Source organism: Aeromonas sp. R4-1 (genome assembly GCF_040908325.1).
GTDB classification, from domain to species: domain Bacteria; phylum Pseudomonadota; class Gammaproteobacteria; order Enterobacterales; family Aeromonadaceae; genus Aeromonas; species Aeromonas veronii.
The window spans coordinates 1-41,892 of record NZ_JBFODM010000056.1; the positions used below are offsets into that span (position 1 = coordinate 1).

At 60.2% G+C, this 41,892-nt stretch carries 39 protein-coding genes; 14 read left to right on the forward strand and 25 right to left on the reverse strand.

Annotated features, from left to right (window positions below; all coding sequences use genetic code 11):
* The coding region (locus AB5Y90_RS08805) for a transposase (RefSeq protein ID WP_368166818.1) at positions 1-326 on the reverse strand (326 nt) is incomplete at its 3' end.
* A 240-nt stretch (positions 327-566) separates the two neighbouring features.
* On the opposite strand from AB5Y90_RS08805, the gene AB5Y90_RS08810 reads away from it, so the two are divergent.
* Positions 567-1,664, forward strand: coding sequence for a calcium:proton antiporter (locus AB5Y90_RS08810; protein ID WP_005348596.1), 1,098 nt, complete (start codon positions 567-569; stop codon positions 1,662-1,664).
* Between the two features lie 145 nt (positions 1,665-1,809).
* Here the strand turns inward: AB5Y90_RS08810 and hutH are convergent, their stop codons facing one another.
* The 10 genes from hutH to ftsY all read right to left on the reverse strand — a co-directional run bounded on the left by hutH (position 1,810) and on the right by ftsY (position 13,817).
* On the reverse strand, positions 1,810-3,342 hold the full coding sequence (hutH, locus tag AB5Y90_RS08815; RefSeq protein WP_259584335.1) for a histidine ammonia-lyase: 1,533 nt from the start codon (positions 3,340-3,342) through the stop codon (positions 1,810-1,812).
* A gap of 4 nt (positions 3,343-3,346) precedes the next feature.
* A complete protein-coding gene (gene hutU / locus AB5Y90_RS08820; protein ID WP_307895680.1) occupies positions 3,347-5,056 on the reverse strand; it encodes a urocanate hydratase in 1,710 nt (569 codons plus the stop codon).
* Positions 5,057-5,109: 53 nt separating this feature from the next.
* Positions 5,110-6,054: a formimidoylglutamase gene (gene hutG / locus AB5Y90_RS08825; protein WP_368166819.1), complete on the reverse strand. Its 945-nt coding sequence runs from the start codon at positions 6,052-6,054 to the stop codon at positions 5,110-5,112.
* Positions 6,047-7,282: an imidazolonepropionase gene (gene hutI, locus AB5Y90_RS08830; protein ID WP_368166820.1), complete on the reverse strand. Its 1,236-nt coding sequence runs from the start codon at positions 7,280-7,282 to the stop codon at positions 6,047-6,049. The genes hutG and hutI overlap by 8 nt, the downstream gene beginning before the upstream one ends.
* A gap of 154 nt (positions 7,283-7,436) precedes the next feature.
* Positions 7,437-8,141 carry a histidine utilization repressor gene (hutC, locus tag AB5Y90_RS08835; RefSeq protein ID WP_041202413.1) on the reverse strand — a complete coding sequence of 235 codons (705 nt, stop codon included), beginning with the start codon at positions 8,139-8,141 and terminating at the stop codon, positions 7,437-7,439.
* 11 nt (positions 8,142-8,152) lie between these two features.
* A complete protein-coding gene (gene can, locus AB5Y90_RS08840) occupies positions 8,153-8,812 on the reverse strand; it encodes a carbonate dehydratase (RefSeq protein WP_005339998.1) in 660 nt (219 codons plus the stop codon).
* Between the two features lie 125 nt (positions 8,813-8,937).
* A complete protein-coding gene (gene rpoH, locus AB5Y90_RS08845; RefSeq protein WP_005339997.1) occupies positions 8,938-9,792 on the reverse strand; it encodes an RNA polymerase sigma factor RpoH in 855 nt (284 codons plus the stop codon).
* Between the two features lie 451 nt (positions 9,793-10,243).
* Positions 10,244-11,197 (reverse strand): permease-like cell division protein FtsX, encoded by a 954-nt coding sequence (gene ftsX / locus AB5Y90_RS08850; protein WP_005339996.1) that lies wholly within the window; start codon positions 11,195-11,197, stop codon positions 10,244-10,246.
* Positions 11,197-11,865 carry a cell division ATP-binding protein FtsE gene (gene ftsE, locus AB5Y90_RS08855; RefSeq protein ID WP_005339995.1) on the reverse strand — a complete coding sequence of 223 codons (669 nt, stop codon included), beginning with the start codon at positions 11,863-11,865 and terminating at the stop codon, positions 11,197-11,199. Before ftsE ends, ftsX begins: the two co-directional genes overlap by 1 nt.
* Before the next feature lie 89 nt (positions 11,866-11,954).
* On the reverse strand, positions 11,955-13,817 hold the full coding sequence (gene ftsY / locus AB5Y90_RS08860) for a signal recognition particle-docking protein FtsY (RefSeq protein ID WP_368166821.1): 1,863 nt from the start codon (positions 13,815-13,817) through the stop codon (positions 11,955-11,957).
* Between the two features lie 110 nt (positions 13,818-13,927).
* Here ftsY and rsmD point away from each other — a divergent pair, with 110 nt between their 5' ends.
* Both rsmD and AB5Y90_RS08870 read left to right on the forward strand, forming a co-directional pair.
* Complete coding sequence (rsmD, locus tag AB5Y90_RS08865) at positions 13,928-14,557, forward strand: 16S rRNA (guanine(966)-N(2))-methyltransferase RsmD (RefSeq protein ID WP_005339991.1); 630 nt, start codon at positions 13,928-13,930, stop codon at positions 14,555-14,557.
* Positions 14,541-14,852: a DUF1145 domain-containing protein gene (locus AB5Y90_RS08870; protein ID WP_307895685.1), complete on the forward strand. Its 312-nt coding sequence runs from the start codon at positions 14,541-14,543 to the stop codon at positions 14,850-14,852. Before rsmD ends, AB5Y90_RS08870 begins: the two co-directional genes overlap by 17 nt.
* An 854-nt stretch (positions 14,853-15,706) precedes the next feature.
* On the opposite strand, the gene AB5Y90_RS08875 is transcribed toward AB5Y90_RS08870, so the two are convergent.
* From AB5Y90_RS08875 to AB5Y90_RS08895, 5 genes are all read right to left on the reverse strand, one after another.
* Complete coding sequence (locus AB5Y90_RS08875; RefSeq protein WP_005339987.1) at positions 15,707-16,693, reverse strand: YafY family protein; 987 nt, start codon at positions 16,691-16,693, stop codon at positions 15,707-15,709.
* Positions 16,694-16,980: 287 nt separating this feature from the next.
* Positions 16,981-17,367: a SirB2 family protein gene (locus tag AB5Y90_RS08880; protein WP_307895686.1), complete on the reverse strand. Its 387-nt coding sequence runs from the start codon at positions 17,365-17,367 to the stop codon at positions 16,981-16,983.
* A complete protein-coding gene (locus AB5Y90_RS08885) occupies positions 17,364-19,220 on the reverse strand; it encodes a monovalent cation:proton antiporter-2 (CPA2) family protein (RefSeq protein ID WP_128816427.1) in 1,857 nt (618 codons plus the stop codon). Before AB5Y90_RS08885 ends, AB5Y90_RS08880 begins: the two co-directional genes overlap by 4 nt.
* Before the next feature lie 67 nt (positions 19,221-19,287).
* Positions 19,288-19,884, reverse strand: coding sequence for an NAD(P)H-dependent oxidoreductase (locus AB5Y90_RS08890; RefSeq protein WP_042081420.1), 597 nt, complete (start codon positions 19,882-19,884; stop codon positions 19,288-19,290).
* A 101-nt stretch (positions 19,885-19,985) separates the two neighbouring features.
* Positions 19,986-20,828 (reverse strand): LysR family transcriptional regulator, encoded by an 843-nt coding sequence (locus AB5Y90_RS08895; protein WP_107682246.1) that lies wholly within the window; start codon positions 20,826-20,828, stop codon positions 19,986-19,988.
* Between the two features lie 143 nt (positions 20,829-20,971).
* On the opposite strand from AB5Y90_RS08895, the gene AB5Y90_RS08900 reads away from it, so the two are divergent.
* From AB5Y90_RS08900 to AB5Y90_RS08925, 6 genes are all read left to right on the forward strand, one after another.
* Complete coding sequence (locus AB5Y90_RS08900; protein ID WP_110304166.1) at positions 20,972-21,694, forward strand: SDR family oxidoreductase; 723 nt, start codon at positions 20,972-20,974, stop codon at positions 21,692-21,694.
* 88 nt (positions 21,695-21,782) lie between these two features.
* A complete protein-coding gene (locus AB5Y90_RS08905) occupies positions 21,783-22,106 on the forward strand; it encodes a hypothetical protein (RefSeq protein WP_236317214.1) in 324 nt (107 codons plus the stop codon).
* 46 nt (positions 22,107-22,152) lie between these two features.
* Positions 22,153-22,584, forward strand: a complete 432-nt coding sequence (locus AB5Y90_RS08910; RefSeq protein WP_069555177.1) for a DUF411 domain-containing protein — start codon at positions 22,153-22,155, stop codon at positions 22,582-22,584.
* Positions 22,585-22,818: 234 nt separating this feature from the next.
* Entirely contained in the window at positions 22,819-24,972 is a 2,154-nt protein-coding gene (locus AB5Y90_RS08915; protein ID WP_368166822.1) for a S9 family peptidase, read from the forward strand.
* Positions 24,973-25,387: 415 nt separating this feature from the next.
* Positions 25,388-26,359, forward strand: coding sequence for a TAXI family TRAP transporter solute-binding subunit (locus tag AB5Y90_RS08920; protein WP_005339950.1), 972 nt, complete (start codon positions 25,388-25,390; stop codon positions 26,357-26,359).
* A gap of 103 nt (positions 26,360-26,462) precedes the next feature.
* Positions 26,463-29,018, forward strand: a complete 2,556-nt coding sequence (locus tag AB5Y90_RS08925; protein WP_307895691.1) for a TRAP transporter permease — start codon at positions 26,463-26,465, stop codon at positions 29,016-29,018.
* Between the two features lie 531 nt (positions 29,019-29,549).
* Here AB5Y90_RS08925 and AB5Y90_RS08930 read toward each other — a convergent pair.
* Positions 29,550-30,803: a phosphatidylserine/phosphatidylglycerophosphate/cardiolipin synthase family protein gene (locus AB5Y90_RS08930; RefSeq protein WP_307895692.1), complete on the reverse strand. Its 1,254-nt coding sequence runs from the start codon at positions 30,801-30,803 to the stop codon at positions 29,550-29,552.
* Positions 30,804-30,876: 73 nt separating this feature from the next.
* Here AB5Y90_RS08930 and AB5Y90_RS08935 point away from each other — a divergent pair, with 73 nt between their 5' ends.
* Positions 30,877-31,053, forward strand: coding sequence for a hypothetical protein (locus tag AB5Y90_RS08935; protein ID WP_005339947.1), 177 nt, complete (start codon positions 30,877-30,879; stop codon positions 31,051-31,053).
* Here AB5Y90_RS08935 and AB5Y90_RS08940 read toward each other — a convergent pair.
* The 3 genes from AB5Y90_RS08940 to tatA all read right to left on the reverse strand — a co-directional run bounded on the left by AB5Y90_RS08940 (position 31,031) and on the right by tatA (position 33,162).
* Positions 31,031-32,452 carry a lytic transglycosylase F gene (locus tag AB5Y90_RS08940; protein WP_307896886.1) on the reverse strand — a complete coding sequence of 474 codons (1,422 nt, stop codon included), beginning with the start codon at positions 32,450-32,452 and terminating at the stop codon, positions 31,031-31,033. The genes AB5Y90_RS08935 and AB5Y90_RS08940 overlap by 23 nt on opposite strands.
* 229 nt (positions 32,453-32,681) lie before the next feature.
* Entirely contained in the window at positions 32,682-32,984 is a 303-nt protein-coding gene (locus AB5Y90_RS08945; RefSeq protein WP_005339945.1) for a YfcZ/YiiS family protein, read from the reverse strand.
* Positions 32,985-33,000: 16 nt separating this feature from the next.
* Entirely contained in the window at positions 33,001-33,162 is a 162-nt protein-coding gene (tatA, locus tag AB5Y90_RS08950; protein WP_005339944.1) for a twin-arginine translocase TatA/TatE family subunit, read from the reverse strand.
* Positions 33,163-33,438: 276 nt separating this feature from the next.
* Here tatA and AB5Y90_RS08955 point away from each other — a divergent pair, with 276 nt between their 5' ends.
* A complete protein-coding gene (locus AB5Y90_RS08955; RefSeq protein WP_005357635.1) occupies positions 33,439-34,407 on the forward strand; it encodes a LysR family transcriptional regulator in 969 nt (322 codons plus the stop codon).
* Between the two features lie 76 nt (positions 34,408-34,483).
* Here AB5Y90_RS08955 and AB5Y90_RS08960 read toward each other — a convergent pair whose 3' ends face one another.
* Positions 34,484-35,083 carry a YhgN family NAAT transporter gene (locus AB5Y90_RS08960; RefSeq protein ID WP_013724175.1) on the reverse strand — a complete coding sequence of 200 codons (600 nt, stop codon included), beginning with the start codon at positions 35,081-35,083 and terminating at the stop codon, positions 34,484-34,486.
* Positions 35,084-35,182: 99 nt separating this feature from the next.
* Positions 35,183-35,428: a YecH family metal-binding protein gene (locus AB5Y90_RS08965; RefSeq protein ID WP_005357633.1), complete on the reverse strand. Its 246-nt coding sequence runs from the start codon at positions 35,426-35,428 to the stop codon at positions 35,183-35,185.
* Between the two features lie 209 nt (positions 35,429-35,637).
* On the opposite strand from AB5Y90_RS08965, the gene AB5Y90_RS08970 reads away from it, so the two are divergent.
* The gene (locus AB5Y90_RS08970) at positions 35,638-36,921 is read left to right on the forward strand and encodes a dicarboxylate/amino acid:cation symporter (protein WP_106844114.1); all 1,284 of its coding nucleotides are present in this window, start codon (positions 35,638-35,640) and stop codon (positions 36,919-36,921) included.
* An 11-nt stretch (positions 36,922-36,932) separates the two neighbouring features.
* Here the strand turns inward: AB5Y90_RS08970 and AB5Y90_RS08975 are convergent, their stop codons facing one another.
* Complete coding sequence (locus AB5Y90_RS08975; protein WP_005339933.1) at positions 36,933-37,247, reverse strand: DUF2007 domain-containing protein; 315 nt, start codon at positions 37,245-37,247, stop codon at positions 36,933-36,935.
* Between the two features lie 9 nt (positions 37,248-37,256).
* The gene (locus AB5Y90_RS08980; RefSeq protein ID WP_019444678.1) at positions 37,257-38,159 is read right to left on the reverse strand and encodes a LysR family transcriptional regulator; all 903 of its coding nucleotides are present in this window, start codon (positions 38,157-38,159) and stop codon (positions 37,257-37,259) included.
* A gap of 96 nt (positions 38,160-38,255) precedes the next feature.
* Between AB5Y90_RS08980 and AB5Y90_RS08985 the strand changes: the two genes are divergently transcribed.
* Positions 38,256-39,308 carry an HlyD family secretion protein gene (locus tag AB5Y90_RS08985; protein ID WP_108612463.1) on the forward strand — a complete coding sequence of 351 codons (1,053 nt, stop codon included), beginning with the start codon at positions 38,256-38,258 and terminating at the stop codon, positions 39,306-39,308.
* Positions 39,308-40,861: a DHA2 family efflux MFS transporter permease subunit gene (locus AB5Y90_RS08990; RefSeq protein ID WP_100647039.1), complete on the forward strand. Its 1,554-nt coding sequence runs from the start codon at positions 39,308-39,310 to the stop codon at positions 40,859-40,861. The genes AB5Y90_RS08985 and AB5Y90_RS08990 overlap by 1 nt, the downstream gene beginning before the upstream one ends.
* 78 nt (positions 40,862-40,939) lie before the next feature.
* Here the strand turns inward: AB5Y90_RS08990 and AB5Y90_RS08995 are convergent, their stop codons facing one another.
* Positions 40,940-41,566 (reverse strand): lysoplasmalogenase, encoded by a 627-nt coding sequence (locus AB5Y90_RS08995; RefSeq protein WP_005348507.1) that lies wholly within the window; start codon positions 41,564-41,566, stop codon positions 40,940-40,942.
* Positions 41,567-41,892: the final 326 nt, after the last annotated feature.

Here is a 41,892-nt window from a genome sequence, read left to right on the forward strand (position 1 = left end):
CGGAAATTCATGATGGTGGTGCGGTCCGGCAAGGCGCTATCCAGGGATAACCGGGCAAACAGACGCATGGAGGCGATTTCGTACAGAGCATCTTCGATCGCGCCATCGCTCAGGTTGTACCAATGCTGCATGCAGTGAATGCGCAGCATGGTTTCCAGCGGATACGGGCGCCGGCCATTACCCGCCTTGGGATAAAACGGCTCGATGACAGCGGTCATATCCTGCCACGGCAGTATCTGCTCCATGCGGGAGAGGAAAATCTCTTTTCTGGTCTGACGACGCTTACTGCTGAATTCACTGTCGGCGAAGGTGAGTTGATGACTCATGATGGCCCTCGGAAATGCGGCTCCGGATGAACATTATGATCTCATATCACAGACTTGTTCGCACCTTCCCTAGTTGAAAATGTGTAAACCTATTTCAGGACTAGACATCAGCAACAAAATGATCTGCCCTGACGGGGATAACAACCTTTATCATAAGGAGCCGGTTATTGCGCAACCGATAACCGTGCAGCCTGTTTATGTCATCCGGTCGTCAAGACCCCCAATAGAGAACCATTGCCTATGAAGACAGTTATCCGGCAAGAGATTGCCCTGCCCGTTGGCCTGCTGACCCTGCTCTTTTTCAAGACCCTGGGCAGTGACCTGCTGACAGAGACAACTCCGCTCGGGATCTATCTTCCTGTTTCGGCGGCACTACTGGCCATCGTCACCTGGGCCATCTTCTCGGTGGTACGCCACTCCGATGCCCTCGCCATCAAGCTGGGCGAGCCCTTCGGCACCCTGATCCTCACCCTCTCGGTCATCTCGCTGGAGGTGGTGATGATCTCCTCGGTGATGCTGACCGGTGAGCCCAACCCCACCATGGCCCGCGATACCATGTTTGCGGTAGTGATGCTGGTGAGTACCGGTCTGGTGGGTTTCACCCTGCTGTTTGGCGGCTGGCGCTACCACACCCAGAGCTTCAATCTGGATGGGGTCAAATCCTATCTGGTGGCCATCATCCCGCTGGCCCTACTCTGTCTGGTGCTGCCCAACTTCACCGAGGGTGGTGCAATCGGCAGTATGTCGCGCGCCATGTCGTGGATGCTGATCATCATCTCGATCCTGCTCTACGGGGTCTTTCTGCTCATCCAGACCCGCAGCCACAGCCACTTCTTCGTCGACAGCGATCACGAGGATTACGAGGAGCACCACGGCCCGCTGCAGAGCAACGTCTATCACACCATCCTGCTGCTCGCCTACCTGCTGGTGGTAATCCTGCTGGCCAAGACCCTGGCCATCCCCATCAACTACGGGGTGCATGTGATGGAAGCACCCGCCGCACTGGGCGGCTTTATCGTGGCCTGCATCGTGCTGGCCCCCGAAGCAGTCGGCGCCATCAAAGCCGCCTTCAACAACCAGCTGCAGCGGGCAATGAACCTCTACTTCGGCTCGGTGCTGGCCACCATCGCCCTCACCGTGCCTGCCGTGCTCTTTATCGGCTCCATGCTGGATCAGGAGGTGCGCCTCGGCCTCTCCCCCGCCGATATGGTGCTGCTGGTCACGACCCTGATGGTCTGTAAAGTGACCTTCAGCAGCGGCCGCACCAATGTGCTCCATGGAGCGACCCATCTGGTGTTGTTTGTGGTCTATCTGTTCCTGATGTTCGAACACGAATAACCGCGTTCAACCAACGTCAGAAACGCCAAGACCGCCCGATTGGGCGGTCTTTTGTTATCTGCTCCCGGCTGTCACCGGCGCCTGTGAAGCGGCTTCCCCCTCATCCCCAACCCTTCTCCCGCCAGGAGAGAAGGGTGATCAAGGCTTACAGACTGGGCAGCACCCCGGCCGGGATCAGGTCGTTGTAGCTGGCACGGCCCAGCAGGGCGGCGGCAGCTTCTATATCCGGCGCGAAGTACCTGTCCTTGTCGTAGAAGCTCACCTCTGCCCGCAGTCGTCCCTTGGCCAGCTCGATCAGCTCGGTACTGCGCAGCGGCGCGCGAAAATCGAGCCCCTGTGCCGCCGCCAGCAGTTCGACTGCCAGAATGCCGCGGGTGTTCTCGGCCATATCGGCCAGTCGGCGGCCGGCGAAGGTCGCCATGGAGACGTGATCCTCCTGATTGGCCGACGTAGGCAGGCTATCCACCGAGGCGGGATGGGCCAGGGTCTTGTTCTCGGAGGCCAGCGCCGCCGAGGTGACCTGAGCGATCATAAAGCCCGAATTCACCCCGCCGTTGTTGACCAGAAACGCCGGCAGACCGGACATGCGCGAGTCGATCAACAGCGCCATGCGCCGCTCTGAAAGTGAGCCGATTTCGGCGATGGCCAGCGCCAGATTATCGGCGGCAAAAGCCACCGGCTCAGCATGGAAGTTGCCACCGGAGAGGATCTCCTCGTCATCGGCAAACACCAGCGGGTTGTCGGAGACCGCGTTGGCCTCGCACACCAACACCTCGGCGGCGTGGCGGATCTGGGTCAGGCAGGCACCCATCACCTGCGGCTGGCAGCGCAATGAGTAGGGATCCTGTACCTTCTCGCAGTTGTGATGGGACATGCCGATCTCGCTGCCATCCACCAGCAGGTGGCGATAACAGGCGGCCGCGTCAATCTGGCCACGCTGACCGCGCACTTCGTGGATGCGGGCATCGAACGGCCGGCGGCTGCCAAGGGCGGCCTCCACACTCATGGCGCCTATGGTGATGGCACCGGCGTAGAGATCCTCGGCATGGAACAGCCCTTCCAGCGCAAAGGCGGTGCTCGCCTGGGTGCCGTTAAGCAGCGCCAATCCTTCTTTGGGTGCCAGTGCGATGGGCTCGAGCCCGGCAATTTTCAGCGCCGTAGCGGCGTCGATCAGCTCGCCCTTGTGGCGGGCCTTGCCCTCCCCGATCAGCAGGCAGCTCATATGGGCTAGCGGCGCCAGATCGCCGGAGGCACCGACGGAGCCCTTCTTCGGCACCACCGGATAGACTTCGGCGTTGATGAGGGTCATCAAGGCCTCAAGCACCGTCAGCCGGATGCCGGAGAAGCCCCGCGCCAACGAGTTGAGCTTGAGCACCATCATCAACCGTACAGTGGCGTCATCCATGTATTCGCCGATGCCAGCGGCATGGGAGAGCACGATGGAGCGCTGCAGCTCGTCCAGCTGCTCCACCGGAATGCGGGTGTTGGCCAACAGGCCAAAGCCGGTGTTGATGCCATACACCACCCGGTTCTGTTCGATCACCTTGGTAACCACAGCTGCGGAGGCGTGGATCCCCGGCAGCGCGGCCGGATCCAGTGAAACATGTACCGGCTCGCGGCTGACGCGGCGCAGGGTGGCAAGATCCAGCTCGCCCGGAGTAATAGTCAATTCAAACATGGTGTTACACCTTTCCTTTGACACCGTTGGCGCCGTCAATCATCGGCAGATCCAGTTTCGCCTCATGGGCACAGTTGATGGCAATCTCGTAGCCGGCATCCGCGTGGCGCATCACCCCGGTGGCCGGATCGTTGCGCAGTACCCGACCCACACGGCGGGCCGCATCATCGGAGCCGTCACAGACGATCACCACGCCGGAGTGCTGGGAGAAGCCCATGCCGACCCCGCCGCCGTGGTGCAGGGAGACCCAGGTCGCGCCACCAGCGGTGTTGAGCAGGGCGTTGAGCAGCGGCCAGTCGGAGACGGCATCGGAGCCATCCATCATCGACTCGGTCTCGCGGTTCGGGCTCGCCACCGAGCCGGAATCCAGATGGTCGCGACCGATGACGATGGGGGCTTTCAGCTCGCCGTTTTTCACCATCTCGTTGAAGGCCAGACCGAGCCGTACCCGATCCTTGACCCCGACCCAGCAGATCCGCGCCGGCAGTCCCTGAAACGCGATGCGCTCGCGGGCCATGTCGAGCCAGTTGTGCAGGTGAGGATCATCGGGGATCAGCTCTTTCACCTTCTGATCTGTCTTGTAGATATCTTCCGGATCGCCAGAGAGGGCCACCCAGCGGAACGGGCCAATCCCCTCGCAGAACAGCGGGCGAATGTAGGCGGGGACGAAGCCGGGGAAATCGAAGGCGTTCGCCACCCCCTCCTCCAGCGCCATCTGGCGGATGTTGTTGCCGTAATCCAGAGTCGCCGCGCCGCGCTCTTGCAGGGTCAGCATCGCCTCCACCTGACGGGCCATGGAGCGGCGGGCGGCGACGTTCACCTCCTGGGGCGCGCTCTGCTGCAGCTCGCGCCACTTGGCAACGCTCCAACCCTGCGGCAGGTAGCCGTGCACCGGGTCGTGGGCTGAGGTCTGGTCGGTCACCACATCCGGGGTGATGCCACGAGCCACCAGCTCGGCGAATACATCGGCGGCGTTGCCGAGCAGACCGATGGAGATGGCGCTGCCGCTCTGCTTGGCCTCTTCGATCATGGCCAGCGCCTCATCCAGACTGTGAGCCTTCTTGTCCACATAGCGGGTGCGCAGACGAAAATCGATGCGGGTCTCGTCGCACTCCACCGCGATCATCGAGAAGCCGGCCATGGTAGCGGCCAGCGGCTGGGCACCACCCATACCGCCGAGACCACCGGTCAGGATCCAGCGCCCTTTGGGTTCACCGTTGAAGTGCTGATTGGCCACCGCAAAGAAGGTCTCGTAGGTGCCCTGCACGATCCCTTGGGTGCCGATATAGATCCAGGAACCTGCGGTCATCTGGCCGTACATCATCAAGCCCTTCTTATCGAGCTCGTTGAAGTGCTCCCAGTTGGCCCAGTGCGGCACCAGATTGGAGTTGGCGATCAGCACCCGCGGCGCATCCTTGTGGGTCTGGAACACCCCGACCGGCTTGCCGGATTGCACCAGCAGGGTCTGCTCCTCCTCCAGCCGGGTCAGCACCTCGACGATCTTGTCAAAGCAGGCCCAGTTGCGGGCAGCGCGACCGATGCCGCCATAGACCACCAGCGACTGGGGATGCTCGGCCACCTCGGGGTCCAGGTTGTTCATCAGCATCCGCAGCGGCGCTTCGGTGAGCCAGCTCTTGGCGGTCAGTTCGGTGCCGCGCGGGGCACGGATCACGCGGTTAGGATCATGACGGGGATCCTGCTGTTGCACAGACATACACACTCCTTGTTGTATCAATAGGGTGCCTTCGGCGACGGGCGGCCAAAGGGTTAACGGGTCAACAGATGAACCAGCCGCGCGGCCACGCGGGCACTGCGGTTGTCCTGATCCAGCGTCGGGTTGTACTCGGCCAGATCGGCGAGCCTGAGCTTGCCGCTGGCCCGGATATGGGCGATCAGCGGTTCGATGACCGCCAGCTCCACGCCGCGAGCGGCTGGAGCGCTCACTCCCGGCATAACTGCGCCGGGCAGCACATCAAGATCGATGGTCAGATAGAGGTGATCACAATGGGCGATAAAGGCATCCAGCCCGCTTAGCAAGGCTGGCAACTCGGTCTGGGTCATCGCCTCATCCAACACATGCCACACACCCAGCGCCTTGGCACGGGCAAACAGGGCTTGGGTATTGGCGGTCTCGGCCACCCCAAGGCAGGCGTAGTGAAACGGGGAGCCCTGAGCGGCGCACTGCTCGGCGATCTGGAAGAAGGGGGTGCCGGAGCTGGCCTGCTCCAGCTTCATGCGCAGGTCGAAGTGGGCGTCAAAATTGATAATGCCGACTCGCCCCTGACCCGCCAGATGCAGGTTGAGGCCGCTCCAGCTGCCGAAGGCCACCTCGTGGCCGCCACCCAGCACCAGCGGGAAGTGGCCCAGTTCGAGCGCAGCGGCGACCCACTCGGCCAGATGGCCGTGGGCGGCATCGAGATCCCCATCGGTACAGCTCACATCCCCGCCATCGTAGACGGGGCGACTCAGGTGCCATGCGGTATTGGCCAGCAGCTTGCGCACCGCTTCCGGCGCACCGGCGGCGCCGACACGCCCCTTGTTGCGGCGCACCCCCTCGTCGCAGGCAAAGCCGAGCAGCACTACACCAGCTGCCTCTTGTGCCCGGGCAGCCCAGGGCTGCACCTTGTCGTGCCAGCGCAGGGCCAACTCGCCATCTTCCGGATCCTGTCGTCCCTGCCAGAGCGCCATGTCGATCGGGTTGAACTTATCCATGGAGGGTCTCCTCGCCGTTGAAGATGCGGCCTGCCAGCTGATCGACGCCGACCATGTAGCTCAACTCGGCCGGATGGGCGCAGTGCCAGATCAGGAAATCGGCCGCCATCCCCACCCTGAGCTGGCCAAGGCGATCCTGCTCGCCAAGCGCTTTGGCGGCGTGGCGGGTCACCCCGACCATGGCCTCCACCGGAGTCAGGCCAAACAGGGTACAGGCCATGTTCATCGCCATCCGCAGCGAGACGATGGGGGCCGTGCCCGGGTTGATGTCGGAGGAGACCGCCATCGCCACCCCCGCCTTGCGCAGGGCGGCAACAGGGGGCAATTTGGTCTCTTTGAGGAAATAGAAGGCGGTGGGCAGCAGGGTGGCAACTACGCCGCGCTGGGCCAGCGCCAGGATCCCCTGCGGATCCAGATACTCCAGATGATCCACCGAAAGGGCGCCGAAGTTGGCGGCCAGCGTGCTGCCACCGAGATTGGAGAGCTGATCCATGTGCCCCTTCACCGGCAGGCCGTATTGATCCGCCGCCAGATAGACCTGCTCGGTCTGGGCCAACGAGAAGCCGATATGCTCGCAGAAGACATCCACCGCATCGGCCAGACCCGCCTCGGCTACGGCCGGAATGATCTCTTGGCAGATGGTCTCGACCCAGCTGTCAGGATCGTCGCGATACTCCGGCGGCACTGCATGGGCAGCCAGCAGAGTGGTCTTGACCCGGATCGGCAATACCTCTCCCAGTCGGCGGGCCACCCGCAGCATCTTGAGCTCGTCATCCAGCGTCAGGCCATAGCCGGACTTGATCTCCACCGTGGTGACCCCTTCGCGGATCAGGGATGTCACCCTAGGCAACGCCAGCTCGAACAGTTGCTCTTCGCTGGCGGTGCGGGTAGCACGCACCGTGCTGATGATGCCGCCGCCCCGACGGGCGATCTCGGCATAGGGCACTCCCTGCTGGCGCAGCTCGAACTCCTCGGCACGGCTGCCGGCAAAGATGAGGTGGGTGTGGCAATCGATAAGGCCGGGGGTGACCAGCTTGCCCTGCATATCCTGCCAATGGGCGGGATGCGGCCCCTTCAACTCGGCCATCGGCACCAGCGCATGGATCTTGCCCTCCTTCACACCGATGGCATGGAGCGGCAGCAGACCGTAGTCGGCCAGCTCATCATTCAGGGTAGCGGGCGTCACGTTGAGCCAGACCCGCTCGCAGTTCAACAGTTCCTTGTTCATAGCGACCTCAAATGTATATACATATTCTTATAGTCGATCTCTATGACGAAAGGAAGAGCGAAATTCACATCCTGATAACAGCATCAAACTTAGAGTTTAAGCACAAAAAAGCCCACCAGGAGGTGGGCTTTGCAAAATCGAGTTGTATAGACATTTACTCCAGCTGAGTCTTGGAGCTTAGCTTGTAACGGGAACCGGGGGAGAGCAAACGGGCATAGGAGACCAGATGCCCCTCCGACCAGGTACGCCGGTGCAACAACAGGCAGGGGGAATCTACGCGGATCTGCAACAATCCCGCCTCACCGGCGCTCGGCAGCACGGCTTCCACCACGTGCTCCATCTCCGACAGGGGGCAGACATCCATCAGATAGCGGTTGGGAGTCTGTTGGGTAAAATCCTGCTCGCCATAGCCCGGCAAGCGCCCGGCATCGACGAAGCGCTCCTCCAGTTGCAACGGCTCGCCATCTGCCTGATGGACGATCAGGCTGTGAAAGATGGGGGCGCCAACCCGCAGCCCCAGTTGCACTGCCACCTTCTCGTCGGCGGCCAGTCGCTGCAGCCGGATCACCCGGGCGCTGTACTCGCCGCCACGCTCGGCGATCTCATCGGCAATATTGCGAATAGCCAGCAGCGGCGACTCGGTGCGCCTGTCTGCCACGAAGCTGCCGGAACCGGCGGTACGCACCAACCACCCTTCCGCCACCAGTTCCCGCAACGCCCGGTTGACCGTCATCCGGCTCACGGTGAACTGCTCGCACAGGGCAGCTTCGGTCGGGATCCTGTCCCCCGCCTGATAGTGGCGTTCGCGGATCCCGTCCAGAATATGCTGTTTGATCTGCAGATAGAGGGCTGGCGCCACCATGAAGCTCCCTAGCGCCGACGGTGGGGCGGACGCATGTCCGGCCAGGCGCGATAGACATCGGGGATCTGATCCGGCCCGCTGATGCAGAGATCGAGATCGTGCAGCAGACCGTCCTTGATGCCGTAGATCCAGCCATGCACCGCCAGCTCCTGCCCCTTGCGCCAGGCGTTCTGGATGATGGTGGTGTGACAGACGTTGGCCACCTGCTCGGCCACGTTCAGCTCGCACAGATAGTCGAAGCGCTCGTGCTCATCCTCGATGGCCTCGAGTTCTTCACCATATTTGAAGTAGACATCCTTGATGTTGCGCAGCCAGTTGTCGATGAGACCCAGCTCCTGATTCTGCATCGCGGCCTTGACGCCGCCGCAGCCATAGTGACCGCAGACGATGATGTGCTTCACCTTGAGCACTTCTACCGCGTATTGCAGCACGGAGAGGCAGTTGAAATCGGTATGTACCACCAGATTGGCGACGTTACGGTGAACGAAGACATCCCCCGGCAGCAAGCCCATCAGCTGGTTGGCGGGGACCCGGCTGTCGGAACAACCAATCCAGAGGTATTCGGGGGCCTGCTGGGCAGAAAGAGTGGCAAAGAAAGCGGGATCTTCGGCTTTGATCCGTTCGGCCCACTCACGGTTGTTGGTAAACAGGTCGTTCAACAGTTTCACTTCTGCTCTCCCTAATGTGGCAGTGGCGGCAACATAACACACTCAAGGGTAACCAAAGCAAGGCCGACCAGATCCCTGCGAAACAAAAACAGGGCCATCAGGCCCTGTTTTTATGAGAGGAAGCATCAGGCTTCCATGGCATCTTTCAGCTTCTTGAGTGCGTTTTTCTCAAGCTGGCGCACACGCTCGGCAGAGACGCCGTAGGTATCGGCCAGCTCCTGCAGAGTGGTCTTGCTGTCATCATCTAGCCAGCGGGCGCGGATGATGTGCTGGCTGCGCTCATCCAGAGTGGCGAGGGCCGAGCTCAGACGACGGGTCGCGTGATCGTCCCAGTTGTCGTTCTCGATGGTGGCGGCCAGATCGGAGGATTTGTCCTCCAGATAGTGAACCGGAGCGAAACCGCCCTCTTCCTCATCGTCACCCACCAGATCGAACGCCTGATCGTAGTTGGCCATCCGCGCTTCCATTTCGGTCACGTCAGCGGCAGAAACGCCGAGATCGGCCGCCACGGCCTGAACCTCTTCGTGGTTCAGCCAGCCCAGACGTTTTTTGGATTTGCGCAGGTTGAAGAAGAGCTTACGCTGGGCCTTGGTGGTGGCCACCTTGACCATGCGCCAGTTGCGCAGGACATATTCGTGGATTTCGGCCTTGATCCAGTGCACGGCAAAGGAGACCAGACGCACGCCGACCGTCGGGTCGAAGCGCTTGACCGCCTTCATCAGGCCGATGTTGCCTTCCTGAACCAGATCGGCCTGAGGCAGACCGTAACCGGCATAACTCTTGGCGACATGAACGACAAAGCGCAGATGCGACATAACCAGCTGACGAGCAGCCTCGAGATCGCCATCCTGCTGCAAACGCTCAGCCAGTTCACGCTCTTCCTCTGCGCTCAGCACAGGAATAGAGTTTACTGCCTGGATATAGCCTTCCAGACTACCTTGCGGAATCAGAGCCATAGTGCGCTGCAATGAAGTTCCCATCTGTTACCTCTTACTTTTCAATCGAATCAGTCTAACACCCTGAGAGGGTCTGTCTACTGACCGGATGCCATTCTGCGGCGTGTATCAAAGAACATGCCCAGTTTTAGACCGGCTTATCTTAAGCCTGCAGGATGAATCATGAATGAACAGTCAAAAAAAGGGGGTCACAATGAAGGACCCCCGAAAAGTAGCATGCTAAGTCCATTGTTGCGGAGCTCGCAACCTTCACATGCTTGCCAAGTCTGACGAGCAAGGCAGAGGGGCCACACCCGTATAAATGCTTCAGCTTTAATAGACTGCTTATAAATCAGAAGGTTCACTGGATCTAGCGAAGATCCGGAAGATCATTGTTATTCAGAATACTCTGACTATGGGGGCCAAGCCAGAAACGGCCCCTCTTTTACTTGATCCGCCTCTCAAAATCCAGCGATTTACTTTGATGATAAAGTAATCAGGATGGTTCGATGTCGCGAATGTGGCGATGGACCGAGAACCAGGAGGCAATCAGCCCCAGCAGGGCGCCCAGCAAGATCAGATTGATCCCGTCTACCGCCCCCATGCCAACCAACCGGAAGTTACTGTTATACAAGCCCGCCAGTTCCTTCACCACCCCTTCGCTCCAGATCACCATCACCTCGGTCAGCCACCAGGCCAGCATGCCGCCGATCACCCCGAACCAGATACCGGTATAGAGGAAAGGGCGATGAATGAAGGAGTCGGTCGCCCCCACCAGCTTGAGCACTTCAATCTCGGAACGCTGGTTGAGGATGTTGAGACGCAGGGTATTGCCGACAATCAGCAACACGGCGGAGAGCAGCAGCACCGCGATACCGGTAATGGTGTGGCGCAGCAGGTTCATTATCCCCTGCAGCCGGGTCAGCCACTGCAGATCCAGCTTGCCCTGCTCGACCCCCACCTCATTATTGAGCTTGCTGAGCAGCTCGGCGGCCCCTTCCGGGTTCTGCCAGCGCGGATCCGGGATCACGCTCAGCACCGGCGGTAGCGGGTTGCTGTCCAGATAATCGAGGGCATCGCCGAAGCCGGAGATCTCGCGAAACTCCCGCAACGCATCGTCACGGCTCAGGTAAGTGACCGAATCCACCTCGGGATAGAGCAGGATCCGGTGCTGCAGATCGAGAATGCTCTGCTCCGGCAGATCCTTGCGCAGGTAAAGGGAGATCTGGGAACTGCTCTGCCAGCTCCCCTCCACCACCTCGGCATTTTTCAGCAGCACGTGGAAGCAGGATGGCAGCGCCAGACTGACGCCGAGCACCGCCAGCGTCATCAGCGAAGCGAGCGGATTACGCCACAGCTCCCCGAGACTGGCAAATGCCTGCCGCACATGGTCAACCCCGTACATCATCAGACGGCGCAGCGGCGGTTGTTTATGACGAACGATAGCCATCAGAGCTCCTCCCCGGCCGAATACATGCGGCCCGCCTTGAGGGTCAGGGTGCGATAGCGCATGCGGGCGATCAGCCCCAGATCGTGGGTGGCAATCAGTACCGAGACCCCAAAATTGTTGAACTCCTGGAATAGCCGCATGATGTCCATGGAGAGCTGGGGATCCAGGTTGCCGGTCGGTTCATCCGCCAGCAGCAGCGGCGGCTTGTTGACGATGGCGCGGGCGATGCCGACCCGCTGCTGTTCACCACCGGAGAGCATGCGCGGCTGGTAACGCTCCTTGCCGAGCAGCCCCACCTTGTCCAGCGCCGCAGCCACGCGCTTGTTGATGTCCGCATGGCTGTAGCCATCGATCACCAGCGGCAGCGCCACGTTGTCGAACACGGTTCTGTCCATCAACAGCCGGTGATCCTGAAAGATCATCCCGATCTGACGACGAACATAGGGGATCTGGCTGCGCTGGATATGGCTGACATCATCGCCATGAAAGAAGACACGACCATCGGTCGGGCGCTCCATCACGCTGATCAGTTTCAGGAGGGTACTCTTGCCCGCCCCCGAGTGCCCGGTCAGAAAGGCCATCTCTCCCTTGCGCAGGTGAAAGCTGACCTTTTGCAGCGCCTGATGGCCGCCGCTGTATACCTTGCTGACCTTGTCAAAACGAATCATAACGGTTCCCTGAAATTGACAAACCCCGACCGGAGTCGGGGCATGGAACACTTACTCATCACGGCTGAGCTGACTCATCACGGCCGGACTTATTCATCGCGGCTGAAGAGCGCCTCGATGAAATCGTTGGCAACGAAGGGACGCAGATCGTCGATCCCCTCGCCCACCCCGATGTAGCGGATCGGGATCTGGAACTTGTCGGCCACCGCAAAGATGACGCCGCCCTTGGCCGAGCCATCCAGCTTGGTGAGAGTGATACCGGTCAGGCCAACCGCCTCACTGAACAGCTTGGCCTGGCTCAGGGCGTTCTGGCCGGTGCCGGCATCCAGCGTCAGCATGATCTCGTGGGGCGCCTCTTCATCCAGCTTCTTCATCACCCGCACCACCTTCTTGAGTTCTTCCATCAGGTTGCTCTTGTTCTGCAGGCGACCGGCGGTGTCGGCGATCAGCACGTCAGCTCCGCGGGAGCGGGCAGCCTCGATGGCGTCATAAATGACGGAAGCGGAGTCGGCACCGGTATGCTGGGCAATCACCGGAATGTTGTTGCGCTGACCCCAAACCTGCAGCTGTTCGACCGCAGCAGCACGGAAGGTGTCACCCGCCGCCAGCATCACGCTCTTGCCTTCAGCCTGGAACTGCTTGGCCAGCTTGCCGATGGTGGTGGTCTTGCCGACGCCGTTTACGCCGACCATCAGGATCACATAAGGCTTCTTGCTGGTGTCGATCACCAGCGGCTGCTCGACCTTGGCCAGCATCTCGCCCATGTCCTGCTTGAGCAGGCCGTAGAGCGCCTCGGCATCCTTGAGCTGCTTGCGATCCGCGTGCTGCACCAGCCCCTCGATGATACGAGTAGTGGTATCCACACCGAGATCGGCGGTCAGCAGCTGGGTTTCCAGCTCTTCAAACAGCTCATCGTCGATCTTCTTGCCACGGAACAGGCCGAAGAAACCGGAGCCGATATTCTCCTTGGTGCGTACCAGACTGCGCTTGAGGCGAGCAAAGAAGCCCTCCCGCTGCGGTTTGTCCTGGGTGTCGTCGTCCACCTTGGCGGCCAGCGGCAGAGCGGCCAGGGCGGCGGCCTCAGCCTCCATCGCGGCGACCAGGCGCATATCTTCCGCTCGCTGGGCCTCTTTGGCGATACGGGCTTCTTCCGCAGCCTGAGCTTCAGCGGCAATGCGAGCTTCCTCCGCAGCGCGAGCTTCGGCAGCAATGCGAGCTTCTTCCGCAGCACGGGCTTCGGCAGCAATACGAGCCTCTTCCGCAGCGCGAGCCTCGGCGGCAATGCGAGATTCTTCCGCGGCGCGAGCCTCGGCAGCAATACGAGCCTCCTCCGCAGCGCGAGCCTCGGCAGCAATACGAGCTTCTTCCGCAGCACGGGCTTCGGCAGCAATACGAGCCTCTTCCGCGGCGCGAGCCTCGGCAGCGATACGGGCCTCTTCCGCAGCACGGGCTTCGGCAGCAATGCGAGCTTCTTCCGCAGCAAAAGCTTCGGCAGCAATACGAGCCTCTTCCGCGGCGCGAGCCTCGGCAGCAATACGAGCCTCTTCCGCAGCAAAAGCTTCGGCAGCAATACGAGCCTCTTCGGCTGCCTTGACCTCAGCGGCTTGCGCCTCTGCGGCAGTGCGAGCGGCGTCAGCGGCACGCTCCTCTTCGGCGATCAGCGTTTCGTTGACGATCACCGGCTCCAGATCGGAGGCGCACTCCTCCACCACTAGCGGGCCGTGGTCGTCCAGCTCGGTCGGCAGGCAGCAATCATCTTGCAAAACGGGATTCTGTGCGCTGGCAGGCACTTCGGGGGCAACAGCCGGCGTACTATCGGAAACGGGAGCGGGGGTAGCAGTGACCTCGGGCTCAACGGTAACGAGGGTGGCTTGGGGTGTCTGTGGTTGGACAGCCTCAGCCTCTTCTTTCTTGCGGCCGAAACCCAGCCAGGAAAACAAACCTTTTGCCATCTAAAAATACTCACATCAAAGGCTGACTGCTAAGATAGCCGTCCCTTGGCGGGTCGGCATAAAAATGAACCGCCTTATACTACCACTTTATTTTCTGACGATGAAACGCGATGCCCAGAGTGAAATCCAGCCGTAGCAACCCGAGCAAGAGTCCCGCCCCGCAAGGAAAATCGGGCTTTGTAAGAATCATCAGCGGCCAGTGGCGAGGCCGCAAATTGCCGGTCAAGGATGTGGAGGGGCTCAGACCCACCACGGATCGCGTCAAGGAGACCATCTTCAACTGGCTGGCCCCCCACATTCGTGGCACCCGCTGCCTGGATCTGTTTGCCGGTAGCGGCGGACTCGGGCTGGAGGCGCTGTCGCGCTATGCCGAGCAGGTGACCCTGATCGAGATGGACAAAGGAGCCGCCGACCAGATCAAGAAGAACCTGACCGCCCTCGGCAGCAGTCAGGGTCAGGTGATCCAGTCAGATGCAGTGAGCTGGCTGCAAGGCCCGGCCACGCCGTTTGATCTGGTGTTCCTCGATCCGCCGTTTCGCCGCGAGCTGCTGCCGCAAGTGTGCGAACTGCTGGAGCAGCGCGGCTGGCTGGCACCGGACGCCCTCATCTATCTGGAGCGGGAAAAAGAGATGGCCGATCTGGCGCTGCCTGCCAGTTGGCAACTACTCAAGGACAAACAGGCAGGTCAGGTCTGCTACCAACTCTATCTAAGGGAGGTAAACAATGAAGCGAGTCTTTAATCTGTTGGCGATGGGGCTGATATTGTTCTTCTGGTTTGGTGTGCTGATGAGCCTGATTGCCCCGCTGCCCGGCAAACTCAACGGCTTTCTGCCGGTCTGCGGCGTGATCGTCGCCCTGCTGCACTGGCTGCAGGCCAGCATGATCAAGGCAGCTTGCAAACGCTACTTCGCTGTCACCAAGGCCGAGTTTGCCACTGTGCTGATATTTGGCGTGTTTGGCATGGTCGACATTCGTCAGCGCCTGCAAGAGATCGTCAACGCCGCCCAGCGCGGCAATCTCTCGGACAAACCATAAAAGAAAAGGGGACGGCGGTAGCCGTCCCCTAGAGTCGTGTCGTCCTGTCCGTAGAACTGCAATGCTCCCTGCAATCCCTGACGTTATCCTAATCCTTTGGAATATCCCCTTTCCAATCCGTTGGCGTGTCCTGCGGCGTTCCTGGCCTGGCAATTCATCCTGAACTGCTTCCCTGTCTCCATCCTGGAGGTGTCCATTGCCACGTCCTGTGGGGTTCCTTGCGTCTTCCTGACAGATAACCATCCGGGTTATCTCACTTCATCCTGAAGTATTCCTCTCGCATCCGGCGAGGTCCTGTTCATCCTGAAGAACGAGGCTCCGTTCGTTCTGCTCCCATCCCGAGAGTGTCCTGCCGCATCCCGCGGTGTTCCTTTATTCATCCGTGACGATAACCATCCTGATTATCGAACTCATCCTGAGGTGTCCCTTGTCCACATCCTGCGGACTATTCCATCTTTATGCGCTGCCCTGCATCCTGCCGAACCAGCTCCGTCCTTGTGAGACCCATACTAAGGAAATGCGCACCCCGAACAAGGGCCATCCGATGATAAAGATCCGATGCAGCTCCCATCTCAAAAAACGAACTTAAAAAATAACCCTTTAATATCAGTTGGTTATTTAGTTTCACGGGAAAGCTCGATCATTCTGGCATGGCTTCGCGTACGGCTCAAAGCGCCAGCTTCTTACAGTCGCTATGGCAGATCTCTTACACGGGTTTCGCCCCCAAAAACGGGGCAGGAAAACGGTTCAATCCTGACGTTAAGACTTAAAAATTAGTTGAATAAATATGCTTAAAAAAACCGCAAAAAAAGAGCCGAGACCAGGCTCGACTCTTCAACATTCCAATTTTTTAATCAGCTCAAGCGGTTGGCCGGATTGAGATAGGCCTTGCGCAGCGATTCCGGTGCCAGCACCTCCAGTTCACCGCCGATGTTGTTCAACCAGCTGCGAAACTCCGGGGTGTCCTGCACTTCAGTCTCCACCACCACGCTGCGCTTGTCATAGCGGGTCATGCGCGGATTGTTGCCGGGGATCTGGTTATCCACCAGCGACTGGCTGTTGGCATCGATCCGGCCGACGAAGCGGATCGGGCCGCTCACATCCTGATAGCCTTGATCGCGGATCAGCTTCTGGATATTGAAATCCTTCGGCTGGGTGGCGCTGAAGTTGGTCAGCTCAACGTTCTTGATATGGTCAAACGGAATGCCGTAAACCTTGGGATCCAGCTCGGACAGAGTGCAGAGCAGGATCGGACCGTCCGGCTGATTGAGAATGCCGAGCGGGTTGATACGGTCGTAGCAGAGCCACACTGTGCGCTCTTTGATCACGCGCTGGATCTCGGCACTGAACTTGCGACCACGCCAAAGCGCATCGCGGATCAGGGTGCTGCGGCGGATCTCCGGGTTGCCAGCAAACGGACGCGGTGACTGATGGACACTCTCCAGCCAGCGTTCGGCCAGTTCACTCTGGCTGTCGCGGATCACCTGGCTCGCCTTGTCGACCAGCGGATTCAATTCGGTCAGTACACTCGCCGGCAACAGTTGGCTCGCCTGATCACTCCAGGTTTTCAGGGCCACCGCCAGCGAGAGCGGCATGATATTGGCAAAGTCGTTGAGGCCGTGGCGCTCGAAGCACCAGCCATGGGGTTTGCTGCGCTCGTCCGAGGTGAGGTCGAACAGTCCCATGCCGGACATCTCCTCCAGGTCCCGTTGCACGGTACGCAGACTGACGTGGATACCTTCCTCTTCCAGTTTTACCTGGAGTTGGCTGGCGGTCAGCTTGTAAGGGCGGTGCGGGATGCAACGCGCCAAGGTCAGTTGTCGTAACAGCTTCTTGCTCATGGTGCTTGCCTTCACTGGTTTAGCGTTGACTGTATGCTAGTCGTGACTTGCGACAGTCTATGTCGCAAGTTTTGCTGCGACAACTGTCGCCATTTTCATACAAAACACACTAAATAGTTGATTTATAAAGACAATGCACTCAAAAAAGGAGCCGCTAGAGGCTAAAATTAGCCCAAAATCCCTCAAATGAAAGTTCTATGTTGCGATTTATTGCTAGCATAAAACTCCGATTAATTAATTTATAGCAGAATATGATTTCAGGGGAGAGCATAACTCTCCCCTTTTGCTCACATCAGCCACGACCAGGCTGACTTGGTGATGGCCGCACCGACCATGTAGCCAAACACCGTCAGTGCCGCCACACCGGCCACCAGCTTCTGACCGCGGGCCGGGCGCTTGAGCGCCATGACACCCAGACCGATATAGAGCACCAGTGCAATCAGCTTGGCCATCAGCCAGGGTTGTTGACCCGGGCTCAACTGCAAGGCCACCGCCAGCAACACACCAAACAGCAGCAGGAAGGTGTCGTTGATATGCGGCAGGATCTTCAGCCACTTCTGCTGCAACCGATCGCTGCCGGCCAGCGCCAGACTCCAGCGATAGATAAAGAGCAGCAGACTGACCAGCGCCAGCGTCATATGCAGGTGTTTGAACATGGGGTAATAGGCAATCATTTTGCTTCCTTGTCGTCGTCGGGTAGCCCGCTATTCCAGTTGTGGGCATGGATACGCTCCTGCCCCTCCTCATCGTCTTGCAACAGATCGGAGAGGATCTCCCGGTATTGCAGGCTCTTGTTGATATAAGTGTGTTCGTCGTCCAGATAGTTGACCTGCTCACGCAACAGCCAGTTATCGTGCTGCTTGAAGGTCTGCCCCGCCCGCCAGGCCTGGTTGGCCCGAAAACCGAGCTGGGTCAGGGCTTCCACCCCCAGATCGACCGCAGAGCCCAGGGTTTCCCGGTGAACGCTCTCGACCCCGTGGCGCAGGATCTCGTGGGCGTGGGGCCGATCTAGCGCTCGCGCCAGGATCTTCAGGTGCGGGAAGTGCTTCTGCACCATCTCGATCACCGCCAGCGAGGTAGCCGGATCGTTGATGGAGAGCACCAGCAACTTCGCCTTGTGCGCCCCGGCGGCATGGAGCAGGTCTATCCGGCTGGCATCGCCATAGAAGACCTGATAGCCATACTTGCGCAGGGTCTCTATCTGGCTGGCATCCTGCTCGAGGATGGTGGTACCGATGCCGTGACCGTGCAGCAGACGCCCCACGATCTGACCGAAGCGGCCGAAGCCCGCGATGATCACCGGATGCTCCACCAGCTCAGGTTGTTCATGCTGCGGTGCGTCGCTCTGGTTACGGTAATCGAACCAGGGCTGGATCACCCGATCGTTGAGGATCAGCAGCAGTGGGGTGAGCGCCATGGAGAGCGCTACCACCAGCGTCAGCAGCGAGATGGTCTCGCCTGGCAGCACCCTGTTTTGCGCGGCAAACGAAAAGAGCACGAAGGCAAACTCGCCCCCCTGTGCGAGCGCCAGCGCGAAGGTCCAGCGCTGGCTCGGCGAGATGCGGATAATGAAGCCGAGCGCCATCAGCACCAGCCATTTGAGCACCATCAGGCCAACCACCAGAGTGGGTATCAGGAAGGGGTGCTCGGCAAACAGCCCGAAGTCGATCCCCGCCCCCACCGACATAAAGAACAGGCCGAGCAGCAAGCCCTTGAACGGCTCTATGTCTGCCTCCAGCTCATGGCGATATTCGCTGTCGGCCAGCACCACACCGGCTAGGAAGGAGCCGAGTGCGGGTGAGAGCCCCACCGACTCCATCAACACAGCGATGGCGATCACCAGCAGCAGAGCAGCGGCGACGAAGATCTCCCGCATATGGGACTGGGCGATGGCACGAAATACCGGCCGCATCAGGTAGTGGCCACCCAGCACGATGCCGGAGATGGCCGCGACCACCAGCAGACCATGCTGCCAACCCGCCAGCTCGGAGCCACCATTGCTGGCGACCGGCGCCATGGCCAGCAGCGGCAGGATCGCCAAGATCGGAATGACCGCAATATCCTGAAACAGCAGCACCGCAAAGGCGGAGCGACCGCTCTCGCTCTGCATCAGCTTGCGCTCCTGCAGGCTCTGCAACACGATGGCGGTGGAAGAGAGCGCCAGAATGAGGCCGATGGCCAGCCCCTGTTGCAGCGGCAGACCGATCAGGTGCGCCACGCCGGTCAGCGCCGCCGTGGTGAGCAGCACCTGCAGGCCGCCGGTGCCGAGGATCGGCCCCTTCAGCTGCCACAAGAGGGCCGGACGCAACTCCAGCCCGACCAGAAACAGCATCAGCACCACGCCAAACTCGGCGAAGTGCATCACATCCTTCTGCTCCCCCACCAGCCCCAGCAGAAAGGGGCCTATGATGATCCCCGCCAGCAGGTAGCCGAGCACCGAGCCCAACCCCCAGCGCTTGGCCAGCGGCACCGCGATGACGGCGGCGGAGAGGTAGATAAAGGCATCAAACAGGATCCCGTGGCCCATCAGTCGGCCCTCCGCATGAACATCTGCTCCGGCTCATGAGCTCGGCCAACAAGCTGCCCGTGTGTCATCAGAGCACCTCCAGCAAGTCGCGCAGATAAGGACGCCCGGCCAGCTGCTCCGGAGTCAGCTGATCGTCACGCAAGGCGCAAAGCAGCTGACGGTAGTCCTGCCCACAGCGGCGCAGGGCGGCGGGATCCTTGATCTTGTGAAAGGAGTGCAGCACGAAAGGGGGCAGCCAGTTCATGCCGCACAAGGTGGCCGCCTGCTGAAATGGCAGCAGAAAATCGAGCAGCGGTCGGCTGTTGTACCCCTCGCTGCAGTAGGACTCCGGCGCCCCGCCGGTGGTGATGGCGCTCAGCCACTGCTTGCCCTTGAGGGCGTGGGCTTCGGGGCCGTAGGCGTAGCCATACTCCAGCACCAGATCCATCCACTCTTTCATGATGGCCGGGCAGGAGTACCAGTAAAACGGGTGCTGAAAGACGATGATATCGTGCTCAGAGAGCAGCGCCTGCTCCCGCTTCACATCGATAAACATGTCGGGATAGTGCTGATAGAGGTCGTGAACCTTGACCCCCTCCAGCCCCTCAATCGCCTGCAACAGCTGCTTGTTGGCCCGCGAGCTCTGCAACGCGGGATGGGAAAAAATAACCAGAATGCGTTTCATGACCAAATCACCCGAACAAAGCCTTGCGGTGCAAGGCGCGGTAAACAGAAAAGGGGAGTCTGGGGAGCTGCATCGTAAAGGTGCACAGGAAAGCGACCTTATCAGGAAGCGCCATAGCCTGCCAACTCGGGGATCAGCTCCCGCAGCGCCGGATTGAGGGTCTGGTGGGCGGGATAGCAGAGCCCAATCCGGCGAAACATCCGCGGTCCGCTCACCGGCAGGGTGCAAAGCCCCGCCTCATCCTCGACCAGCCCGTCCGGCAGAAAACTGATGCCGACCCCCGCCAGCACCAGCGCCATCACCAGCCCCTTGCTCTCGGCCTTGGCCACCAGATTGAGGGTAAGCCGGTCACAGGCCAGCAGGCCGATAGTCTGCTGATGGGCTTCGCAGGGCGGGCACTCAATAAAATCATAATGTTGCAGCTCGGCCAGCTCGATCCTTTCGCGACTGGCAAGGGGATGGTCGACCGGCACGCAGAGCACGTAATCCTCCTCCCACAACGGCAGAAAGATCTCGTCCTCCCGGCGCAAGGCATCCAGCGTCAAGCGGCAGTCAGCGGGCGTAGCGTAGTCGGAGAGGGTGAGATCCAGCTCGGGCAGTACCGTCTGTACCCGTTGCAACAACCCCGCCACCCGACGCCGGCTCAGGTCGGGCATGATGGCAATATTGAGCCTCGCACGCGTCGCTTTCTGGCGAAACAGCTCCGGCAGACGACGCGCCTCCTCCACCAGCTTGACCGCATGGGGATAGAGATAGTGGGCAGGATCGCGCGCCTCCACCCCCTTCTTGCCGCGAATGAAGAGGCTGTCGCCGAGCGCCTCTTCCAACTGGCGCAGCCCCGCCGAGAGTGAGGGCTGGCTGACGTGGCAGCGTTCGGCCGCCGCCGTGATGTTCTTCTCTTCATAGATGGCGATGAAGAAACGCAGCAGTCGCAAATCCAGCATAAGTCCAACCATAGTTTTTTCAGATGATAACCAGCGGAAAACAATATTTATCACTTATAGATGCAGTGACTATAGTGACCCTGTTCCGCGCTGGCCAGCAGCTTGTTGGCTCAAACCGACCATCGAATCTGAAGGAAACAATCATGTCCAAAGCTCTCGTCGTGATCACCGGTGCCTCTGCCGGGATCGGTGCCGCCATTGCCCGTGCCTTCTCTGCTGCCGGTCATCCGCTGCTGCTGCTGGCCCGCCGGGTCGAGCCGATGCAGGCGCTGAACCTGCCCGATACCCTCTGCATCGGGGTCGATGTGACCGACACCGCTGCCATGAAGGCCGCCGTCCAGCAGGCAGAAGCCAAATTTGGCCCGGTCGGCTGCATGGTCAACAACGCAGGTGTCATGCTGCTTGGTCAGGCAGATGTGCAGGATCCCGCCGAGTGGCAACAGATGCTCAACATCAACGTGATGGGGGTGCTGAACGGCGTCCACGCAGTGCTGGCAGGCATGAAGGAGCGCCGCAGCGGCACCATCATCAACATCAGTTCCATCGCAGGCCGCAAGACCTTCCCGAACCATGCTGCCTACTGCGCCACCAAGTTCGCCGTGCACGCCCTGACCGAGAACATCCGGGAAGAGGTGGCCGATGTCGGCGTGCGGATGGTGACCATTGCCCCGGGTGCGGTCGAGACCGAGCTGCTCAGCCACACCACTGACGAGAGCATCAAGGCCGGTTACCACGACTGGAAAGATCAGATGGGTGGCGTCATTGCGCCGGAAGTGATCGCCGATGCCGTACTCTACGCCTGGAACCAGCCTGCCAACGTCTGTGTGCGCGAGATCGTGCTGGCGGCGACCCGTCAGCAACCTTAATCCTGGCTGACTGACACCATGGGGAGGGCTTGACCCTCCCCCGGGGCACAGGGTTACCATGTGCCCCTTGTTTTTTCCGAGTCATTCCATGGTTCTCACCCGTCGCCAACTCGCTCACGCCCGTCGCTGGCTCCCCTTGTGGAGTCTGGTGCTGGTGTTGATGTCGTTTGGCAGCCGGGCCGCAACCGACCTCTGTACCCTGACTACCCACTGCAGCCAGAGCGAGCGTACCCTGGAAAAAGCGATGCCCTGCGGCAGCTTTACCACCGCCCTCTCGATGACGCTGGTAGGCAGCGACAGCCTGACGGTCGCCATACTGGAACCGGATACCCCCGACTTCGCCTCCCCCTCTCTCTTTATGCCGGACGCTCCGTGCGAGCGGCTCGAACGTCCCCCACGCATCCAGATCTGAAACGCATCCCGTATCGGGCATCTTTTCTTTCAATCTGAGGTGAGTGATGTACAAATCCCTGTTACTGGCCATGCTGGCCGGTACCGTCAGCTTTTCGGCTCTCGCGGCCGAGAAGATGACCGTCTACAAATCCAAATATTGTGGCTGCTGCCAAAGCTGGAACGAGCACATGGAGCAGAATGGCTTCGAACTGGAGGTCATCGAAACCGAGCAGCTCGGCGCAGTGAAGCAGCAATACGGTATCGCGCCGGAACTGGCCTCTTGCCATACCGGTATCGTAAATGGCTATGTGATCGAGGGGCATGTACCGGCCGCCGATGTGCAGAAGCTGCTCAGGGAAAAACCGGCGATCCGTGGCCTGACCATTCCGGGCATGCCCCAGAGTGCGCCGGGCATGGATATTCCGGGCCATCCCTATGAGGTACTGAGTATCAGCAACGAGGGCGCGACCAACCGCTGGTCGAGCTACCCCGGCTGACGAAAACTGGCCATGAGAGGGCACTCCCATATCATGTGAGGCACACCTGAGCGGACTCTTGCCGCTCATGGCCAGAAAGAGGGCCGCTATCACGAGATAGCGGCTTTTTTTGATTACATTTCCTGCAATAACAAGGGATTGCTTGCAACCACCGGCAACAAGGGGCAGATTTAACGCCAATTCATGGAGCCGATGCTCAGGTCTACCAACCCTTTCCAGCGCCAAGGATGCGACATGTTTACCTTTTCCCGAGGAGTTCTGCTGCTAGCCTTTCTGACAGTTCTCCCCCCCACTTATGCCAATGAAGAGCCCGCCATGCTGACAAGCGAACATCCAATCCAGCCGCCCGTGGCCGCCAAACATCCCCGCACTCTGAAAAAACACGGGGGTACCCGCATCGACAACTACTACTGGCTGCGTGACGACGAGCGGCAGAAGCCCGAGGTATTGGACTATCTCAAGGCCGAGAACGCCTATACCGAGGCCATGCTCAAGCCGACCCAGCCCCTGCGCGAACAGCTTTACAAAGAGATGGTCGCCCGCATCCCCCAGCAGGATGAGTCGGTACCCTATGTGAAGAACGGCTACCGCTACCAGACCCGCTATGAGCCGGGCAAGGAGTACGGGATCTACTCGCGCACCAGGCTCGGTGAAGAGCAGGCGAGTCTGCTGCTCGACAGCAACCTGCGGGCTGAAGGGCACGAGTTCTATGCCCTCGGCGCCCTTGAGGTGAGCCGCAACAACCGCTGGCTGGCGGTGGCGGAAGATTTCCTCTCCCGCCGTCAGTACCAGATCCAGTTCCTCGATCTGGAGAGCGGCCAGTGGGCCACCGACAAACTGGAAAATACCTCCGGCAATCTGGTGTGGGCCAACGACAACAAGACCGTCTTCTATGTGCGCAAGCACCCGCAGACCCTGCTGCCCTATCAGGTCTATCGCCATACGCTCGGGACGGATCCGGCCACGGACAAGCTGGTCTATGAAGAGAAGGATGACTCCTTCTACGTCAGCCTCTACGCCACCACCTCGGAAGATTTCATCGTCATCGCGCTCTCCAGCACGACTACCGGCGAAGCACGGCTGATCGATGCCAACCAGCCGGAGCACGCCCCACGCCTGTTCCTGCCCCGTCAGGTGGATCACGAATACAGCCTGGATCACTACCGCGGCCGCTTCTATGTGCGTTCCAACAAGGACGGCAAGAACTTCGGCCTCTACGAGACCAAGGAGAGCCCGGTCGATCGCTGGAAGGCGGTGATCGCCCCCAATCCGGAGGTGCTGCTGGAGAGCTACGCCCTGTTCAAGGATTGGCTGGTATTGGAAGAGCGCAACAAGGGGCTGACCCGACTGCGCCAGATCAACTGGCAGAGCGGTGACGAGAAGGAGATCGCCTTCGACGATCCCGCCTATGTCACCTGGCTCGCCTACAACCCGGAGCCGGATACCAGCGCCCTGCGCTATGGCTACTCCTCCATGACCACCCCCGCCTCCACCTATGAGCTGGACATGGCGAGCGGCAAGCGCACCCTGCTCAAGCAGCAACCGGTGGCCGGCTTCAAGGCCGACCAGTACGCCAGCGAGCGACTCTGGGTGACCGCCCGCGACGGCGTATCGGTGCCAGTGTCGCTGGTCTATCGCAAGGACAAGTTCAAGAAAGAGCAGGCCGATGCGCCCAAGAATCCGCTGCTGGTCTATGGCTATGGATCCTACGGCGCCAGCATGGATCCCGACTTCAGCAGCTCGCGCCTGAGCCTTCTGGACAGAGGCTTCGTCTACGCCATCGCCCATATCCGGGGTGGTGAAGAGCTGGGCCGTCACTGGTACGAAGATGGCAAATTGCTGAAAAAGCAGAACACTTTCAATGACTTTATCGATGTCACCAAGGCGCTGGTTGAGCAAGGCTACGGTGCCAGGGATCAGGTCTACGCCATGGGCGGCAGCGCCGGCGGCCTGCTGATGGGGGCCGTCATCAATCAGGCGCCCGAACTCTATCGCGGCGTGGTGGCGCAGGTACCGTTTGTCGATGTGGTCACCACCATGCTGGACGAGTCGATCCCCCTCACCACCGGGGAGTATGACGAGTGGGGCAACCCGAACCAGAAGCGCTACTACGACTACATGAAGAGCTACAGCCCCTACGATCAGGTGAAGGCGCAAGCCTACCCCAACCTGCTGGTCACCACCGGACTGCACGACTCGCAAGTGCAGTATTGGGAGCCCGCCAAGTGGGTCGCCAAGCTGCGCGAACTGAAGACAGATGATAACAAGTTGTTACTGAACACCGACATGGACGCCGGCCACGGCGGCAAGTCGGGCCGCTTCAAAGCCTACGAGGATATCGCGCTGGAATACGCCTTTATCCTGGATCTGGCCACCCCGGCCAACTGATCTCTCATGACTCCGGCCCTTGTCATTCAAGGGCCGCATAAGAATCCCACCCTAGTTTTTCCCTCTTCCATTTCCCTTCATATCAAATTAATCTTCGGCTAGAAAATGAATGATCGAGGTCATGTTTCTCAAGATTAAACTCCGTGATTTTGCCATTTCGTTTGATTTATGTTGGGTGAATGTGCTTAATCGGAGTGCTTGCAACTTTTTATTTGGCCCCTCAGGGGCCAATTTATCTTCGACCGACAGGAGGTCGGTAGCCTCACCACAGGATGAGGGTGACTGCCGGAAAAGGGGGGGAATCAACTCCCCCGCTTTCGCGCAACGAGAAGAGCAGGCAAGCCCGGCGCAGAACGGGATTGCCATCAATTTATCCGGGGATCGGATAAACAAAATCAAAGAAAAGGGAGAAAAAATGAAAGGATTAACTTTGGCATGCGCCCTGTCGGCGGCTCTGGTCGGTGTTTCATTCGGTGGTCCGGTACAAGCGCAGGAGCGCTTCGTGACCATAGGCACCGGCGGTCAGACCGGCGTCTACTATGTCGCTGGCCAGTCCATCTGCCGCTTCCTCAATCGCGGCGCCGCCGATCACCAGATCAAGTGCAACGCCCCGGCCAGTGGCGGTGGTGTTGCCAACGTCAACGGCATCCGCAGCGGTGAATTCAACTTCGGTATCATGCAATCCGACCACCAGTTCAAGGCGATGAAGGGGCTGCCACCGTTCCAGGCCGAAGGGGCTATGGACGACATGCGCGCCGTCTTCTCCCTGCAGAGCGAGGTGTTCACCATCCTGGCTCGCCGCGATGCCAAGATCGCCAGCTTCGACGATCTGAAGGGCAAGCGCGTCAACATCGGCAACCCGGGCTCCGGCCAGCGTGACACCATGGAAGAGATCATGGCGGTCAAAGGCTGGAAGAAGGGTGACTTCGGTCTGGTCTCCGAGCTGAAGCCAGCCGAACAGGCCTCCGCCCTCGGTGACAACAACATCGACGCCATGAGCTACTTCGTCGGTCACCCGAACGGCGCCATTCAGGAAGCTTCCACCACCACAGATGCAGTACTGGTACCTGTGACCGGCGCCGACATCGACAAGCTGCTGGCCGAGAAGAGCTACTACAGCAAGGCCGAGATCCCGGGCGGCATCTACAAGGGCAGCGACAAGCCGACCCCCTCCATCGGTGGCAAAGCGGTGCTCTCCACCAGCGCCAAAACCGATCCGGAAGTGGTCTATCAGCTGGTCAAGTCGGTGTTCGACAACCTGGATCGCTTCAAGCGCCTGCACCCTGCCTTTGCCGACCTGAAAGAGGCCGACATGATCAAGGTAGGTCTCTCTGCACCGCTGCATGAAGGGGCTGCCCGCTACTACAAAGAGCGCGGCTGGCTCTGATTGAAGGCCCCGGGGCCTTTGTCACTCTCTTCGACACCCGTCTGCCGCCTGATTGCGGGGGCGGGTGTCGCTCTTGTTGTACTCGTTGGCACAAGTTAACCCTATGCAAGATAAACAACTCTCTACCGAGGAACTGATCGCCCAGGATGTGGGCGCTCGCCTGCCGCTGGGCATCATGGGCTGGCTCATCACAGCACTGGCGCTGGCCTGGTCCCTGTTCCAGCTCTGGATCGCTTCGCCACTCCCCTTCATGGTGGGGTTTGGCGTACTCAATGACACCGAAACCCGCTCCATTCACCTCACCTTTGCTCTGTTGCTCGCTTTTCTGGTGTTCCCGGCATTTCGCTCCTCGCCGCGGGATCGGGTACCCCTCGGTGATATCGCCCTCGGCCTGATCGCTGCTGGCGCCGCCTCTTACCTGTTCGTGATGTATGAAGCACTGGCACTGCGTCCCGGCACCCTCACCACCGCCGATCTGGTAACCGCCTGCATCGGCATTCCGCTGCTGCTGGAAGCGGCGCGCCGCGCCCTGGGGCCAGCACTGGCAGTCATCGCCATCGTCTTTCTGATCTACAGCTTGGCGGGCCCCTGGATGCCGGGACTGCTGGCACACCGCGGAGTAGGCTTTACCGCGCTGGCCAACCACCAGTGGATCACCACCGAAGGGGTATTCGGCATCGCCCTTGGCGTCTCCACCAGCTTCGTGTTCCTGTTCGTGCTGTTCGGCGCTCTGCTGGAGCGTGCCGGTGCCGGTCACTACTTTATCCAGCTCGCCTTCAGCCTGCTCGGTCACCTGCGCGGCGGCCCGGCCAAGGCGGCAGTGGTCGCCTCCGGCCTGACCGGCCTGATCTCCGGCTCGTCGATTGCCAACGTGGTGACCACCGGCACCTTCACCATCCCGATGATGAAGAAGGTAGGCTTCAGTTCAGAGAAAGCGGGGGCGGTCGAAGTGGCCTCCTCGGTCAACGGCCAGATCATGCCACCCGTGATGGGGGCTGCGGCTTTCCTGATGGTCGAATACGTGGGTATCCCCTATGTGGAGATCATCAAGCACGCCTTCCTGCCTGCCGCCATCTCCTACATAGCGCTGCTCTACATCGTCCATCTGGAGGCGCTGAAACTGGGCATGCAGCCCATCGGCAACCATCAACCCAAACCCTGGCTGCGTCGCCTGACCGGTTTTGCCTTTGGCGCGGCCCTCATCAGCGGCCTGTCACTGGCGGTCTACTATGGCCTCGGCTGGCTCAAACCTGCGCTGGGTGACTACGCACTGCCGGGGATCTCGGTACTGCTGGCTGCCACCTATGTGGCCCTGTTGAAGATCGCCGCCAGCAATGAACCACTGCCTGCCGAAGATCCCGACAAGCCGCTCACCGAGTTGCCCAACACCCGCGCCGTGCTGCTCTCCGGCCTACACTTCCTGCTGCCGGTGGTAGTACTGGTATGGTGCCTGATGGTGGAACGCCTCTCGCCGGGGCTGTCGGCCTTCTGGGGTACCGTGATGCTGGTGATCATCCTGCTGACCCAGCGCCCGCTGCTCAACTGGCTGCGCAAGGACGGCAAGCACGACTACGGCACCGTCGCTGACGGCGTGGTGGATCTGCGGGAAGGGCTGGTCGCCGGTGCCCGCAACATGATCGGTATCGGCATTGCCACCGCCACCGCGGGGATTATCGTGGGTGCGGTCTCCCAGACCGGGGTTGGTCTGGTGCTGGCTGATCTGGTGGAGTTCCTCTCCATGGGCAACCTGCTGCTGATGCTGCTGCTCACCGCCCTGCTGAGCCTGATCCTCGGCATGGGGCTGCCCACTACTGCCAACTACATCGTCGTCTCCAGCCTGCTGGCGCCAGTGGTGGTGACGCTGGGGCAGCAAAACGGGCTGATCGTGCCGCTGATCGCGGTGCACCTGTTCGTCTTCTACTTCGGCATCATGGCGGATGTGACGCCGCCGGTGGGGCTGGCCTCCTTTGCGGCAGCGGCTGTCTCCAAGGGCGACCCCATCAAGACCGGGATCACGGCGTTTTACTACAGCCTGCGTACCGCGGCGCTGCCGTTCCTGTTTATCTTCAACACCGATCTGCTGCTGATCGACGTGGACTTCGCCCACGGGGTGCTGATCTTCATCGTGGCGACCATCGCCATGCTGATCTTCGCCGCCGCCACTCAGGGCTGGTTCCTGGTGAAGAGCCGCTGGTACGAGAGCGTGCTGCTGTTGCTGGTCGCCTTTACCCTGTTCCGCCCGGGTTTCTGGATGGACATGTTGCACGACCCCTATCGCGAGACCCCGCCTGCCCAGCTGGCCCAAACCATGGGTGAAGTGGAAGCGGAGAGCACCCTGCGGCTGCGGATCCTCGGTGAAGATGCAGTGGGCAAACCGCGCAAGTTCACCCTGCTGGTCGCCGTACCGGATGGGGCAAATGGCGAAGAGCGGCTGGCCAATCTGGGGCTGAGCCTCTATGAGCAGGATGGCAAGACGCTGATCGACAACGTCGCCTTTGGCAGCCCGGCCGCCACCATGGGACTGGAGTTCGATCAGGAGATCCTCACCGTCAAGGCGCCGACCGAGCGCTGGACCAAGGAGTGGATGTGGATCCCGGGCTTCCTGCTGTTCGGGGTGATCGTCTGGCTGCAGCGTCGCCGCAGCATCAAGGCCGGTTAATCTACCGGGCAGATGAGACAGAGGGCCGCTATTGCGGCCCTCTTTTTATTGCCTTGTTATTGCCTTGCGCTCTGCGGCTCTTGCGATGAGCAACAGTCATGGAAAAGGTAAACGGTGGCGAGCGGCCAAAAAAGTGGGGTGACATGTCCATGTCACCCCCTCGCAAATAGCATGTTCCATATTGGAGTCCGGCCACACCGGGTCTCTGTTTCACTTTCCGATAGTTCGCGACCCACCTGAAGTGCGCGCCAATTGCAGCGATGCAACTGGCCAGCTACCCGTTACAACCTTCGTCCACACGGCAGACAAGCCACCGTGTTTGTCCTTGCAACTGAAATATTACGCATAAAAACAAAATAAAAAACGTTTTTATGCCCATTCCATTCACATCAGAGTACAAAAAACAGCCTTATCATCACCACTAAATTGTTATAAAACAGCAAGATAGATTCATGATTGGTTATTCACCCGCAAAGGGCATCAGCAATGACTTACAAGGTTTTGCGATATCTCGCACAAAAAATGGCCGCCTCACAGCCAACGGCGCAGGGGCAACCAGTCGCTAAGGCGGGCTATCAGTCGCCTTGACCACCCCTCGGGTTTGCGCGGCAATCCACCCGCCTGCTTCTGCCAGCGAGCCAGCCACATTCGCAGCGCCTCGCAGATCGGCGGGCAGTGCAGATGCAGCATCAGCTCGGTATTGAGAAACAGCGAGCGGGGATCGAGGTTGAGGCTGCCAAACAGCGCCCGATCCTCCCCCAGCAGGATCAGCTTGGCGTGCAGGCTGCCGTGGCCATGGTCAAACTCGGCGACCCGGATCCCGCGCCGCAGCAACCAGCCGAGATAACGTTGGTAGGCGCCATAGACCAGCGGCACATCGGTGCTGGCCAGCGAGTTGGTGAGAATGTCGATGGCGATCCCCTGCTGGCGCAGCCGCGCCAGACGGTGCCGGAACCCGCGAGTAAGGATGAGGTAAGGGGTCACCAACCCCAGCGAGCCGGGATTGTCAGCCAGCTGGCGCCAGAGCTGACGGGCAGTGGTGGGACGGGAGATAAGCCCCTTGCCGGGACGGTCGAACCACACCTCGGCCCGCCCCTCGTGCCACTGCAGCGGCACATCGCTCTCGTCAAACAGCGCCGCAGGCAGATCGTAGACCGTGGCCACCGCCAGATCCGTCATGGTGAATAAGAAGTCGTTGACCACCTCTATTTCAGCGGGCAGCAGCTCGCGGCGCAGCAGATGGCGGATGGGGTGACTCCAGCGGCTGTGCCAGAACTGCTCAAACCCCTGTGCCATCTGCTGGCACAGTCCCCCCTGACAGGCGAGATCGAGATCCACGAAGGGAGCCTGCGGATCCAGACCGAAGTAGCGATCACCGATGTTGCGCCCGCCGATCAGCGCCAGCTTGCCATCCACCAGCAGCAGCTTGTTGTGCATCCGGTGGTTGATGCGGCGAAAGCTGAGCAGCCCCTCCAGCAGCAGTGCCAGCGGGCGCCAGCCCCGCAGCCAGAAGGGGTTGAACAGCCGCACCTCGATCCCCGGATAGTGAGCCACCATCTCCAGAAAGCGGTTGTCACCGGCATAGAGATCATCCACCAGCAGCTGCACCTTGACGCCGCGCCGGGCGGCGTGGAGCAGCTCGCTCAGCAGCAGCTTGCCGCTGCTGTCCTCCTCCCAGCTGTAGTACTGCGCCTGGATCCGCTCGCGGGCATGGCGGATCCAGTGGCAACGCACCTTGAGCGCCAGCTGGGGATCGTCGATCAGGGCAAAGGATCCGGGGATCATGGTGTCATCCTGCTGTCATGGCCGGGTGTCATAACGCTGGCGAGCCTCTTCACATATTCAAAAGGAGTTGCTGATGGAACTGCATGATACCCCGATGTTGCGCTATCTGGGCCAGCTCAGCCAGCCAGATCTCATCCCGGCCACCGGCCCTGCTCACTGGTTTTTGCAACACAGGGACGGTGGCTGGCAATTGCCGACCGTGCAGGCGACCCTGCCGGTCAACCGGCTCAGGGCTGAGCCGCTTCGATAGCGGCAGCCTTGCCCTCGATCTGGGGCAGGCTGAAACGATAGGCCACGTAGTACTTGTAGATGGTGCCGACATAGTTGATCGGCCCCTGTCCGACTTCGTTGGCTACCAGCTGATCCACGTTGCCGAACCAGACGTTGGGATCGAGCCCCAGTTTCTCCGCCTTGCCTCGCAGCGCCTGCACCCGGTTCGGCCCGGCGTTGTAGGCGGCGAGGGCAAACAGGTGGCGGTTGAGCCGATCCAGCTTGGGATCATTGAAGTAGGTATCGAGGATCAACCGCATGTAGCGGCAGGCGGCCTCCACATTTCCCTCCAGCGTGGTGAGTCTGGCGCCGTTGATGCCGACTTCCCGCCCTGTACTGGGCAGCAGCTGCATGAGGCCCACGGCCCCCTTGGGCGAGCGCGCCTTGGGATTGAGGCCGGACTCCTTGTAGCCGAGCGCCGCCAGCATCAGCCAGTCGAGATCGTATTGATTGGCGTACTTCTCCAGCACTTTGCGAATGGTCGCGAGGCGCCCCATGGGGTCCGGCGCCAGGATATTGCTCATCTGATCGCTGCGAACCAGCAACCGACGCAGGGTCATGTCGCTGTAGAGGCTGTTGCGGCTGACACTCGCCAGATAGCCATTGACCGCCTTGAGCAGCTCGGGGCTGTTCTTGTGCAGCGCCCAGGCGCTGGTGCCGTTGCTGCGCAGGGGGATCAACTTGTGGGCCTTGAGGCCGGAGATCATGCCACCCAGCCAGATCCGTCCCTTGTAGCTGTCAGTCACCGTCAAGGGAATAATGCCGGCGGCTACCATCTCCAGCAGATCACCATCCTGCAGATATTCGGGCACCGTCTCGATATAGACGGGGGGCAGCCCCAGCTCGCGAAACAGCCAGTTGAGCTGGCGCAGACTCTCGTAGTAGCTGGAGCTGGCGCGCACCCAGACCCGCCTGCCGGAGAGCTGGGTAATACGACTGAAGGCGGGCAGGCTCTGCTGGCTCACCACCCACTCCTCTATGGATGAAATGAGCGGCCGGGAGAAGGCCACCTGTTCACGCCGGGTCGGGGTCACCGTCATGGTTGCCGCCACCAGATCGCCACGCCCCTCGGTCAGATAGTCCAGCAGCTTGTCCTGCCGCACCGGGATGTAGACCACCTTGAGTTTGACCTTCTCTTTGGCGAGATAGGTCTTGTTCAGCCAGCGCTCGAACCCTTGCAACTGATTGACCAGAATGCCGTACTGGGCGCCGCGATCGAGAAAATAGAAGCCGCGCTCATAGACCACCAGAGCCCTGAGTTCGCGCTTTTGCAGAATGCTTTCGAGATCCCCGGGTTGGGGCAGACGCTGTGGCTTGAGTTCAGCCGCGAGCAGGGGAAAACAGCAGAGGGCCAGCAGAGCCCAGATCCAGCGTCGCATCACGATGGCTGCCCCTGTGCTGAGGTCACGCCCGCTGCCTGTTGGCAGCACGGATCACGATAGAGGGTGGGATTGGGAGCAGAGATCCATCGCTGCGTCATGATGTTTACGCCTTCTGTTGGCCGACTCGCGCCGGGCAAAAACGTCTGTGGGATAGAGTAACTATAGAACGCCGACCCACAGCAGAAGGGTCAACACGGCAGGCAAACCTGCCGCGTTATCAGACAACTCAGATAGAGCGGGCCCGCATTTCGAAAATCAGTTTTTCAGCGGTGCAGGTGAATTGCAGGCGGGCTTTCAGGATCACGCCGTTGGCGCCCTGGGTCAGTTCGCTGCTCACTTGAGCTTCGGCAGTGACCTGTTTGGCCAGTGCTTCATAGGCAGCCAGCTTGGCGCGGGCATCCGCCTCGGCAGCGGCTTCAATCACCAGATCCATCACATCGTCGCCTTCGCCGATGATGGTGCCGATCTCGGCAAAACAGCCACAGCTGTCACAGGTTTCGTTCAGTTCAACTTTCTCGTCTACAGACATTTTCTACTCCTACTGCTTATTTCGGATGATTTGCGTCGTCACGCATCGCCTTGCGAAAATCTTTGATGGCGGTACCCAGATCCTCACCTGCACTGGCAAGACGCTTGCTGCCGAAGACCAGCACAACGACCAGCAAGAGGATCAACATATGCCAGATATGAATTCCACCGAGTCCCATAGGGATACTCCCTCACAAAGAGATATCTGTTACTTGTATCAAAATAGAGCGCAGGGATTGTTGGGCAAAATCAAGGCAGGTGCAAGTGAGCAAATAAATCATAGCCAAAAAATAGGGCGACCCAAAGGTCGCCATATTGATTGTGCTACATGTCCCCTCAACCGCTACATCCTGTACCAGTGGTTCATGCGAACCTGAGACCATTCGAGGATAAGATCGCCAAGATATGAAAACAAATGGTATAAATTCATCTTAGAATTGAAGAGGATTCATATCATGCTGCTGGAACAACTGGGTCGTATCGACCTCAATTTGCTGATTATCCTGCAGGTACTGCTGGAGGAGCGCAACGGCAGCAAGGCGGCACGCCGCCTTCATCTAAGCCAGTCCGCGGTCAGCAAAGCCCTCGGCCGTCTGCGCGATACCTTCAATGATCCCCTCTTCATCCGCTCTGCCTACGGGCTGGAACCCACCGGCCGCGCCCTTGCGCTGCAACAACAGTTGCAACCCATCCTGTTGTCGCTGGACAACCTGATCCAGCCGCCCGAGTTTGACCCCGCCAGCTCGGAGCGGGAGTTCGTCATCGCCAGCATGGACAGCGCCTTTACCCTGTTTGCCCCGCTCTACCTGAGCGAGCTGAAGCGGCAGGCACCACGGATCCGCTTGCGTTACGAGGAGTGGACCGAGAACAGTCTGACCGAGATGAGTCAGGGACAGGTGGACATTGCCTTCGCGGTGCGGGAGAACTGCATCAGCTCCGATTATCGGCTCGATACCCTGCCCGACAGCATCTGTCAGCGAGTACTGGCGGTCGATGACCTCACTTGTCTGGTGCAGCAGCACCACCCCGCGCTGCGGGAGCCCAACTGGAATCTGGAGCACTACCTCAGCTATCCCCATGTACAGACTTACTGCGAGGGGCGGGACCGCTGGATGCTGGATCACAAGCTGGCAGAGCAGGATCTCTACCGGCGTATCGAGGCAACCGTGCCCTCCTTCGAGGCGGCGCTGCGGATGGGGATGCACTCCGACATGATAGTGACCCTCTCCAGGCTCTACGCCCGCCACGCTACCCAGGTCTATCCGCTGTTGCAGCTGCCGCTGCCCATCGGGTTGGACAGCATCTCCCATCTGCTCATCTGGCATCAGCGTCACAGCGAGGATCCGGGCCACCGCTGGCTGCGGGAGCTGCTGCTCTCCCTCATCATGAGCAAACTGGAACCCGCTGCGACCACTCACGGGTGACGGCACGCCTTCTCGGCAACAAAAAAGAACGGGGCTCTGCGTAGCCCCGTTTCATTCACTTCAAGATGTAAACCACTCAGCCCTGGCCGGTCACCGCCAGATAGTGATGTACCCCGTCCAGCAGCATCTGGACCGAGATCATCACCAGCAGCATACCCATCAGCCGCTCCACCGCAGTGAGTCCCCGCTCACCCAGCAACTTGTTGAATACCTCGTAGAACATCAGGATCACCGCGCTGGCAGCCCAGGCCAGAAAGAGTGCCAGCGACCAGTCCACCATCCGGGTCGGCTCCTGATTGGCCAGCAGCATCAAAGAAGCGAGGATCGAGGGGCCGGCAATCATCGGGATCGCCATCGGCACCAGGAAGGGCTCCTCGCCCGCCGCCAGCCCGGTCACGCCCCCCTCACTTGGGAAGATCATCTTGATGGCGATCAGGAACAGGATGATCCCCCCCGCAATGCTGACCGCCTCCTGCCGCAGGTTGAGGAAGCCGAGGATCTGCTGACCGACGAACAGGAACAGCATCATGATGGCCAGCGAGAAGAGCAGCTCGCGCACCATCACCTTGCGACGTCGCTTGGGATCGATATGACGCAGGATAGAGAGGAAGACCGGCAGGTTGCCCAGCGGGTCCATGATCAGAAACAGCATGACTGCGGCAGAGAAAGTATCCATACAACGCCCGGGCTACGCCCTGAATAGGGAAAAGAGAGGGGGCGAAATATAGCAAAGGGCGAAGAATTGAGCGAGCGCCATGATGCGCTCGCAGCGGGATTAACCGTGGTTGCAGATCTTGTCGGCGCGGGTCTGGAAACCTTCGGCCGAGTCGATGAATTTGCCGCGGGCGGCCAGAAAGTCGATCAGCGCTTCTGCATCCATCTCGCTGGCGCTGCAGGTATGAAAACGGGCCTCGGCACCGAACCGCTCGGCCATCGCCTGTTTCAGGCTGGCACGGGTAAATTGCCCCCCTTGCGCCAACATCATTTCCATCACCTCATGACCATGAACCGATTGCGACATCTCTCACCTCAATAATGAACATATTTAATGCCAATTAAATATCTCCCCGCCCGGAGGGATCTTGATATAGGCCAATAAATTGCGCATTTCCTGGTCAGGGGAGTGGTCACCGCCACCGCTTTGTCGATAATGTGGCAACCCGCGTCAGGGATCGCTACACTGGCGCCCCTTTTTGGCCATCGCAGACAATGTATAAGGATATTGGCGTCATGCTGTTCCATGGAGAGGCTCTCAAGCCCTGGCAGATCTGGACCCGCCGACCACTCTGGCTCAAGACCCTGATCGGCATGCTGACAGGGGTGGGTCTGGGCGTCGGCTTTGAAGAGCAAGCCCTGCTGCTCAAGCCCCTTGGCGTCCTGTTCGTCAACACCATCCAGATGCTGATGGTGCCCCTCATTTTCTGCTCGGTCATCGCCGGTCTCACCTCGCTGCTCAAGGGCAAGGCTCTCGATCGCATCGGCAGCAAGGCGATCTGCCTATACTTCTGCTCGACCGCCATCGCCATCTGCATCGGCCTGATGATGGGCTGGCTGCTGGAGCCCGGCATGGGCGCCGACATGGGCCCCTATGAGCGTATCGGCATGTCGGAACCACCCACCCTGGCCAGCGTGCTGAGCCATCTGGTGCCGAGCAACCCGGTACAGGCGATGGTGGATGGCAAGATCCTGCAAGTGATCGTCTTTGCGGTGGCGCTGGCGGTCGCCCTCAATGCCAGCGGTCGCCGTGGCCGCCCCGCCATCCTCTTCTTCACCTCGCTGGCCGAAGGGATGTTCAAGCTGACCCAGATGGTGATGGCGCTCGCCCCTTACGGTGTCTGCGCCCTGATGGCCTGGATGACCGGCAAGTACGGCCTCGATCTGCTGCTGCCGCTGCTCAAGGTGATCGGCGCCGTCTACCTCGGCTGCCTGCTGCACGTGCTCGGGGTCTACAGCACCCTGCTGCTCCTGCTGGCACGGCTCAATCCGCTGCACTACTTCAAGAGCATCGTTGATGCCCAGGCGGTGGCCTTCACCAGCAGCTCCAGCAACTCCACCCTGCCCATCAGTCTGGCCTGCGCCGAGAAGCGGCTGGGAGTCTCTCCCGCCATCACCGCCAAGGTGCTGCCCATCGGCGCCACCATCAACATGGATGGCACCGCCCTCTATCAGGGAGTGACTGCGCTGTTCGTGGCTCAGGCATTCGGGGTGGATCTGCACATGCTCGATTACCTGACCATCATCAGCATCGCCACCCTGGCCAGTATCGGCACGGCAGGTACCCCGGGCACCGGGTTGATGCTGCTGACCCTGACCCTGACTGCGGTGGGCTTGCCGCTGGAAGGGGTGGCACTGATTGCAGGCATTGACCGGATCCTCGACATGGCGCGCACCACGGTCAATGTTTCGGGGGATATTCTGGTGTCGGTTCTGATCGCCCGCAGCGAAAACGAGCTGGATCTGGCGACCTATCACGATGCCAGCGCAGGGGAAGATATCGAGTTCCCGCCGCGCTAGCGGAAGAGAGATCAGCTGTCGTGGGGATCGTGATGACAGCGCCAGCAGACGTCGAAGTTGGCGCCGTTCTCCTCCCCGCACTGGCCGCACAGCCAGCCGTTTCCCTGACGCTGCTGGTAACGCTCGATGACCCGTCCTGCCTTGCTGCGATCCTCGGCCCGCACCATCAGGGTCACCTGCAACATGTCGACCGGCAGCTCGCCAAGGGCGCCCGACAGCCCCTCGCCATTGAGGCGCACCAGCACCCCTTCCGCCTCCAGCGCCCCTTTCAACGCGTGCGCCTCCAGGGTGTGTGAGGCGCGATAGAGATTGATCCAGTTATCCATAGCTCCCCCTTACAACAACTTGTCGATGCCAAACTCGGCACCGTTCTCAATCATGAAATCGATGAATGCCCGCAACTTGCGCGGCATCAGTTGCCGCTCCGGAAACAGCAAATAAATCGGCACCCTGGGTTGCTGCCACTCTGGCAACAGGATCACCAGCTCGCCGCTGGCCAGCTCATCCTGACAGAGCATAGCGGGTAACGAGGCCAACCCCAGCCCCGCCTTCGCCGCCTCCCGGGCACAGGTAATATTATTGACCCGAAAACGGGATGGGGGGTCAACCAGCACCTCTCTGCCATCCAGCTCGAAACACCAGTGAGAGGCGAGAAACCCGCTGCTCACCGTCACCCGCTCGTGGTTGGCCAGATCCTCCGGCCGCTCGATGACCGGACTACGGGCCAGATAGTCCGGGCTGGCACAGAGCAGCCTCCCGGTGCTCCAGAGTCGGCGCGCCGCCAGATTGGAGTCGCTCATGTCGCCAATCCGCACCACCGCATCCAACCCTTCGCTGATGGGATCCACCACCCGGTTGGTCAGCTCCAGCTCCACCTGCAGGGCGGGATAGGCCTGTAAAAACTTGGCGACCAAGCGCCCGACCACCAGTTGCCCCGTCTCGATAGGCACCGCCAGCTTGAGGGTGCCGGTCACCTCCTGCTGGCTGGCGCTCAGCATCAGCTCGGCTTCGGTCAGGGCATCGACCGCCTTGCTGCAGTGCAGGTAGTACTTCTCCCCCTCCTCGGTCAAAGTGAGCTGACGAGTGGAGCGATAGAGCAGACGCACTCCGAGCCGCTGTTCAAGCTCGGCGATGCGGCGGCTGACCATCGCCTTGGTCATCCCCAGCTCGCGGGCAGCCCCCGTAAACGAGCCCTTGTCGACGATACGCACCAGAATTAACGCGGCATTGAGATCCATTGTTGCACCAGTGAAACTGTATATCTCGTGAACCAATACTAATCGAAACAGTTGACCAGTGTTAGCCTGCGCCCCTTAAGTTCAGGAATCACAAAAATGAGTCAACACAAAAAAATTCCCCTGCTGGCAGCCATGATACTGGCTCTGCTCGGTCTGCTGTTCGCCGGTTACTGGTATCTTCACGGCCGCTATTTTGAAAGCACCGACAACGCCTATCTGCAAAGTGAAGTGACCGGGATCAGCTCCAAGCTGCCCGGCTATATCCGCGAAGTGCTGGTCACCGACAACCAGCCGGTCAAAGCGGGCCAACTGATCGCTCGGCTCGATGATCGCGAATACAAAACCAGGGTCGCGGAGGCCGAAGCCGACCTGCGCCTCAATCAGGCGACGGCCGAAAATCTGGCCGCCACCCGCACCCAACAACTGAGCCTGATCCAGCAAGCCGAGGCCAAGGTCGCCTCCGCCAAGGCCGAACAGCTGCGCGCCAGCCAGCAGGTCAACCGGATCAGTCAGCTCAACCAGCGCCACTACAGCTCGCAAGACAGTCTGGACGAGGTGCGTGCCGGCCTGCAGGTCAATCAGGCGCAAGCCCGAGAGGCCCAAGCAGCCCTGCAGGCGGCCCGTGAGCGACTGCTGGTACTGGATGCCGAGCGCAAACAGAATCTGGCCAAGCTGGCATTGAGCGAAGCACAACTGGAGCAGGCCAAGCTGGAGCTCGGCTACACCGAACTGCGGGCGCCTGCCGACGGCATCATAGGCAAGCGCAGCCTGCGGGAAGGGCTCTACGTCCAGTCCGGTATGCAGGTCGCCAGCCTGGTGCCGCTGCAACAGGTGTGGGTCGAGGCCAACTTCAAGGAGACCCAGCTTGCCCATATGCAGCCGGGCCAGAAGGTCGAAGTGGTACTCGATGCCTACCCGGATCAACCGGTCGAAGGGATCATCGACAGCCTGGCCCCGGCGACCGGAGCCAAGTTCGCCCTGCTGCCACCGGAGAATGCTACCGGCAACTTCACCAAAATCGTGCAGCGGGTGCCGGTGAAGATCCGCATCCCCGAGCCGGGCCCGCTGGCAGGCAAGCTGCTGCCGGGTCTCTCCACCGAAGTGATCGTGGATACCCGCACTCCTGAGCCCGTGGTGGCTGCCAACTGATGGAACCCATTCCACGTCGCAACTGGATCGCGGTCATGGGGGGCCTTATCGGCGCCTTCATGGCCATCCTCGATATCCAGATCACCAATGCCTCTCTGAAGGATATTCAGGGGGCCCTGTCGGCCACCCTGAGCGAGAGCTCCTGGATCTCCACCTCCTATCTGGTGGCGGAGATGATCGCCATCCCCCTGAGTGGCTGGTTGAGCCGGGGGCTGAGTGTGCGCCGCTACCTGCTCTGGACCACCGGCGCCTTTATCGCCGCCTCCGTGCTCTGCTCGTTCAGCTGGAACCTCACCAGTATGATCGTCTTCCGGGCGCTGCAGGGCTTCACTGGCGGGGCGCTGATCCCGATGGCCTTTTCCCTCATCGTCACCCTGTTGCCGCTACAGAAACGGGCCACCGGCATGGCGCTGTTTGGCCTCTGCGCCACTTTCGCCCCCGCCATCGGCCCGACCCTCGGTGGCTGGCTCACCGAGCAGATGTCGTGGCACTACATCTTCTATCTCAACGTGCCGCCGGGACTGCTGGTGATGGCCATGCTGGCCCACGGGCTGGATAAAAAACCGGTGGACTGGGCCGTGATCAAGCGGGTGGATCTCATCGGGATTGTCACCATGGCGCTTGGCCTCGGCTTGCTGGAGGTGGTACTGGAAGAAGGCAACCGGGAAGACTGGTTCGGCTCAAGCTTCATCGTGCGACTGGCAGTCATTTCGGCGGTGGCGCTGGTGTTCTTCGTCATCAGCCAGCTGATCCGCCGTCACCCGCTGGTCAATCTGCGGCTGCTGCACAACCCGCGCTTCGCGCTGGCCTGCTTCGCCTATCTGATCCTCGGCATGGCGCTGATGGGATCTATCTATGTGTTGCCGCTCTACATGACCCAGATCCACAACTACAACGCGCTGGAAATCGGCGAAGTCCTGATGTGGATGGGACTACCGCAACTGCTGGTGCTGCCGCTGGTGCCCAAACTGACCCACAAGATAGACCCCCGCTATCTGGTGAGCTTCGGCTTCCTGATCTTCGCCGTCAGCTGCTTTATGAACGTCAACATGAGTGCCGACTACGCCGGGCCGCAGCTGATCCAGTCACTCATCGTGCGGGCGCTGGGGCAGCCCTTCATCATGGTGCCGCTCTCCTTGGTCGCCACCGCCAGCCTGAGCCACGACGAGATCCCCTCCTCCTCGACCCTGCTCAACGTGCTGCGCAACCTCGGTGGTGCGTTTGGTATCGCCATCATCGCGACCCTGCTCGATAACGATACCCGCACCCATGTGCTGCAAATTGGCAGCACTCTGGCCGCCAGCAGTATCGAGGGGCAAAACTATCTGCTGCAACTGGCCCAGAGCATGATGGCGCAGGGTTCAGGCCCCGAGATTGCCCAGCAGCAAGCCCACGCCATACTCGCCAACACCATCAACCGGGAAGCGGCCATCATGGCCTACAACCAGGTGTTTTACATCATGGGGATCTTCTTGCTGATCGCCAGCGGCCTGATGCTGTTGCTCAAATCCCCCGCCCCACGGGCAGCGGATGCCGAGCCGATAGAGGCGTGAAAAAACGCCGGGCATAAAACGAAAAACGGGCCAATGCCCGTTTTTCGTTATCTGTTACCTGCACTCAACCAGAAGGCGTTATCCCGCCAGCGACCCTGCAATCAGGAATTGCGCCGCGAAGTAGCTACTCATCACCCAGGCGCGGGCGTGGGGAAAGGGGCGGCGGAAGCGATCGAGCGCCAGCATGCTGTCGGAGAAGAGGAACATCAGCGCCCCCACCAGAGCGGCGGCAGAACCGGCAGTGAGAGAGGCGTGCCAGGCACCGGCGGCCACCCAGGCCATGCCGATGATCACCAGCATGTAGCAGAAGACCGGGATCCGCATCTCCCCCAGCTTGCCCCACAGCAGGCCAAAAACCATGCCAGCGATCAGCAACAGCAGCAAACCATCCACCAGATTGAGCAACAACGGCCCCTGAGCAAAACCGACGATATAGCAGAGATGCGCGACAAGAAATGCCGCCAACCCCTGAATGAAGCGATCGCTTGGCAACATCAGCAGCACATCGCCCGCCAGCGAGAGGCAGAGGCCGAGCAGGATCCAGGCATGGGAACCGTCGTGGTCATAACTCTGGTAGCCGAACGCCAACGCGATGATAAGCAGCATGGTCAGCGGCTTGCTGATATAGAACTGGCGGCTGTCTGAACCATAGGCAGCACGGATATGCCACCAACCTGAAGCGATGATCAAGAAACTCAATAACATGCCCTGCTCCTCACCTGTTGCTCGCAGTCATACGGCAACCGTTTTTATCATGGTGCAGGGTAACAAATTCCCTCCCCCAGTGGCAGGGGTGCTTATCAAATGGACAGACTAAGCCTAAAGTCTAATTGCCGCACCGAGTGGTTCAGGGCATAAGTGACGGGTCTGGAGGATCACCATGGAAGAAGCTATGAAAAACTATCTGCCCGTCATCGATATCATGATGTGCCATCTGGGGATCAGCTTTGAGCAGGCCTGTGAACAGCTGGGTCTCAGCCAGCAGGAGCAACAGGCACTGGATCAGTTGCAGCAACAGCAGAGCCAAGCCA

Coding starts and splice junctions, on each gene's coding strand:
- AB5Y90_RS08810 (WP_005348596.1), top strand. CDS start 567: ATGAAGACAGTTATCCGGCAAGAGATTGCCCTGCCCGTTGGCCTGCTG.
- hutH (WP_259584335.1), bottom strand. CDS start 3,342: ATGTTTGAATTGACTATTACTCCGGGCGAGCTGGATCTTGCCACCCTG.
- hutU (WP_307895680.1), bottom strand. CDS start 5,056: ATGTCTGTGCAACAGCAGGATCCCCGTCATGATCCTAACCGCGTGATC.
- hutG (WP_368166819.1), bottom strand. CDS start 6,054: ATGGATAAGTTCAACCCGATCGACATGGCGCTCTGGCAGGGACGACAG.
- hutI (WP_368166820.1), bottom strand. CDS start 7,282: ATGAACAAGGAACTGTTGAACTGCGAGCGGGTCTGGCTCAACGTGACG.
- rpoH (WP_005339997.1), bottom strand. CDS start 9,792: ATGGGAACTTCATTGCAGCGCACTATGGCTCTGATTCCGCAAGGTAGT.
- ftsX (WP_005339996.1), bottom strand. CDS start 11,197: ATGGCTATCGTTCGTCATAAACAACCGCCGCTGCGCCGTCTGATGATG.
- ftsE (WP_005339995.1), bottom strand. CDS start 11,865: ATGATTCGTTTTGACAAGGTCAGCAAGGTATACAGCGGCGGCCATCAG.
- ftsY (WP_368166821.1), bottom strand. CDS start 13,817: ATGGCAAAAGGTTTGTTTTCCTGGCTGGGTTTCGGCCGCAAGAAAGAA.
- rsmD (WP_005339991.1), top strand. CDS start 13,928: ATGCCCAGAGTGAAATCCAGCCGTAGCAACCCGAGCAAGAGTCCCGCC.
- AB5Y90_RS08870 (WP_307895685.1), top strand. CDS start 14,541: ATGAAGCGAGTCTTTAATCTGTTGGCGATGGGGCTGATATTGTTCTTC.
- AB5Y90_RS08875 (WP_005339987.1), bottom strand. CDS start 16,693: ATGAGCAAGAAGCTGTTACGACAACTGACCTTGGCGCGTTGCATCCCG.
- AB5Y90_RS08880 (WP_307895686.1), bottom strand. CDS start 17,367: ATGATTGCCTATTACCCCATGTTCAAACACCTGCATATGACGCTGGCG.
- AB5Y90_RS08885 (WP_128816427.1), bottom strand. CDS start 19,220: ATGGGCCACGGGATCCTGTTTGATGCCTTTATCTACCTCTCCGCCGCC.
- AB5Y90_RS08890 (WP_042081420.1), bottom strand. CDS start 19,884: ATGAAACGCATTCTGGTTATTTTTTCCCATCCCGCGTTGCAGAGCTCG.
- AB5Y90_RS08895 (WP_107682246.1), bottom strand. CDS start 20,828: ATGCTGGATTTGCGACTGCTGCGTTTCTTCATCGCCATCTATGAAGAG.
- AB5Y90_RS08900 (WP_110304166.1), top strand. CDS start 20,972: ATGTCCAAAGCTCTCGTCGTGATCACCGGTGCCTCTGCCGGGATCGGT.
- AB5Y90_RS08905 (WP_236317214.1), top strand. CDS start 21,783: ATGGTTCTCACCCGTCGCCAACTCGCTCACGCCCGTCGCTGGCTCCCC.
- AB5Y90_RS08910 (WP_069555177.1), top strand. CDS start 22,153: ATGTACAAATCCCTGTTACTGGCCATGCTGGCCGGTACCGTCAGCTTT.
- AB5Y90_RS08915 (WP_368166822.1), top strand. CDS start 22,819: ATGTTTACCTTTTCCCGAGGAGTTCTGCTGCTAGCCTTTCTGACAGTT.
- AB5Y90_RS08920 (WP_005339950.1), top strand. CDS start 25,388: ATGAAAGGATTAACTTTGGCATGCGCCCTGTCGGCGGCTCTGGTCGGT.
- AB5Y90_RS08925 (WP_307895691.1), top strand. CDS start 26,463: ATGCAAGATAAACAACTCTCTACCGAGGAACTGATCGCCCAGGATGTG.
- AB5Y90_RS08930 (WP_307895692.1), bottom strand. CDS start 30,803: ATGATCCCCGGATCCTTTGCCCTGATCGACGATCCCCAGCTGGCGCTC.
- AB5Y90_RS08935 (WP_005339947.1), top strand. CDS start 30,877: ATGGAACTGCATGATACCCCGATGTTGCGCTATCTGGGCCAGCTCAGC.
- AB5Y90_RS08940 (WP_307896886.1), bottom strand. CDS start 32,452: ATGCGACGCTGGATCTGGGCTCTGCTGGCCCTCTGCTGTTTTCCCCTG.
- AB5Y90_RS08945 (WP_005339945.1), bottom strand. CDS start 32,984: ATGTCTGTAGACGAGAAAGTTGAACTGAACGAAACCTGTGACAGCTGT.
- tatA (WP_005339944.1), bottom strand. CDS start 33,162: ATGGGACTCGGTGGAATTCATATCTGGCATATGTTGATCCTCTTGCTG.
- AB5Y90_RS08955 (WP_005357635.1), top strand. CDS start 33,439: ATGCTGCTGGAACAACTGGGTCGTATCGACCTCAATTTGCTGATTATC.
- AB5Y90_RS08960 (WP_013724175.1), bottom strand. CDS start 35,083: ATGGATACTTTCTCTGCCGCAGTCATGCTGTTTCTGATCATGGACCCG.
- AB5Y90_RS08965 (WP_005357633.1), bottom strand. CDS start 35,428: ATGTCGCAATCGGTTCATGGTCATGAGGTGATGGAAATGATGTTGGCG.
- AB5Y90_RS08970 (WP_106844114.1), top strand. CDS start 35,638: ATGCTGTTCCATGGAGAGGCTCTCAAGCCCTGGCAGATCTGGACCCGC.
- AB5Y90_RS08975 (WP_005339933.1), bottom strand. CDS start 37,247: ATGGATAACTGGATCAATCTCTATCGCGCCTCACACACCCTGGAGGCG.
- AB5Y90_RS08980 (WP_019444678.1), bottom strand. CDS start 38,159: ATGGATCTCAATGCCGCGTTAATTCTGGTGCGTATCGTCGACAAGGGC.
- AB5Y90_RS08985 (WP_108612463.1), top strand. CDS start 38,256: ATGAGTCAACACAAAAAAATTCCCCTGCTGGCAGCCATGATACTGGCT.
- AB5Y90_RS08990 (WP_100647039.1), top strand. CDS start 39,308: ATGGAACCCATTCCACGTCGCAACTGGATCGCGGTCATGGGGGGCCTT.
- AB5Y90_RS08995 (WP_005348507.1), bottom strand. CDS start 41,566: ATGTTATTGAGTTTCTTGATCATCGCTTCAGGTTGGTGGCATATCCGT.